Here is a 57,671-nt window from a genome sequence, read left to right as displayed (position 1 = left end):
CCTGCAGGCCTTCGCCCACGCCGACGTGCCCTTCGAGCGCCTCGTCGAGGTGCTCAACCCGGCCCGTTCGCAGGCGCGGCACCCGCTGTTCCAGGTGATGCTCGCCTTCCAGAACACCAAGCAGGCCTCGCTGCAGCTGCCCGGCCTCTCGGTCAGCGGGATCGACTACGACCCGCAGCTGGCCAAGTTCGACCTGCAGCTGACCCTGACCGAGGTCCAGGAGTCCGACGGCGAGCCCGGCGGCATGGCGGCCGAGTTCTCCTACGCCCTCGACCTGTTCGAGGAAGCCACGGTCGCGGCGTTCGCCCGCAGGCTCGACGCGGTGCTTGCCGCCGTGGTCGCCGATCCGGACGTCGCGGTCGGTGACATCGACCTGCTCGCGCCCGAAGAGCACGCCCAGGTGCTGGTCGACTGGAACGACACCACGCACGCGCTCGGTGTCCCCGACTCCACCACCCTGGTGTCGCTGTTCGACGCGCAGGTGCTCGCCACGCCCGCGGCGGTCGCCCTGGTCTACGAGGCCGAGGAACTGACCTATCGCGAGCTGCAGCAGCGGGCCGCGCGGCTCGCGCGCGCGCTCATCGCCGACGGCGTCGGCCCGGGCGACCATGTGGCCCTGGCGATCCGGCGCTCCACCGAACTGGTGGTCGCGATGTACGCGGTGCTCTACGCGGGCGCCGCCTACGTGCCGCTCGATCCGGACCAGCCGGCCGACCGCATCGGCCACATCCTCGACACGGCCGAGCCGAAGCTCGTGCTCACCACCCGACGCGACGCGCCGGTGGGCACCGTGCCCGTCGTCACGGTCGAGGAGATCGAGAACCGTCCGGGGTACGGCGATTCGGCCGACGGGCCGATCGCCGACGGCGAGCGGCTGCGTCCGCTGCGGGCGGACAACACCGCCTACGTGATCTTCACCTCGGGTTCCACCGGCCGCCCCAAGGGTGTCGCGGTGGCGCACGACGCCATCGTCAACCGGCTGCTGTGGATGCAGCACGAGTACCCGATCGGCAACGCCGACGCGGTGCTGCAGAAGACCCCGGCGACCTTCGACGTGTCGGTGTGGGAGTTCTTCTGGCCCTTGCAGACCGGCGCGCGCCTGGTCGTCGCGAAGCCCGACGGGCACCGCGACCCGGTCTACCTGGCCCAGATCATCGCCGAGCAGGGCATCACCACCGCGCACTTCGTGCCCTCGATGCTGTCGGTGTTCGTGGCGACCCTCGGCGGCGGGAACGGCAACGGCGGCCCCGCGATGCGGCTGCGGCAGGTCTTCGCCTCCGGTGAGGCGCTGCCCGCGCCGACCGCGCAGCGCCTGCGCGAGCTGACCGGCGCCCGCCTGCACAACCTGTACGGCCCCACCGAGGCCGCGGTCGACGTGACCTATCACGAGGTGGTCGACGCCGACGTCGAGTCGGTGCCGATCGGCCGCCCGGTGTGGAACACCAAGGTGTTCGTGCTGGATTCGCGTCTGCACCCCGTCGCCCCCGGTGTCGCGGGTGAGCTGTATCTGGCGGGCGACCAGCTCGCGGTCGGCTACCTCAACCGCCCCGACCTGACCGCCGACCGTTTCGTGGCCAACCCCTACGGCCCCGCCGGTTCGCGCATGTACCGCACCGGTGACCTCGTCACCTGGGTCGCGGTCCCCGAGACCATCGAGACCGACAGCCCCGCCTGGTCGCGCAACAGCCGCGTGACCGTCGGTGAGCTGGAGTACCTGGGACGCACCGACTTCCAGGTCAAGCTGCGCGGCCTGCGCATCGAGCTCGGCGAGATCGAGGCGACCCTGCTCGCCCAGCCGGGCGTCGCGCAGTCGGTCGTCGTGGTGCGCGGGGACGCGCACGCGGGCGACCAGCTGGTCGGCTACGTGGTCGGCGAGCCGGGCACGGCCCTCGACGCCACCGCGCTCAAGAACGCGGTGGCGGGGGAGCTGCCCGCCTACATGGTGCCCGCGGCCCTCGTCGTGCTCGAGGAGTTCCCGCTCAACGCCTCGGGCAAGCTCGACCGCAAGGCGCTGCCCGCGCCGGTGTTCGAGGCCAAGCGGTTCCGCGCCGCCTCGACCCCGATCGAGGAGATCGTCGCCGAGATCTTCTCCGACCTGCTCGGGGTCGAGCGGGTCGGCGTGGACGACGACTTCTTCGAGCTCGGCGGCAACTCGCTGGTCGCGACCCAGGTCGCGGCCCGCCTCAGTGCCGCGCTGAACGCCGAGGTCGGTGTGCGCGCCCTGTTCGAGGCGCCCACCGTGGCCGGGCTGGCCGCGCGGGTGGAGTCGCACGCGGGTTCCGGCCAGCGTGCCGCGCTGACCGCCCGGCAGCGGCCGGAACACCCGCCGCTGTCGCTGGCACAGCAGCGCATGTGGTTCCTCAACCGGTTCGACGCCTGGGGCGCCGACACCTCCGCCGGTGCCGCCACCGACGCGGGGACCTACAACATCCCGGTCGCGGTGCGCCTGCAGGGCCTGCTCGACCTGGCGGCCCTGCGCGGCGCGGTCGCCGACGTGATCGGCCGTCACGAGACGCTGCGCACGGTCTACCCGGTGTACATGGGCACCGCCGAGGGGCAGACGGGGTCGCGCGCCGCGACCGGCGGCCACGACGGCACCGCCTACCAGCGGGTCCTGCCCGCCGCCAAGGCGATTCCCGAACTGGAGCTGGTCGAGGCCGACGAGACCGACATGGCGGCCTCGCTCTACGAGTTCGCCCGCCGCGGGTTCGACGTCACCGCCGAGGTGCCGGTCCGGCTGCGCGTCTACGAGCTCGGCGAGCGCGAGCACGTGCTGGTCCTCGTCGTGCACCACATCAGCGCCGACGGCTTCTCGCTGCGCCCGCTGGTACGGGATCTGATGACCGCCTATGTCGCCCGCACCTCGAACACCGAACCGGGCTGGCCGCCGCTCGACGTGCAGTACGTCGACTACGCGCTGTGGCAGCGCGAGGTGCTCGGCTCCGAGGACGATCCGACGTCGCTGATCTCCGAGCAGCTCGACTACTGGCGCACCACGCTGGCCGACCTGCCCGACGAGCTGCGTCTCGCGCACACCCCGCGTCCGGCCCAGCCCACCTACCAGGCGGGCACGCACCGCTTCGAGGTGCCCGGCGAGCTCGTCGAGGCGCTGAACCGGGTCGCCCACGAGCACGGCACCACCCTGTTCATGGTGGTGCACAGCGCCTTCGCCGCGCTGCTGTCTCGCCTGTCGGGCGCCGTCGACATCGCGGTCGGCATCCCGGTCGCCGGTCGTGGCGAGCAGGCGCTGGACGACCTGGTCGGCATGTTCGTCAACACGCTGGTGCTGCGCACCGCGGTCGAGCCGTCGGCCTCGTTCACCGAGCTGCTCGCGCATGTCCGCGAGCGCGACCTGGCCGCCTTCGCCCACGCCGACGTGCCGTTCGAGCGGCTGGTCGAGGTGCTCAACCCGGCGCGTTCGCAGTCGCGGCACCCGCTGTTCCAGGTCATGCTGTCGTTCCAGAACCTGGGCCGCGGCACGCTGGAACTGCCCGGGCTGACGGTCTCCGAGCTCGGGATCGACGCGCACACCGCCAAGTTCGACCTGCAGCTGGCCCTGAGCGAGGTGCCCGGCGAGGACGACGCCCGCATGGACGCCGAACTCGTCTACGCCACCGACCTGTTCGACGCGGGGTACGCGGCCGCCTTCGGCGCGCGCCTGCTGCGGGTGCTCGCCGCGGTCGTGGCCGACCCGTCGGCCGCCGTCGGCGACCTCGACCTGCTCGACGCCGCCGAGCGCACCCTGGTCCTGGACCGCTGGAACGACACCGAATTCGCCGTCGACGCCGCCCTGTCGGCCGCCGCGGAGAACGACGACCCCGCCACCCTGGTCGCCCTGTTCGAGGCGCAGGTGGCGCGCACGCCCGAGGCGACCGCGCTCACCTTCGAGGGGACATCTCTGTCCTACGCCGAGTTCGCCGGCCGGGTACACCGCCTGGCGCGCTGGCTCGTCGACGCCGGGGTCGGTCCGGAGAGCTATGTGGCGCTCGGCATGCGCCGCTCCATCGACCTGCTGGTCGGCATGTACGCGGTCACCGCGGCGGGCGGCGCCTACGTGCCGCTCGACCCCGATCACCCGGCCGAGCGCATCGAGCACATCCTCGCCACCGCGGGACCGGTCTGCGTGCTGACCTCGGGCGAGGACTTCGCCCAGGTCGCCGCGGGGCGACCGGCGGGAGCCGGCGGCCAGGTGCGCATCGACCGCCTCGACCTGTCGGGCTACTCGGACGCGCCGCTGACCGACGCGGACCGGCATCGCCCGCTGCGCTCGGACAACACCGCCTACGTCATCTTCACCTCCGGCTCGACCGGCCGGCCCAAGGGCGTGGCGGTCAGCCACGCCGCGATCGTCAACCGCCTGGTGTGGATGCACGCCGCCTACGGCCTGGCCGCCGACGACGTGGTGCTGCAGAAGACCCCGGCGACCTTCGACGTGTCGGTGTGGGAGTTCTTCTGGCCGTTGCAGGTCGGCGCGCGCCTGGTCGTCGCCAAGCCCGACGGCCACCGCGACCCGGCCTACCTGGCGCGCCTGATCGCGTCCGAGCAGGTCACCACCGCGCACTTCGTGCCGTCGATGATGGCGGTGTTCGTCACCGAACCCCTCGCCGCCGAGTGTGTCTCGCTGCGCAACGTGTTCGCCTCCGGCGAGGCGCTTCCCGCGCCGACCGCGCAGCGCCTGCGCGAGCTGACCGGCGCCGCGCTGCACAACCTGTACGGCCCGACCGAGGCCGCGGTCGACGTGACCTTCCACGAGGTCACCGACGCCGACACCGCCACCGTGCCGATCGGCGCGCCGGTGTTCAACACCCGTCTCTACGTGCTGGATTCGCGGCTGCGGCCCGTCCCGGTCGGTGTCGCGGGTGAGCTCTATCTCGCGGGCGTCCAGCTCGCGCACGGCTACGTGGGCCGCCCCGACCTCACCATGGACCGGTTCGTGGCCGACCCGTTCGCCGAGGGCGAGCGCATGTACCGCACCGGCGACCTGGTCACCTGGACCGCGGTGTTCGATGGCGATACTCCCGAGGGCCCTGCGGGGTCACGCTCTGCTACCGCCTCCGGGCCCGCCGGTCGCATCGCGCACGGCGAGCTGGAGTACCTGGGCCGCACCGACTTCCAGGTCAAGCTGCGCGGCCTGCGCATCGAGCTCGGCGAGATCGAGGCCGCCCTGGTCGCGCAGCCGTCGATCGCGCAGTCGGTGGTGGTGGTCCGCGCCGACGAGCACACCGGCGACCAGCTGGTCGCCTACGTCGTTCCCGCGCCGGGCGCGACCGTCGACATCGATCAGCTCGGCCTCGCCCTGGGCGCCGAACTGCCGTCCTACATGGTCCCCGCCGCGTATGTGGTGCTGGCCGAGTTCCCGCTCAACGCCTCCGGCAAGCTGGATCGCAAGGCCCTGCCCGAGCCGGTGTTCGCCGCGCGCGCCTTCCAGGCGCCGGTCACCCCGGTCCAGCAGATCGTGGCCGCCACCTTCGGCGACGTCCTCGGCGTGGAGCGGGTCGGCCTCGACGACGACTTCTTCGCCCTCGGCGGCAACTCGCTCATCGCCACCCGCGTGGTGGCGCGGCTGAGCGAGGCCCTCGACACCCAGGTGCCGCTGCGCCTGCTCTTCGAGTCCGCCACCGTCGCCGCGCTGTCGGCGCGGGTGGAGTCGGCCACCGGCCGCGGCGGCCGGGTGCCGCTCACCGTGCGCCCGCGGCCCGATCTCGTGCCGCTGTCGCAGGCGCAGCAGCGCATGTGGTTCCTCAACCGCTTCGACAACCGCACCGCGGTCAACAACATCCCGGTCGCGCTGCGCCTGACCGGCGACCTCGACCCGGCCGCGCTCGAGGCCGCGATCACCGACGTGATCGCCCGGCACGAGGCGCTGCGCACGGTCTACCCGGAGATCGAGGGCGCGGGCTTCCAGCACGTGCTGGCCATCGACGAGGTCGGCTTCCGGCTGCCCGTGCAGCAGGTCCGCGCCGACCAGGTGCTCGACCGCGTGGTCGCGCTGGCGGGCGTGCACTTCGACGTCACCCGCGAGATCCCGTTCCAGGCCACCCTGCTGCGCGTCGACGACGGCGCTCGCGAGGCGGGCGCGCGGTCGCGCGGCGCCACCGCGGCCGAGTCCGCGGGGCACGGCGCGAACCACGTCCTGGTGCTGGTCATGCACCACATCAGCGGCGACGGCTTCTCGCTGCGCCCGATGCTGCGCGACGTGGTGGTCGCCTACACCGAGCGCACCCGCGGCGAGATCCCCGGCTGGGCGCCGCTCGAGGTCCAGTACGCCGACTACACGCTGTGGCAGCGTGAGGTCCTCGGCGACGAGGACGACCCGGAGTCGGTGGCCGCCGAACAGATCGGCTACTGGACCCGGCAACTGCGCGACCTGCCCGACCAGATCGAGCTGCCCGCCGACCGTCCCCGCCCCGAGATCGCCACCAACGCCGGTGACGTGTACCGCTTCTCGATCGACGCCGACCTGCGGCGCGGTCTCGAGGACGTGGCCCGCGCCCGCGGCGTCACCCTGTTCATGGTCGTGCACGCGGCCCTGGCGACCTGGTCGGCGCGCCTGTCCAACAGCACCGACATCGCCATCGGCACCCCGATCGCCGGGCGCGGCGAGCGCGCGCTCGACGAGCTGGTCGGCATGTTCGTCAACACCCTGGTGCTGCGCACCGAGGTGAACCTGGGCGCCACCTTCGGCGAGCTGCTCGAGCAGGTGCGGCGCACCGACCTGTCCGCCTTCGCGCACGCCGACGTGCCGTTCGAGCGCCTGGTCGACGTGCTCAGCCCCACCCGCTCACAGGCGCACCACCCGCTGTTCCAGGTCGCCCTCACCTTCGAGGCGACCGGCGCGGCCGACGCGGGCCGCGTCGAGCTGCCCGGGCTCGACCTCGAGGTCGTCGAGTTCGACCCCGGCACCGCGAAATTCGACGTCCAGCTGACCGTGGGCGACAGCGCCGACGGCGCGCTGGCGCTGTCGTGGAACTACGCCACCGACCTGTTCGACGGCGAGACCGTCGCCGCGTTCGGCGACCGGCTGGTGCGCATCCTGCGCAGCGTCGCCGACAACCCCGATGTCGTCGTCGGCGACATCGACCTGCTCGGCGAGGCCGAGCACCAGGACGTCGCGCGCCGCTGGGTGTCCTCGGGCGCCGACGGCGGCCACGGGCTCTTCGCCGAGCCCGCGACCACGCTGGTCGACCTGTTCGACGCGGCCGCGGCCGCCCATCCCGACCGCATCGCCGCCAAGTTCGGTGTCGAGTCGCTGACCTACGCCGAACTGGACCGGCGCGCGAATGTGCTGGCGCGCAGGCTCATCGCCGACGGCGCCGGGCCGGAGAAGCTGGTCGCGGTGATCCTGCCGCGCTCGCTCGACCTGGTCGTCGCGCTGCTCGCGGTCGTCAAGACCGGCGCGGGCTACGTGCCCGTCGATCCGACCTACCCGGCCGAGCGCATCGCCTACGTGCTGGCCGACTCCCGGCCGACCAGCGTCGTGCTCGACTCGACCGTGCAGGTCACCGTGCCCGCGGAGCTGCCGTCGGTCGTCCTCGACGGTTTCGCCGTCGAGACGGGCAACGTCGAGGACGCCGACGACCACCCGGTCACCGACGCCGACCGCCGCGCGCCGCTCTCGCCCGACCACGTCGCCTACGTCATCTACACCTCCGGTTCCACCGGCCGCCCCAAGGGCGTCGCCGTGGCCCACCGCAACGTGGTGCGGCTGTTCGCCAACACCGACCGCGACTTCGGTTTCGGCCCCGGCGACACCTGGACCCTGTTCCACTCCTACGCCTTCGACTTCTCGGTGTGGGAGCTGTGGGGCCCGCTGCTCTACGGCGGCACGCTGATCGTCGTCGACTACTACACCTCGCGCTCGCCCGAGCAGTTCCTCGAACTGCTGCGCGTCGAGCGGGTGACCGTGCTCAACCAGACCCCCTCGGCCTTCTACCAGCTGGCCGAGGCCGACCGGAACAGCGCCGACCGCACGCCGCTCGCCCTGCGCTACGTCGTCTTCGGCGGCGAGGCGCTGGAACTGCGGCGCCTCGCCGACTGGGTGGCCCGGCACGGCGACGGGCACGCCGCGTCGCCGGACGCCGTCGCGACCGGCCCCGTGCTGGTCAACATGTACGGCATCACCGAGACGACGGTGCACGTGTCCTTCCGGGCCCTCGACGCGGAAACCATCGCCGCGGCATCGGGTTCCCTCGTCGGCCGCGCCATCGCGGGCCTGAGCGTGTACGTGCTCGACGCGCGCCTGCGCCCGGTCCCGGTCGGCGTCGCGGGCGAGATGTACGTCGCCGGACCGCAGCTCGCGCGCGGCTACCTCGGCCGCCCCGACCTGTCGGCGACCCGCTTCGTCGCCAACCCGCTCGCGGACCGCGAGGACGCGGGCAGCCGCCTCTACCGCTCCGGCGACCTCGCGCGCTGGAACCGGTTCGGCGAGCTGGAATACCTCGGCCGCGCCGACGACCAGGTCAAGGTGCGCGGCTTCCGCATCGAACTCGGCGAGATCGAATCCGCGGTCCTCGCCCAGGACGGCGTCGCCCAGGCCGCGGTCGTCGTCCGCGAGGACCAGCCGGGCGATCAGCGCATCGTCGCCTACGTGGTGGCCGAAGCCGGCGCCGAACCGGATCTGGACGCCGTCCGCGACGGCGCCGCGGAACAGCTGCCCGCCTACATGGTGCCCTCGGCCGTCGTCCGCCTCGAGTGGATCCCGCTGACGGTCAACGGCAAGCTCGACCGCCGCGCGCTGCCCGCGCCCGCGGTGCAGGCCCGCGCCTTCCGGGCACCGGTCACCCCGGTCCAGGAGACCGTCGCCGGCGTGTTCGCCGACGTGCTCGGCCTCGACCGGGTCGGCGTCGACGACGACTTCTTCGACCTCGGCGGCAACTCGCTCATCGCGACCCGCGTCGTCGCCCGCATCGGCGCGGCGCTCGGCGTGAACGTCCCGGTGCGCGCCCTGTTCGAGGCGTCCACCGTCGACGCGCTGGCCACCCGGGTCGAGTCGCACACCGGCAGCGCGGCCCGCGCCGCGCTGGTGCCCCGCGACCGCGCCGCCGGGGAACTGGTGCCGCTGTCCTTCGCGCAGCAGCGCATGTGGTTCCTCAACAAGTACGACACGAGCTCGGCGGCCTACAACCTGCCGGTCGCCATCCGGCTCACCGGCGCCCTCGACACCGAGGCGCTGCGCCTCGCCCTGGCCGACCTGGTCCGCCGCCACGAGTCGCTGCGCACCCGCTACCCGGTGCTCACCGGCGACCTCCCCGAGGGCCCTGCGTGGTCACGCTCCGCTACCGCCTCCGTGCCCGCCGGTACAGTCGCCAAGCACGGCGGCACCCCGGTGCAGGAGATCGTCGCGGCCGAGGACATCGCCCTCGACCTGCGCCCGGTCGCCGTCACCGCCGAGGACCTGGTCGCGTCCGTGACCGCCTTCGCGTCCACGGGATTCGATGTGGCCGACGAGGTTCCGCTGCGCGCCCGGCTCTACCGGGTCGAGCACGACGAGCACGTGCTCGTCGTCGTCGTGCACCACATCGCCGCCGACGGTTTCTCCATCGGCCCGCTGACCCGCGACGTCATGCTCGCCTACACCGCCCGCGCCGAGGGCGCGGTGCCCGGCTGGGCGCCGCTGCCCGTGCAGTACGCCGACTTCGCCGTCTGGCAGCGCGAGGTGCTCGGCACCGAGGACGACCCGGACTCGCTGCTGTCGCGCCAGGTCGCCTACTGGCAGCGTCAGCTGGCGGGCTCCCCCGACGAGCTGACCCTGCCGTTCGACCGGCCGCGTCCGGCCGTCGCCTCGCACCGCGGCGCCTCGGTGCACCGCGAGCTGCCCGCCGAGCTGGTCGCCGCGCTCGACGAGATCGCCCGCCGCCAGGGCGCCTCGCTGTTCATGGTCATGCACACCGCGCTCGCGGTGCTGCTGTCGCGCCTGTCGGGCTCCGACGACATCGCCGTCGGCACCCCGATCGCGGGCCGCGGCGAGCAGGCCCTCGACGACCTCGTCGGCATGTTCGTCAACACCCTCGTGCTGCGCACCGGCGTGCGTCCGGGCGAGTCGTTCGCCGACCTGCTCGAGCGCAACCGTCGCACCGACCTCGACGCCTTCGGCAACGCCGACGTGCCCTTCGAACGGCTCGTCGAGCTGCTCGCGCCGGAACGCTCGCAGTCGCGCAACCCGCTGTTCCAGGTCATGCTCGCCTTCCAGAACCTGGATCGCACGCGCCTCGAGCTGCCGGGCCTGACCGTGGCCGCGCTCGACCTCGAGGAGAGCGTCGCCCGTTTCGACCTGCAGTTCACGCTGTCGGAGTCCGGCGACGGCGCCATGGCGCTCGCCCTGAACTATGCCACCGAACTGTTCGACGAGGACACCGTCGCGGCCGTGGCCCTGCGCTGGCAGCGCGTCCTGGAGGCCGTCGCCGCCGACCCGTCGGTGGCCGTCGGCGCCATCGACGTGCTCGACGCCGCCGAGCGGGCCGACCTCGTCGCCCGTGACGGCGAACCGGCCGTCGCCCCGCGCACCCTGCGTGAGCTGCTGAAAGCCGCCGTCGCGCAGAACCCGGACGGTCCCGCCGTCGTGTTCCAGGGGACAGCTCTGTCCTATGCCCAGCTGGACGAGCGCTCGAACCGCCTGGCGCGCCTGCTGATCGCCGAGGGCATCGGCGCCGAGGACCTCGTCGCCGTCGGCGTGCCGCGCTCGGCGGACTCGGTCTTCGCCGCGTGGGCCGTCGCCAAGACCGGCGCCGCCTTCGTCCCCGTCGACCCGAGCTACCCGGCCGACCGCATCGCCCACATGGTCACCGATTCCGGCTCGCCCCTGGGCCTCACGGTCGCGGCCGTGCGGGACGGGCTGCCGGAGTCGGCCCGCTGGCTGGTCCTCGACGACCTCGACCTGGACGCCTTCGACGGCGGCCCGATCGCCGACGACGAACTGGTCCGGCCGACCACCCCGGCCCAGCCCGCCTACGTCATCTACACCTCCGGTTCCACCGGTGTGCCCAAGGGCGTCGTGGTCACCCACGCCGGCCTGGCGAACTTCGGCGAGGAGCAGGCGAAGCGCTACGACCTCGATTCGTCGACGCGGGCACTGCATTTCGCGTCGCCCTCGTTCGACGCCTCCATCCTGGAGCTGCTGCTCGCGCTGGCGCGCGGCGGCGCGCTGGTCGTCGTGCCGCCGGGCGTCTACGGCGGCGAGGAACTGTCGGAGCTGATCCGCGCCGAGCGGGTCACCCACGCCTTCATCACCCCGGCCGCGCTGGCCACCTTCGACCCCAGCGGACTCGACTCGCTGCGCGTGCTCGTCGCCGGCGGCGAGGCGGTCCCGGCCGACCTCGTCACCAAGTGGGCGGTTCCCCTCGGCGCCGACGGCACGATCCGCCGCTTCCACAACGGTTACGGTCCGACCGAGACCACCATCATGACCAACATCAGCGCCGCGCTGACCCCGGGCGAGCCGGTCACCATCGGTGGCCCGACCCGCGGCATGCGCTCGCTGATCCTCGACGCCCGGCTCCAGCCCGTCCCGGTGGGTGTCGCGGGTGAGCTCTACCTGTCGGGCATCCAGCTGGCGCGCGGCTACCACGCCCGCCCCGGCCTGACCGCCGAACGGTTCGTCGCCGACCCGTACGTGCCCGGCGCGCGGATGTACCGCACCGGTGACGTCGTGCGCTGGACGCGGGAGGGGACGGTCGAATACGTCGGCCGCTCCGACTTCCAGGTCAAGATCCGCGGTTTCCGCATCGAGCTCGGCGAGATCGACTCGGCCCTCGCCTCCCACGACACCGTCGACTTCGCCGTCACACTCGGCCACAAGAGCACCGCGGGCGCGGTCTCGCTCGTCGCGTACGTGGTCGCCGCGCCGGGCACCTCGATCGACGTGGCCGCGCTGACCGCGCACGTGTCCGATCGCCTGCCCGCCTACATGGTGCCGTCGTCGATCATGGTGATCGACCACGTGCCGCTGACCCCGGTCGGCAAGCTCGACCGGAAGGCCCTGCCCGAGCCGGTCTTCGCCACCGAGGTCACCTTCCGCGCCGCCCGCACGTCGCTGGAGGCCACCATCGCCGAGGTCTTCGCCGAGGTGCTCGGCGTCGATCGCGTCGGCGTCGACGACTCGTTCTTCGCCCTCGGCGGCGACTCGATCGTCTCCATCCAGCTGGTCTCGCGGGCGAAGGCGCGCGGCGTGGTGTTCAGCCCGCGCCAGGTCTTCGAACAGCGCACGGTCGCCGGGCTCGCCTCGGTCGCCGAGACCACCGACGTCGCCGAGGCGACCGTCTCGCGCCTGGCCGAACTGCCCGGCGGCGGCGTCGGCACCATGCCGCTCACCCCGGTCGTCCGGTTCATGGCCGAACGGCCCGGACGCTTCGGCCGGTTCAACCAGACCATGGCCCTCGAACTCCCGATCGGGATCGACCGGGCCGGGATCGCCGCCACCGTCGGCGCGGTCGTCGACCGCCACGACATGCTCCGCGCCCGCCTGTACCAGGTCGACGGCGAGTGGATCGTGCAGACCGCCGCGCCCGGCACCGTCGACATCGACGCCCTGATCGACCGCACCGAGTTCGCGCCGTCGGCCACCGAGGACGAGCTCGTCGAGATCGCCTCCGCCGCACTGGACGCGAGCCTGGACCGGCTCGACCCCGCCACCGGCGTCGTCGTGCGGTTCGTCTGGCTCGAGCCGAAGGCCCTGCCCACCGTGTCGACCCCGGCCGGGGTGGATCGCCCTGCGGCCGAACATGATCCGGTCGAGCGCCGGGCGGGTCGCCTGATCGTCGTCGCCCACCACCTCGTGGTCGACGGCGTCTCCTGGCGCATCCTTGTGCCCGACTTCGTCGCCGCCTGGGGCAGGTTGTCGGCCGGGCAGGCGCCCGAGCTCGTCGCTCCCGAGACCTCCATGCGTGCCTGGGCGACCGCCCTGGCGGAGCAGTCCCGCAGCCCCGAGCGCGTCGCGGAACTGGACTTCTGGCGCGAGGTCGTCGACACCCCCGACCCGCTGCTCACCGCGCGCCCGATGGACCCGGCGGTCGACGTCTCCGGCGTCATCGCCAAGCTGCCGGTCGAGGTGTCCGCCGAGGTCACCCGCGCCCTGCTCACCACCGTGCCCGCCCTGTTCCACGGCGGCGTGAACGACGGCCTGCTCACCGCGCTGGCCCTGGCCACCGCCAAGTGGCGCGCCGCCCGCGCGGGTGCGACCGGCGACCAGCTGCTGGTCCGCCTCGAGGGTCACGGCCGCGAGGAAGAGGTCGTGCCCGGCGCCGACCTGTCGCGCACGGTCGGCTGGTTCACCGCGATCTTCCCGGTCCGCCTCGACCTGGCCGGTATCGACCTCGACGCCGCCCTCGCCGGTGGCGCCGCGACCGGACAGGCCGTCAAGGCGGTCAAGGAACAGCTGCTCGCCGTGCCCGACAAGGGCATCGGCTACGGCATGCTGCGCTACCTCAACCCCGAGACCGCCGGGCAGCTGCCCGCGGAACTGCCCGGCCAGATCAGCTTCAACTACCTGGGCCGGGTCGCCGACAGCGACGTCCCCGACGCCCTGCGCGGTTTCGGCTGGATCCCCGCGCCCGAGCTGGCCGCCCTCGGCGGCGCGTACGACGCCGACATGCCCGCCATGGCCCCGCTCGACGTCAACGCGATCGTCGTCGGCGACAAGCTCAGCGCCAACATCGGCTACCCGAGCACGCTGCTCGACGAGGCCGAGGTCCGCGAGTTCGCCGACCTGTGGATCGCCGCGCTGGAGGCCGTCGCCCGGCACGCCGAGTCGGCCGAGGCAGGCGGCCACACGCCGTCGGACTTCCCGCTCGTGCGCACCACCCAGCGCGAGATCGAGCAGTGGGAGGCGACCTTCGACGGCCTGGCCCAGGTGTGGCCGCTGGCCTCGCTGCAGGCGGGCCTGTACTTCCACGCCCGCCTCGCCGCCACCTCGGTCGACGTCTACACCGCGCAGGCGGTCCTGACGCTGACCGGTCGCGTCGACGCCACCCGTCTGCGCAACGCGGCCCAGGCGCTGCTCGACCGCTACGACAGCCTGCGCACCGCCTTCGTCACCGGCCACGACGGCACCGCCGTCCAGCTGGTCATCGACGACCTCCGCGTCGACTGGACCGAGCACGACCGCACGGTGCCCGCGGGCGGTGCGGCCGAAGGCTCCGGGCCCGCCGATCGCACCGCGGCCATCGGCGAATTCGCCGACATCGTCGAGGCCGACCGGATGGCGCGCTTCGACCTGACCGCGCCGCCGCTCATCCGCTTCACCCTGGTGCGGGTCGCCGCCGACGAGTGGCGTTTCATCGTGACCAACCACCACATCCTGCTGGACGGCTGGTCGACCCCGCTGCTGATGCGTGACCTGCTCGCGCTCTACGCCCTGCACGGCGACGCCACCGCGCTGCCCGCGGTGCGCTCCTACCGGTACTTCCTGGAATGGGTGTCCCAGCAGGACCATTCGGCCTCGGTCGCCGCATGGACCACCGCCCTGGCGGGGGTCACCGAGCCGACGCTGCTGGCCCGCGCCGACGCGAGCCGCGAGATCACCGACCTGTCCGGCGAGTACCACTTCGAGCTGGACGAGGCCGTCACCGGCCGCCTGGTCGCCCTCGCCGCCGAGCTCGGCGTCACCCCGAACACGGTGCTGCAGGTGGGTTGGGCCCTGGTGCTCGGCCGCATGACCGGACGCGACGACGTGCTCTTCGGCACCACCGTCTCCGGCCGCCCCGCCCAGCTGCACGGCGTGGAGTCGATGGTCGGCCTGTTCATCAACACCGTGCCCGTGCGGGTGCGCTACGACGCCGCCGAATCGGTGCGCTCGCTGCTGACCCGCACCCAGGGCGAGCAGGCCGACCTGCTCGACCACCACTACGTCGGCCTGGCCGAGATCCAGTCCGCCGCGGGCATCGGCGGCCTGTTCGACTCGCTGGTCGTCTTCGAGTCCTACCCGGTCGACGCCGAGGGCATCAAGGCGCAGGCCGCCGACATCGACGGCATGGCCGTCACCGGCCTCGACGCCGCCGACGCCACCCACTACCCGCTGACCCTGATCGCCCAGCTGGACTCGCGCCTGCGGATCCGCGCGGGCTACCTGCGCGACCTGTTCGACGAGGCGACCGTGCGCCGCGTCGCGGACCGCCTTGTCCGCGTGCTCACCGCGATCACCGCCGCCCCGGCGGGCCCGGTCGGCGACATCGAATTCCTCGACGCCGCCGAACGCGATCTGGTGGTGCGCGACTGGAACGCCACCGAGCACCCGGTCGACGCGAACGCCACCCTGGTCTCGCTGTTCGAGGCGCAGGTCGCGCGCACCCCGAACGCGCCCGCGGTCAGCTACGAGGGCACCACGCTGACCTACGCCGAGTTCGCGGCGAGGGTCTACCGCCTGGCCCGCTGGCTCACCGACCGCGGCGTCGGCCCGGAGAGCTATGTGGCGCTCGGCATGCGCCGCTCCATCGACCTGGTGGTCGGCATGTACGCGGTGAGCGTGGCCGGCGGCGCCTACGTGCCGCTCGACCCCGATCACCCGGCCGAGCGCACCGAGTACATCCTGGCCACGGCCGACCCGGTCTGCGTGCTGACCTCCGGTGACGATCTCGAGATCGACACCGCCCAGGTCCGCATCGACCTGCTCGACCTGCACGGCTACGCCGAGACCCGCATCGGCTCGGCCGAGCGGCGCACCCCGCTGCGCCCGGGCAACACCGCCTACGTCATCTTCACCTCCGGTTCGACCGGCCGCCCGAAGGGCGTGGCGGTCAGCCACGGCGCGATCGTCAACCGCCTGGTCTGGATGCAGGACGCCTACGGCCTCACCCCGGCCGACGTGGTCCTGCAGAAGACGCCCGCCACCTTCGACGTGTCGGTGTGGGAGTTCTTCTGGCCCTTGCAGGTCGGCGCGCGGCTGGTCGTCGCCAAGCCCGACGGCCATCGCGACCCCGCCTACCTGGCCGAGGTCATCCGCGGCGAGGGGGTCACGGTCACCCACTTCGTGCCGTCCATGCTCGCGGTGTTCGTCGCGGACGCCGCGGCCGCGCACTGCGATTCGCTGCGCCTGGTCTTCGCCTCGGGCGAGGCGCTGCCGCCCAAGCCGGCGCAGCGCCTGCGCGAGCTGACCGGCGCCGCGCTGCACAACCTGTACGGCCCGACCGAGGCCGCGGTCGACGTGACCTTCCACGAGGTCACCGACGCCGACACCGACACCGTGCCGATCGGCGCGCCGGTCCACAACACCCAGGTCTTCGTCCTCGACGCGCGGCTGCGGCCGGTGCCGGTCGGCGTCGCGGGTGAGCTGTACCTGGCGGGCGCCCAGCTGGCGCGCGGCTACGTCGCGCGGCCGGACCTGTCCGCCGACCGTTTCGTCGCCGACCCGTTCGCCGGCGACGGCGCGCGCATGTACCGCACCGGCGACCTGGTGACCTGGACCGAACACGGCGAGCTGGAGTACCTGGGCCGCACCGACTTCCAGGTCAAGCTGCGCGGCCTGCGCATCGAGCTCGGCGAGATCGAGGCCGCGCTCACCGGGCTCGACGAGATCGCCCAGTCGGTGGTCGTCGTCCGCTCCGACGCGCACACCGGCGACCAGCTCGTCGCGTACGTGATCGCCGCGCCGGGCCGCACCGTCGACATCGAGGACACCCGCGAGCAGCTGGCGAACAACCTGCCCGCCTACATGGTGCCCGCGGTGTTCGTCGAACTGGACGCCTTCCCGCTCAACGCCTCCGGCAAGCTCGACCGCAAGGCGCTGCCCGCGCCGGTGTTCGAGGCCGCGGAGTTCCGCGCCCCGACCACCCCGGTCGAGGAGATCGTCGCGGCCACCTTCGCCGACGTGCTCGGCCTGGAGCGGGCCGGCCTCGACGACGACTTCTTCGCCCTCGGCGGCAACTCGCTGAGCGCGACCCAGGTCGCCGCCCGCCTGTCCGCCGCCCTCGAGGTCGACCTGGGCGTGCGCGAACTGTTCGAGGCGTCCACGGTGGCCGCGCTGGCCGCCCGCGCCGAATCGCAGACGGGCGCGGGCACCCGCGCCGCGCTGGTGCCCCAGCAGCGTCCGGCGCTGGTGCCGCTGTCGCTGGCGCAGCAGCGCATGTGGTTCCTCAATCGCTTCGATCCGGACTCGGCGGTGGACAACATCCCGGCCGCGGTCCGCCTGTCCGGTCTGCTCGATCGCCAGGCCCTGCAGGTCGCGGTCGCCGACGTGCTGGCCCGGCACGAATCGCTGCGCACCTACTACCCGGAGGCCGACGGCGGCGCCGCGCACCAGGTGATCGTCCCGACCGGCCAGGTCATCCCCGACCTCGCGCCGATCGACACCACCGAGGCCGAACTGCCGCAGCGGGTCGCCGACCTCGTGCTGACCGCCTTCGACGTCACCGCCGAGGTGCCGTTCCGGGCGCGCCTGTTCGAGATCAGCCCCACCGAGCACGTGCTCGCCTTCGTGGTGCACCACATCTCGGCCGACGGCTTCTCCATGGGCCCGCTGACCCGGGACGTGATGATCGCCTACGGCGCCCGCGTCGACGGCGCGGAACCGGCGTGGCGTCCGCTGGACGTCCAGTACGCCGACTTCGCCCTGTGGCAGCGTGCCGTGCTCGGCGACGAGGACGACGCCACCTCGGTCATCGCCCGCCAGATCGACTACTGGTCCCGGCACCTGGCCGGGCTGCCCGAGCAGCTCGACCTGCCCGCCGACCGGCCGCGCCCGGCCGTCGCCTCGGGCCGCGGCGCCACGCACACCTTCGAGATCGGCGCCGACGTCCACGCCGCGCTGGCCGAGCTGGCCCGCGGCAGGGGCGCGACGCTGTTCATGGTCGCGCACGCCGCCCTGGCCACCCTGCTCTCGCGCCTGTCCGGCGAGGGCGACATCGCCATCGGCACCCCGATCGCGGGCCGCGGCGAGCGCGCCCTCGACGACCTCATCGGCATGTTCGTCAACACCCTGGTGCTGCGCACCGAGGTCGACGGCGCCGAGAGCTTCACCGACCTGCTCGCGCGGGTCCGCGCCACCGACATCGCCTCCTTCGGCCACGCCGACCTGCCGTTCGAGCGCCTGGTGGAGATCCTCAACCCGGCCCGTTCGCAGGCGCGGCACCCGCTGTTCCAGGTCATGCTTGCCTTCCAGAACCATGCCCAGAACAGCCTGGAACTGCCCGGCCTGACCGTCTCGGGCGTCGACCTGCCGATCGATGTGGCCAAGTTCGATCTCCAGGTCGTGCTGACCGAGAAGCCCGCGGATGCGCCGTCGGGCATCGTGGCCGAGCTGATCTACGCCACCGACCTCTTCGACGCGGACACCATGGCCGCCTTCGGCGAGCGCTTCGTGCGCCTGCTGGAAGCCGTTGTGGCCCAGCCGGAACGGGCGGTCGGCGACATCGACCTGCTCGACGATCGAGAACGCGCCCTCGTCCTGGCGGGCTGGGGTGCCGACCGGCCCGTCGCCCTCGGCTCGGGCCGGATCGGCGCCGCCGCCGACGCCACGCTGCTGGACCGTTTCGCCCTCGCGGTCGAGGCCGATCCGTACGCGCCCGCGCTCACCTACGAGGGGACGACTCTGTCCTACGGTGAGTTCTCCGCCCGGGTCAACCAGCTCGCGCGCAAGCTCGTGGACCTCGGTGTCGGCCCGGAAACCCTGGTCGCCCTGGGCATCCGCCGCTCGGCCGACCTGGTCGTCGCCATGTACGCGGTGCTCGCCGCCGGCGGCGCCTACGTGCCGCTCGACCTCGACCAGCCCGCCGACCGCATCGCCTACGTCCTCGAGACCGCGCGTCCCGTCGCCGTGCTCACCACCTCCGCCGACGATTTCGCGCCCGAGGGCGCGCGCACCGTGGCGGTCGACCAGGTCGACCTGACCGGGTACGGCGAGAACGAGCTCACCGACGCCGATCGCCGTGCGCCGCTGCGCGGTTCGAACACCGCCTACGTCATCTTCACCTCGGGTTCGACCGGCCGCCCGAAGGGCGTGGCGGTCTCGCACGCCGCCGCCGCGAACCAGATCCGGTGGATCACCGGCGAATACGACCTGAACGCCGAGGACGTGGTGCTGTTCAAGACGCCGCAGACCTTCGACGTGTCGGTCTGGGAGCTGTTCGGCACCCTGGCCGTCGGCGCCCGCATGGTGATCGCCACCCCGGACGGTCACCGCGACCCGGCCTACCTGGCCGAGGTCGTCGCGGCCGAGGGCGTCACCATCACCTCGTTCGTGCCGTCCATGCTGTCGGTGTTCGCCGGTTCGGTGGAGCCCGCCCAGCTCGCGTCGCTGCGCGCGCTGCTCATCGCCGGCGAGGCCTTCACCTCCGACGTGGTCGCCGCGTTCCGCCGGGTCAGCCCGGCCGCGCTGCACAACCTGTACGGCCCGACCGAGTTCACCGTGCACGCCACCTACGCGCCGGTCGCCGAGGACGTGCAGGGCGCGGTGCCGATCGGCCGCCCCGTGCTGAACGCGCAGGCGTACGTGCTGGATTCGCGTCTGCACCCGGTCGCGCCGGGCGTCGCGGGTGAGCTGTACCTGGCGGGCATCCAGCTCGCGCGCGGGTACGTCGGCCGCGCCGACCTCACCGCCGACCGCTTCGTGGCCGACCCGTTCGTGCCCGGCGCCCGCATGTACCGCACCGGCGACCTGGTTCGCTGGGGTGCCGACGGCGCCCTCACCTACCTGGGCCGCACCGACTTCCAGGTCAAGCTGCGCGGTCTGCGCATCGAGCTCGGCGAGATCGAGGCCGCGCTGACCGCCCACCCGTCGGTCGCCCAGGCGGTCGTGGTGCTGCGCTCGGACGAGCGCACCGGCGACCAGCTCGTCGGGTACGTGGTGCCCGCGGCGGGCGCCGCCGGGACCGCCGACGTCGAGGTGCTCCGCGCGGCGCTGTCCGCGCAGCTGCCCTCGTACATGGTGCCCGCGGCGTTCGTGGTGCTCGACGCCATGCCGCTGAGCGCCAACGGCAAGCTCGACCGCCGGGCCCTGCCCGAGCCGGTGTTCGAGGCGCGCGAGTTCCGCGCGCCGACCACCCCGGTCGAGGAGATCGTCGCCCGCACCTTCGCCGAGGTCCTCGGCCTGGACGGCGACCGCCCGGTCGGCCTCGACGACGACTTCTTCGACCTCGGCGGCAACTCGCTCATCGCCACCCAGGTGGTCGCCCGCCTCGGCGCGGCGCTGAACACCCGGGTGCCGGTGCGGACGCTGTTCGAGGCGCCGAGCGTGGCCGCGCTCGCGGTCAAGGTGGAGAGCCAGGCCGGCAGCGGCAGCCGTCGCGCGCTGGTCGCGGGACCCCGCCCCGAGCAGATCCCGCTCTCGCTCGCGCAGCAGCGCATGTGGTTCCTCAACCGCTTCGACAGCGACACCGCGGTCAACAACATCCCGCTGGCCGTCCGCCTCACCGGCGACCTGGACGTCGACGCGCTGCGCCGCGCGGTCGCCGACGTCGTCGAGCGGCACGAGGTGCTGCGCACGGTGTACCCGGAGACCGCCGACGGCCAGGGCGTGCAGGTCATCCTGCCCGCCGGTGGCGTCGGCATCGCCCTCGAGCCGATCACCGTCACCGAGGCCGAACTGCCGCAGCGGATCAGCGACCTGGTGCTCACCGGGTTCGACGTCACCGCCGAGGTCCCGGTGCGGGCCGAGCTGTTCCACGTCTCCGGGTCGGGTACCGCGCCGGACACCCACGTGCTGGTCTTCGTGGTGCACCACATCTCCGGCGACGGCTGGTCGGTGCGCCCGCTGGCCCGCGACGTGATGATCGCCTACGCGGCGCGCTCGCGCGGCGAGGCGCCCGGCTGGGCGCCGCTGCCGGTGCAGTACGCCGACTTCGCGCTCTGGCAGCGCGAGACCCTCGGCTCGGAGGACGACGCGTCCTCGACCATCGCCCAGCAGGTCGCCTACTGGTCGCGCAACCTGGCCGGGCTGCCCGACCAGCTCGACCTGCCCAGCGATCGGCCGCGCCCGGCGGTCGCCTCCAACCGCGGTGGCGTGCACGAGTTCTCGCTCGACGCCGACCTCACCCGCGGCCTGGAAGCCCTGGCCCGCACGCACGGCGCCAGCCTGTTCATGGTCGTGCACGCGGCCTTCGCCGCCCTGCTGGCCCGGCTGTCCAACGGCGACGACATCGCCATCGGCACCGCCGTCGCCGGCCGCGGCGAGGCGGTGCTCGACGACGCCATCGGCATGTTCGTCAACACCCTTGTGCTGCGCAGCGTCGTCGATCCGGCCCAGCCGTTCGCCGGCCTGCTCGCCGCGACCAAGGACAACGACCTGGCCGCCTTCGGCCACGCCGACCTGCCGTTCGAGCGCCTGGTGGAGATCCTCAACCCGGCCCGTTCGCAGGCGCGGCACCCGCTGTTCCAGGTGATGCTCTCGTTCCAGAACACCGGCGAGGCCTCCTTCGAACTCCCCGGCCTCGAGGTCGCCGGCGTGCCCCTCGACGTGGTGACCGCCAAGTTCGACCTGCACCTCAACGTGTCCGACAAGGTCGGCGCGGACGGCGCGGCCGACGGCATGACGGCCGAATTCGCCTACGCCACCGATATGTTCGACGCGGACACGATCGCTGCCCTGGCCCGCCGCCTGGTGCGGATGCTGACCGCCGTCGTGGCCGACCCGCAGCTGCCGGTCGGCGAGATCGAACTGCTGGACGAGGACGAGCGCCGCCAGGTCGTCACCGGCTGGAACGACACGGCGTTCCCGGTCGACCCCGCCGCGACGCTGGTCTCGCTCTACCAGGAGCAGGCCGCCCGCACCCCGGACGCGATCGCGCTGACGTTCGAGGGGACGTCCCTGTCCTACGCCGAGTTCGACGCACGGGTGAATCGCCTGGCCCGGCACCTGATCTCGCTCGGCGTCGGCCCCGACACCATGGTCGCCCTCGGCATGCGCCGCTCGCTGGAGCTGGTGATCGGCATGTACGCGGTGACCGTCGCGGGCGCGGCCTACGTGCCGCTGGACCCCGATCACCCGGCCGAGCGCACGCACTACGTGCTCGACACCGCGGCACCGGTCTGCGTGCTGACCACCGCCGCCGACGGATTCGACGCGGGCTCGGTGGACACCATCGACATCGCCGCGGCCGACCTGTCGGTGTACGACGCGGGCCCGGTCTCCCAGGACGAGCGGGTCGCCCCGCTGCACCCGGCGAACACCGCCTACGTCATCTTCACCTCCGGCTCGACCGGCCGCCCGAAGGGCGTCGCCGTGCCGCACGGCGCGATCGTCAACCGGCTGGTGTGGATGCAGGACGCCTACGGCCTGACCGCCGACGACGTCGTGTTGCAGAAGACCCCGGCGACCTTCGACGTGTCGGTGTGGGAGTTCTTCTGGCCGTTGCAGGTCGGCGCGCGCCTGGTCGTCGCCAAGCCCGACGGCCACCGCGACCCGGCCTACCTGGCGCGGCTCATCGTCGAGGAGGGCGTGACCACCACCCACTTCGTGCCGTCGATGATGTCGGTCTTCGTCGCCGAGGAGGCGGCGGCCGAGTGCACCGGCCTGCGTACGGTGTTCGCCTCCGGCGAGGCGCTGCCCGCGCCGACCGCGCAGCGCCTGCGCGAGCTGACCGGTGCCCGCCTGCACAACCTGTACGGTCCCACCGAGGCCGCGGTCGACGTGACCTTCCACGAGGTCACCGACGCCGACACCACCTCGGTGCCGATCGGCGCACCGGTCTACAACACGCAGGTCTACGTGCTGGACTCGCGCCTGCACCCGGTCCCGCCCGGGGTGCCCGGCGAGCTGTACCTGGCCGGCGTCCAGCTGGCCCGCGGGTACGTCGCCCGGCCCGACCTGACCGCCGACCGGTTCGTCGCGGATCCGTTCTCCGGCAAGGGCGCCCGCATGTACCGCACCGGCGACCTGGTCACCTGGACCGCGGTGGCCGATGCGGATACTCCGGAGGGCCCTGCGGGGTCACGCTCTGCCACCGCCTCCGGGCCCGCCGGCCGCATCACGCACGGCGAGCTGGAGTACCTGGGCCGCACCGACTTCCAGGTCAAGCTGCGCGGCCTGCGCATCGAGCTCGGCGAGATCGAGGCCGCGCTCACGGCGGTCCCGTCCATCGCGCAGGCGGTGGTCGTCGTCCGTTCCGACGAGCGTCTCGGCGATCAGCTGGTCGCCTACGTCATCCCGGCTCAGCGGGTGCGACCGGCGGGCCAGGAGTCGGGAGCGCAGCGTGACCTCGCGGAGCCCTCGGGAGTTCCCGCGGCGGGCACGGTCGTGAGCATCGACCTCGACGCCGTGCGCGCCGAACTCGGCGGGGCGCTGCCCGGCTACATGGTGCCCACCGCGTTCGTGGTGCTCGACGCCTTCCCGCTCAACGCCTCGGGCAAGCTCGACCGCAAGGCGCTGCCCGCGCCGGTGTTCGAGGCCAAGCAGTTCCGCGCGCCCGCCACCCCGATCGAGGAGATCGTCGCGGGCACCTTCGGCGACGTGCTCGGCCTGGCCCGGGTCGGCGCCGACGACGACTTCTTCGAGCTCGGCGGCAACTCGCTGCTGGCCACCCAGGTCACCGCCCGCCTCGGCGCGGCCCTGGACACCCACCTGGCCGTGCGCGACCTGTTCGAGGCCTCCACGGTCTCGGCGCTGGCCGCCCGCGCCGAGCGCAACGCCGGATCGGGCCGGGTCCGCCCGCGCCTGACCGCGGGGGAGCGGCCCGAGATCCTGCCGCTCTCGCCCGCCCAGCAGCGCTACTGGTTCCTCAACCAGTTCGACACCGCCACCTCGGCCGTCGACAACATCCCGCTGGCCGTGCGCCTCACCGGCGACCTGGACGTCGCCGCGCTGGAACAGGCCATCGGCGACGTGTTCGCCCGGCACGAGATGCTGCGCACGATCTACCCGCGCTCGGCCGACGGCCCGCACCAGGTGATCCTGCCCGTGTCGCAGAGCCGCGCCCGGATCCAGCACATCGAGGTCAGCGAGGCCGAGCTCATCGGCAAGGTCGTCGAATTCGCCATGACCACCTTCGACGTCACCACCGAGGTGCCGCTGGCGGTGGCGCTGTTCCGGCTGAGTGCGTCGGAGCACGTGCTGGCCTTCACCGTGCACCACGTCTCCGCCGACGGCTCGTCGATGGGCCCGCTGGCCCGCGACGTCATGGTCGCCTACGCCTCGCGTGTGCGGGGCGAGGCGCCGCAGTGGACGCCGCTGCCGGTGCAGTACGCGGACTACGCGCTGTGGCAGCGTGCCGTGCTCGGCGACGAGTCCGATCCGGAATCGCTGTCGGCCAAGCAGGTCGCCTACTGGTCGGCCGCGCTGGCCGGCCTGCCCGACCAGCTCGAACTGCCCGCCGACCGGCCGCGCCCGCCCGCGCAGTCGTTCCAGGGCAAGGCGATCAGCTTCGAGATCGACCCGGTCCGCCACGCGGGCCTGCACGAACTCGCGCGGGCCAACAACGCCTCGCTGTTCATGGTCGTGCACGCCGCCCTCGCCGTGCTGCTCGCGCGCCTGTCGGGCACCGAGGACATCGCCGTCGGCACCCCGATCGCGGGCCGCGGCGAGCGCGAACTCGACGACCTCATCGGCATGTTCGTCAACACCCTGGTCTTCCGCACCGCGGTCGACCAGGGCGCGACCTTCGCCGAGCTGCTCGCCGACGTGCGCGAGCGCGACCTCGAGGCCTTCGCCAACGCCGACGTGCCGTTCGAGCGCCTGGTCGAGGTCATCAACCCGGTCCGCTCCACCGCGCGCAACCCGCTGTTCCAGGTCGGCCTGTCGTTCCAGAACCTGGGCGAGACCACCTTCGAACTGCCCGGGCTGACCGTCAGCGGCGTGGAATACGACTCGCAGCTGGCCAAGACCGACCTGCACGTGACCCTCTACGACCGCTACACGGAGGACGGCGACCCGGCCGAGCTGGTCACCGAATTCGGTTACGCCATCGACCTGTTCGACGAGGCCACCGTCCAGGGCTTCGCCGACCGGTTCGTGCGGGTGCTCGACGCCGTCACCGCCGACATCACGGTGCGCGTCGGCGACATCGACCTGCTCGACGCGGACGAGAACGCGCGCATCCTCACCGCGTGGAACGACACCGCGCACGAGGTCGACACCGAGGCCACGCTGGTCTCGCTGCTCGATCGCGCGGTCGCGGCGACGCCGGACGCGGTCGCGCTGGTCGCCGACACCGCCGACGGGCGCGTCGAGCTCACCTACGCCGCGCTCGACGCCCGGGTGAACCGGCTCGCCCGGCACCTGATCGCCGCGGGCATCGGTGTCGAGGACCGGGTGGCGCTGGCCATCGGCCGCTCCGCCGAGCTGGTGATCGCCATGTACGCGGTCGCCCGCACGGGCGCGGCCTACGTGCCGGTCGACCCGGCGCAGCCGGCCGACCGCATCGGCTACATCCTGGAGACCGCGGCCCCGGCCCGCGTCCTCACCACCGCCGCCGACGGCTTCGCCACCGAGGCCGCGCCGGTGCTCGTCCTCGACGAGCTCGCGCTGGAGGCCGTGTCCGACGCGGCGATCACCGCCGCCGAGCGCCGTGGCACGCTCACGCCCGCCAACACGGCCTACGTGATCTTCACCTCCGGCTCGACCGGCCGCCCCAAGGGCGTGGCGGTGCCGCACGGTGCGATCGTCAACCAGTTGCTCTGGGAGACCGCCGCATTCGGCCTCGGCGCCGAGGACGCGATCCTGCTCAAGACCGCCGCGACCTTCGACCTGTCGGTCTGGGAGTTCTGGACCGCCGCGGTGTGCGGCGGCCGGGTGGTCGTGGCCACCGCCGACGGGCACCGGGATCCCGGCTACCTCAACGACCTCATGCGGGACACCGGCGTCACCACCCTGCACGTCGTGCCCTCCATGCTCGACGCGCTGCTCACCGAATCCGCGGGCACCCTTCCGGATTCGCTGCGCCGCGTACTCGCCATCGGCGAGGCGCTGCCCGCGGCGACCGCGCAGCGGTTCCGCGCGGGCAACGCCGCGACCCTGTTCAACCTGTACGGCCCGACCGAGGCGGCGGTGTCGATCACCAGCCACGAGGTCACCGAGGCCGACCGGGTATCGGTGTCGATCGGCGCGCCGGAATGGAACAGCCGGGTCTACGTGCTGGATTCGCGCCTGCGCCCGGTCCCGGCCGGCGTGTCCGGCGAGCTGTACCTGGCGGGCGCGCAGTTGGCGCGTGGCTACTTCGGCCGCGCGGATCTGACGGCGGACCGGTTCGTGGCGAACCCGTTCTCCCCGGGCGAGCGGATGTACCGCACCGGTGACCTGGTGGCGTGGAACGCCGAGGGTGAGCTGGACTATCGGGGCCGCACCGACTTCCAGGTGAAGATCCGTGGTTTCCGGATCGAGCTCGGCGAGATCGAGGCCGCGCTGCTCCGCCTGCCCGAGGTCTCCGCGGCGGCCGTGCTCGCCCACACCGATCCGGTGATCGGCGACCGCCTCGTCGCCTACGTGGTCACCGCGGGCGAGCCGGACAAGCAGGCCCTTGCCGCGGCGCTGTCGGCGGAACTGCCGTCCTACATGGTGCCGTCGGTGTTCGTCGGCCTGGACGCCCTGCCGCTCAACGCCAACGGCAAGCTCGACCGCAAGGCGCTGCCCGAGCCCACCTTCGAGAAGGCGGTCTTCCGCGCGCCGGTCACCCCGGCCGAACAGATCGTGGCGGCGACCTTCGCCGACGTGCTGCGCCTCGGCGCCGACGCCGACAAGCGCATCGGCCTCGACGACGACTTCTTCGCCTGGGGCGGTAACTCCCTGCTGGCGACGCAGGTCGCGGCCCGCCTCGGCGAGGCCCTCGACACCCGGGTGCCCGTGCGCCTGCTGTTCGAGGCGTCCACCGTCGCCGCGCTGGCCCACCGGGTCGAGCAGCTCACCGGCGCGGGCGGCCGCAAGCAGCTGACCGCGGGACCGCGCCCCGAGCACATCCCGCTGTCGCTCGCGCAGCAGCGCATGTGGTTCCTCAACCGCTTCGACACCCAGTCGGCGGCCTACAACGTGCCCGTCGCCGTGCGCCTGAGCGGCGAGCTCGACGTGGCCGCCCTGCGCGCCGCCGTGGCCGACCTGGTCGCGCGCCACGAGATCCTGCGCACGGTCTACCCGCAGACCGAAGCGGGCGCGGCCCAGGTCATCCTGCCGCCGTCGCAGGCGCAGCCCCGTTTCGACGAGCGCACCGTCGCCGCCGATCAGGTGGAAGCCGCTGTCACGGAACTGATCTCGACCATCTTCGACGTCACCGTCGAGGTGCCGTTGCGGGTCGCCCTGTTCCGGATCGAGGACGCCGCGCCCGACGGCGCGACCCGGCCGGCCGGGTCCGTCGCGGGCGAGTACGTGCTGGCGATGGTCATCCACCACATCTCCGGCGACGGCTCCTCGGTCGCCCCGCTGACCCGCGACCTCATGACCGCCTACGCCGCCCGCGCCGCGGGCGCCGAGCCGGGCTGGGCGCCGCTGTCGGTGCAGTACGCCGACTACAGCATCTGGCAGCGCGAGCTGCTCGGCTCCGAGGACGACCCGGAGTCGATGGCCAGCAAGCAGGTGTCCTTCTGGAAGCAGGCCCTCGCGGACCTGCCCGACCAGCTCGACCTGCCCAGCGACCGGCCGCGCCCGGCGACCCAGACCTTCGCCGGATCGAAGGTCGACGTGCGCATCGACGCCGAGACCCACCGGGCGCTGGCCGAACTGGCCCGCGCCGAGGGCGCCACGGTGTTCATGCTCGTGCACACCGCGCTGGCCGTGCTGCTGGCCCGCCTGTCGGGCACCGACGACATCGCCATCGGCACCCCCATGGCGGGCCGTGGCGAGGCCGCGCTCGACGACATGATCGGCATGTTCGTCAACACCCTGGTCTTCCGGACCCGGGTGGACGCGGGCGAGCCGTTCGCCGACCTGCTGGCCCGCCAGCGCGCCGACGACGTGGCCGCCTTCGCCAACGCCGACGTGCCGTTCGAGCGCCTCGTCGAGGTGCTCAACCCGGTCCGCTCCACCGCGCGGCACCCGCTGTTCCAGGTCGGCCTGTCCTTCCAGAACATCTCGCGCGCCGCGCTGGAGCTGCCCGGCCTGACGGTGACCGGCCTCGACGTCGACAGCAACCTGTCGCAGTTCGACCTGCACCTGATCATCGGCGACACCTACGACGAGACCGGCGCCCCGCAGGGCATGGGCGGCGTGCTGACCTACGCCACCGACCTGTTCGACCACGCCACGGTCGAGGGCTTCCTCGCCCGGTTCCATCAGCTGCTCGCCGAGATCGTGGCCGCGCCGCGCACCCCGGTCGGCGACCTCGACCTGCTGACGGCCGCCGAGCGCGCCCAGCTGCTCGACGCCCGCAACGCCACCGACACCGCCGTCGACACCGAGGCCACCCTGGTCTCGCTGCTCGACGCCACCGTCGCCGCCGATCCGAAGGCGGTCGCGCTGGTGACCGACGACGGCGGACAGCTCACCTACGCCGAGCTGGACGACCGGGTGAACCGCCTCGCGCGGCACCTGATCTCCCTCGGTGTCGGCCCGGAGTCGCGGGTCGCGCTGGCCCTGCGCCGGTCGGTGGACCTGGTCGTCGCCATGTACGCCGTCGCCAAGTCCGGTGGCGCGTACGTGCCGGTCGACCCCGACCAGGCGGCCGAGCGCACGAACTACATCCTCGAGACGGCGGCACCGGTCTGCGTGCTGACCAACGCCGAGGCGGAGTTCCACGCGGCGCCCGCGAGCGCATCGCCGGTCGTGTCGCTCGACGAGCTGGACCTGGCGGGCTACCCGGCGAAGCCGGTCACCGACGCCGAGCGGGTCGCCCCGCTGCGCCCGGGCAACACCGCCTACGTCATCTTCACCTCCGGTTCGACCGGGCGCCCGAAGGGCGTCGCGGTGCCGCACGGCGCCATCGCGAACCAGCTGCAGTGGAAGCTGGTCGAATTCGGCATGGACGCCGCCGACGCGGTGCTGCTCAAGACCGCGGCCACCTTCGACCTCTCGGTCTGGGAGTTCTGGTCGGCGGCGGTGTGCGGCGGCCGCCTGGTCATCGCCGCGCCCGACGGCCACCGCGACCCGGCGTACCTGAACGAGCTGATGGCCCGCGAGTGGGTCACCACGCTGCACGTGGTGCCGTCCATGCTCGACGCGCTGCTCGCCGCCGACCTGCCGGACTCGCTGTGGCGGGTGCTGGCCATCGGCGAGGCCCTGCCGGGCGCGCTGGCGCAGCGCTTCCGCGCCGAGCGGCCGCGCATCGAGCTGTTCAACCTCTACGGCCCGACCGAGGCCGCGGTCTCGATCACCTCGCACCGGGTCGGCGCGGGCGACGTGACCTCGGTGTCCATCGGCGCGCCCGAATGGAACAGCCGGGTCTACGTGCTCGACGGCAGGCTCCGGCCGGTGCCCGACGGGGTGTCGGGCGAGCTGTACCTGGCCGGCGCGCAGCTGGCGCGCGGCTACTTCGGCCGCGCGGATCTGACGGCGGACCGGTTCGTGGCGAACCCGTTCTCCCCGGGCGAGCGGATGTACCGCACCGGTGACCTGGTGGCATGGAACGCGGGCGGGGAGCTGGATTACCGCGGCCGCACCGACTTCCAGGTCAAGATCCGTGGTTTCCGCATCGAGCTGGGCGAGATCGAGGCCGCGCTGCTGGCGCTGCCGGAGGTCGCGCAGGCCGCGGTGCTGGCCAAGTCGGATCCGCGTACCGGTGACCGTCTGGTCGCCTACCTGGTCGGCGCGGATGTCGATGTGGCGCGGGTGAAGTCGGCGCTGTCGGGCGGGTTGCCGTCCTACATGGTGCCGGCCGCGTTCGTGGTGCTCGACGCCCTTCCGCTGAATGTCAACGGCAAGCTGGACCGCAAGGCCCTGCCGGAGCCGGAGTTCGAGACCACGGCCTTCCGGGCGCCGTCGACCCCGATCGAGGAGATCGTGGCGCGGGTGTTCGGCGAGGTGCTCTCGGCCGACCGGGTCGGCGCCGACGACGACTTCTTCGCCCTCGGCGGCAACTCGCTGCTGGCCACCCAGGTCGCCGCCCGCCTCGGCGCGGCGCTGGACAGCCGGGTGCCCGTCCGCCTGCTCTTCGAGGCGTCCACGGTCGCCGGGCTCGCGGTGAAGGTCGAGCAGGGCGCGGTGGCAGGCCGCCGCGCGCTGACCGCAGGCCCGCGACCCGACCAGGTGCCGCTGTCGCTCGCGCAGCAGCGCATGTGGTTCCTCAACCAGTTCGACACCGGCTCGGCGGTCAACAACATCCCGGTCGCGGTCCGCCTCTCCGGCGACCTCGACGTGACCGCGCTGCAGCTGGCCGTCGCCGACGTGCTGGCCCGCCACGAGACCCTGCGCACGGTCTACCCGGTGTTCGACGGCACCCCGCACCAGGTGATCCTGCCGGTCGAGGGCAACGTGCCCGACCTGACGCCGGTCGACGTCGCGCCCGACGCGGTGCAGGCGGCCATCGCCGCCGTCATCGCCCACGGGTTCGACGTGGTGGCCGAGGTCCCGTTGCGCGCCAAGCTGTTCCGGGTCACCGCGACCAGCGGGGGCGCGTCCGACGGGTCCGCGTCGTCACGCACCGAAACCGCCGCCGGACACGACGCGGACGGCGAGTACGTCCTCGTCTTCGTCGCCCACCACATCAGCGCCGACGGCTGGTCCATGGGCCCGCTGACCCGTGACGTCATGATCGCCTACGCCGCGCGCGCGGCCGGGACGGAGCCCGGCTGGGCGCCGATGCCGGTGCAGTACGCGGACTACAGCATCTGGCAGCGCGAGGTGCTCGGCTCGGAGACCGACGAACAGAGCCTGCTCTCCCAGCAGGCCGCGTTCTGGAAGCGCGCCCTGGCCGGCGTGCCCGACGAGCTGAACCTGCCCACCGACCGGCCGCGTCCCACGACGCAGTCCTTCGCGGGCGGCCGGGTGATCTTCCCGATCGCCGCCGACGTCCACGCCGGGCTCTCGGGGATCGCCCGGGAGCGGAACGCGACGCTGTTCATGGTCGTGCACACCGCCCTCGCGGTGTTCCTGGCGCGCATGTCGGGCACCGACGACATCGTGGTCGGCACCCCGATCGCGGGCCGCGGCGAGGCCGAACTCGACGGCGTCATCGGCATGTTCGTCAACACGCTGGCCCTGCGCACCCACGTGCGGTCCGAGCTCACCTTCGACGAACTGCTCGGCCACGCCCGCGACGCCGACCTGGCCGCCTTCGCGCACGCCGACATCCCGTTCGAGCGCCTCGTGGAACTGCTCAACCCCGAGCGCTCCACCGCGCGGCACCCGCTGTTCCAGGTGGCGCTGTCGTTCGAGAACCTGCCCGACGCCACCTTCGAACTGCCGGGCCTGCGGGTCTCGGCGGTCGACTTCGACGTCGACACCGCCAAGTTCGACCTGTTGCTCACCGTCCGCGAGGCCGCGGCGGGCGAGGAATCGGGCGCGGGCGCCTACGCCGAGTTCTCCTTCGCCCGCGACCTGTTCGACCAGGACACGGTCGAGGAGTTCGCGCGGCGGTTCCAGCGCCTGCTGGCGGGCATCGTCAGCGACACCACCGTCCCGGTCGGCGACCTCGAACTCCTCGAGGCGGGCGAGCGCGACGCGCTGCTGTCGCGGACCGGCGGCCCGGCCGTGCCCGCGAGCACGCTGCCCGAGCTGCTGGCGAAGGCCGTGGCGGCCAACCCGGACGGCCAGGCCCTCGTCGCGCCGGACAGCACCGGCGGTCGTTCGCTGACCTACGCCGAACTGGACGAGGCGTCCTCGCGCCTGGCCCGGGTCCTGATCGCGCGCGGCGCGGCGCCGGAGACGATCGTCGCCATCGCGATGCAGCGCTCGCTCGACACCACCCTGGCCATCTGGGCGGTCACCAAGGCGGGCGCGGCGTTCCTGCCCGTCGACCCGAAGTACCCGGCCGAGCGCATCGCGCACATGATGAGCGATTCCGGTGCGGCGCTGGGCATCACGATCACCGCCGAGGCCGACCACCTGCCGGCGCCCGCCCTGGGCGACTGGCTGGTGCTCGACGACGCGGCCGTCGAGGCCGAGATCGCCGCCGAATCCGGCGCGCCGATCACCGACGCGGACCGCCGTGGCGCGGTGCGCCCGGCCAACACCGCCTACGTCATCTACACCTCCGGCTCGACGGGTCTGCCCAAGGGCGTCGTGGTCGCGCACGCGGGCGTGCCGAACTTCGCCGCCGCCGAGGTCGCGCAGTTCGGCCTCGGCCCGGACGCGCGCACCCTCGCGTTCGCCTCGCCGTCCTTCGACGCCTCCGTCCTCGAATTCCTGCTCGCCGTCGGCTCGGCGGGCACGCTGGTGATCACCCCGCAGGGCGTCGTCGGCGGCGAGGAACTGGCCGACCTGATCCGCGCCGAGCGGCTCACCCACGTGTTCCTCACCCCGCTGGTCGCGGCGTCGATGGAGCCCGCGGCGCTGGCCGGACTGCAGGCGCTGATCGTCGGCGGCGACAAGGCACCGGTCGACCTGGTGGCCAACTGGCACTCCGCGGCCGCGGACCCGGCGCACCACCGGTTCTACAACGCCTACGGCCCCACCGAGGCGACCATCGCCACCAACCTGTCCGACCCGCTGCTGCCCGGCGACACCATGAACATCGGCGGGCCCATCGCGGGCGCGAAAGCGCTGGTGCTCGACGCGCGCCTGCGGCCGGTGCCCGAGGGCGTGGCGGGCGAGCTGTACCTGGGCGGCGTGTCGCTGGCGCGCGGCTATCACGCCCGCGCCGGTCTCACCGCCGAGCGGTTCGTCGCCGACCCGTACGGCACCGTCGGCGAGCGGCTCTACCGCACCGGCGACGTCGTCGCCTGGCGCACGGTCAACGGCAAGCCGGTCGTGGAGTACGTGGGCCGCAACGACTTCCAGGTCAAGATCCGCGGTTTCCGCATCGAGCTGGGCGAGATCGACGCGGTGCTCACCGCGCACGACGACGTCGACTTCGCGGTGACCATCGGCCGCGCCACCGACGCGGGCGCCACCATCCTGGTGTCCTACGTCCGTGCCGCCGACGGCCGCGCCGCCGACCCGGCCGCGCTGGTCGAGTTCGCCGCCCAGCAGCTGCCCGCGCACATGGTGCCCGCGGCGGTCGTCGTCCTGGACGAGATCCCGATGACCCCGCAGGGCAAGCTGGACCGCAGGGCGCTGCCCGAGCCGGTGCTCGCCCCCCGCGAATTCCGTGCTCCCGCGGGCGAACTGGAGGCGGTCATCGCCGAGGTCTTCGCCGAGGTGCTCGGCGTGGACGCGGTCGGCCTCGACGACTCGTTCTTCGCCCTCGGCGGCGACTCGATCCTGTCGATCCAGCTGGTCTCCCGTGCCAAGGACCGCGGCGTGCTGTTCAAGCCGCGCGACGTGTTCGAGAAGCGCACCGTCGCCGGCCTGGCCGAGATCGCGGTGCTCGCGGGCGAGGCCGAGGACATCGTCCTGGAGGAGCTGCCGGGCGGCGGTGTCGGCGAGATCCCGATGCTGCCGATCATGCGCCAGATCCTGGGCAGCGGCTCCTCCTACGACCGGTTCTCCCAGTCGATGGTGTTGCGCCTGCCCGAGGGCATCGACGCCGACACCCTGCACGCGACCATCGGGGCGGTCTTCGACCACCACGACGTGCTGCGCTCGCGGGTCACCGGCAGCGAGGCGAGCGGCTGGAAGTTCGAGGCGCTCGCGCCGGGCGCGGTCGACGTCGCCCGGCTGGTGCGCCGGGTCGAGGTGCCCGCCGACATCGCCGACGAACAGCTGAGCAAGCTGGCCAGCGGCGAGTTCGACGAGGCCATGGGACGGCTCGATCCCGCGAACGCGGCGATGGTGCAGTTCCTGTGGTTCGCCTTCGAGCCGACCGCATCCGGCGTGCGCCGTCGGGACGTGCTGCTGATCGTCGGCCACCACTTCGTGGTCGACGGCGTCTCCTGGCGCATCCTGATCCCGGACCTCGGCCTGGCCTGGTCGCAGATCGTGTCCGGTCAGCCGGTCGCGCTGCCCGCCAACGGGACCACCATGCGGCGCTGGGCGCACAGCCTGGTCGAGCAGGCCGGTTCGCCCGAGCGCAAGGCGGAACTGCCGTTCTGGCGCGAGGTCTCGGCCACCGCCGACCCGCTGCTCGGCGCGCGGGCCTTCGACCCGGCCGTCGACACCTTCGCCACCGTCGACCGGGTGCAGATCACCCTGTCGCCGGAGGTCACCGACGCGGTGCTCACCGCCGTGCCCGGCCTCTACCACGGCGGGGTCAACGACGGTCTGCTCACCGCGCTCGCCCTGGCCGTGTCACGCTGGCGCGGGGACGCGACCGGCACGCCCTCGACCGCGCCGTCCGACGCGGTGTTGATCAAGCTGGAAGGCCACGGCCGCCAGGAGGAGATCGTCCCCGGCGCCGACCTGTCGCGCACCGTCGGCTGGTTCACCACGGCGTTCCCGGTCCGGCTCGATCTGGCGGGCACCGATCTCGACGACGCCTTCGCGGGCGGCGCCGCGCTCGGCTCGGCGATCAAGGCCGTCAAGGAGCAGATGCTGGCCGTGCCGGACAAGGGCATCGGCTACGGCATGCTGAAGTACCTCGCAGGCGAAGCGGGTCTGCCCTCCGTCGGCCAGATCTCCTTCAACTACCTGGGCCGTATGTCGGCGGGCGAGATCCCCGCCGAACTCGCGGAACTGGGCTGGGTGCCGGTGGCCGACCTCGGCCGTCTCGACGCCGAGATGGACCTGGACATGCCCGCCAACGCGACGCTGGACATCAACGCCATCGTCGAGGACGGTGCCGACGGGCCGCGCCTCGGCGCCAACATCGCGTTCCCCACCGGTCTGCTGACCCGCGACCGGGCCCAGGAGTTCGCCGACCTGTTCGTCGAGGCGCTCACCGCGCTGGCCACCCACGCCCGGCGGCCCGGCTCCGGCGGTCACACGCCGTCGGACATGCCGCTGGTCCGGGTCGGCCAAAGCGACCTCGAGCAGTGGGAACGCGACTACCCCGCCCTGTCGGAGGTGTGGCCGCTCTCGCCGCTGCAGTCGGGCCTGCTGTTCCACGCCATGCTCAGCTCCTCGACCGTCGACGTCTACACCGTGCAGGCCGTGCTCGACCTGACCGGCACCCTCGACGTCGACCGGTTGCGCGGTGCCGCCCAGGCCGTGCTCGACCGGTACCCGAACCTGCGCACCGCCTTCGTCACCGACTCGGCGGGCCAACCGGTCCAGGTCGTCCTCGGCGAGCTCGACGTGCCGTGGAACGAGACCGATCTGCGCGACCTGCCCGCCGACGAGCGCATGCCGCGCCTGCGGGAACTGCTCGCCGCCAACCAGGCACGGCAGTTCGACATGGGCACCGCGCCGCTCATCCGGTTCAGCCTGTACCGGACCGAGGACGAGAAGGCGCACCTGGCCATCACCGTCCACCACATCCTGGTCGACGGCTGGTCGATGCCGCTGCTGCTGCGCGACCTGCTGGTGCTCTACGCGGTCCGCGGTGACCTCACCGCGCTGCCGCGCGTGGCCTCCTACCGCAGCTTCCTGTCCTGGCTGTCGGGCTGGGACCGCGAGGTCTCGCTGCAGGCCTGGGCCGACGCCCTGGCCGGGGTCGAGGGTCCGACGCAGCTCGCGTCCGGCCCGCGCACCGAGGAGCGCTACGAACTCGACAAGATCGTCGTGGAGATCGACGCCGAGAAGACCCGCGCGCTCGGCAAGCACGCGGGCGAGCTCGGTGTCACCGTCAACACGCTGCTGCAGACCGCCTGGGGCATCGTGGTCGGCCGTCTCACCGGCCGCGACGACGTGGTGTTCGGCGCGACCGTGTCCGGGCGTCCGGCCGAGCTGCCGGGCGTGGAATCCATGGTCGGCCTGTTCATCAACACCCTGCCGGTCCGGATCCGCATCGACGACCGGGCCACCGCCGAGGACCTGACCAAGACGGTGCAGGGTGAACAGGCCGAGCTGCTCAGCCACCACTACGTCGGCCTGACCGACATCCAGCGGGTGGCGGGCATCGGCGCGCAGTTCGACACGCTGCTGGTGTTCGAGTCCTACCCGATGGACAAGGACGCGGTCACCGCGGCCAGCTCCATCGACGGCATGCAGGTCACCGGTGTCGGCCTCGACGACGCCACGCACTACCCGCTCACGCTGGTGGTGATGGCCGAGTCGACCATCGAGATCACGATGAAGTACCTGACGAGCACCTACACCGCCGAGGAGGTGCGCACGCTGTCGCGGCGACTGCTGCGCGTCCTCGACGAACTGCTGCTCAACCCGAGCGGCCTGGTCGGCGACATCGACATCCTCGACGCGAGTGAGCGGGCCGAGCTGCTCGCCGAATCCGGTGCGGCCGCGACGGTCTCGGCCGCCGAGCCGGCCGCCCGCCTCGGCGCGCAGACCGTGGCCAAGGTGCTCGGCGAGGTCGTCGAGGCCGACCCGCAGGCGCCTGCCCTGCTGCGCGGCGACAGCGAGATCGCCTACAGCGCGCTGGACCGCAAGTCCTCGCAGCTGGCCCGTGTCCTCATCGGCCGCGGGGTCGGGCCCGGCGACGTGGTCGCGCTGTCGCTGCCGCGCGGCGTGGACTCGGTGCTGGCGACCTGGGCGGTCCAGAAGGCAGGCGCGGCGGTGCTGTTCGCCGGCGGGTTGTCCGGCGTCGAGCTCGCCGCCGCGGGCGCGGCCTACGGCCTGTCGGCCGAGCCCGTCGCGGGCGTGGCGGGCCAGTGGCTGGTGATGGCGGACCTGGAAGCCGAGATCGCCGCCGCGGCGGCGCATCCCGTGTCCTACGCCGACCGGGTGCGCCCGCTCGGCGAGGACGACCCGGCGTTCGTCCTGCTCTCCGGCGACGACACCGAGGTCGTGACGCAGTCCGCCGCCCTGGCGCTGGCCCAGCGCCTGCGCGAGGAACACGGCATCGACTACGAGTGCACGACCTTCACCACCCGCTCCTCCGGCCGCGCCGCGGTCTGGGAGTTCCTCGCCGCCGCCACCGCGGGCGCGCTGTCGGTCCTGCCGGACGGCGAGGTCGCCGACGACCTGGCCGACGGCGAGGTGACCCACTGGTTCGTGGCGGCCGGAGACCCGATCGACGCCGCCGACGGCGAGGTCACGGTGATCGAGGTCGACTGACGTGAGGACGTCGGCGCGTGCCCGGTTGCGGTAGACTGGGCACGCGTCTGCGTGTCGCGCACGCACCCGGTTCATCGAGGTGAGAGGTGGTTTCCGTGGTCATGCCGGTACCGCGCTCCGCGGAGTGGACCGCGGCTGATCTGGACCACATGCCCGATGACGGATTGCGTTATGAGGTGTTGAATGGCCAGCTCGTCGTGAACGCAGCCCCCAAGCCGAAACATCAGTGGGTGATCCGGAGGTTGGGCAGGCTGCTGGATTCCGTGGTCGCCGCCGACCAGTCGGTCCTCGAGGGGGTCGGTCTGCTGATCGGCGACGACGAGCCGATCCCCGATCTCATCGTGGTCGAAGGCGCGATCGACTGGGAAGGTCGGGGGATTCCCGCCGGGCAGGCCGTTCTCGTGGTCGAGGTGGTTTCGCGGTCGACGACCTTGCAGGACCGGTTGGTGAAGCCGGTCGTGTATGCGCAGGCCGGGGTTCCCGCGTACTGGCGGATCGAGACGAATCCCTTCAAAGGGCAACTCCCGGGGGAGACTCTGCCGGTACTGTTCGCGTCCGTGCTCGGTCCGGACGGCACCTATCAGCAAACCCATCGTGTCGCCGCAGGTGCGGCGGCGACCATCCGGACGGCTGTCGAGATCACCATCGATCCGGCGGATCTGCTACCCGGCAGCGGGGCCTGAGTCGCCTCGGACCCGGCTGCCGCCGAATCCGCTCACTCGATGAACAAGGCGTCGATGTCGACGGCCGCCGCCATGGCCGCGGCGCCCGCGTCGTTGAGGTGCATTCCGTCGCCCGAGTCGAAATCCGGGCGGATGTAATCGGGCCGGGCGGGGTCTTCCACCGCGCGGGCGACGTCGAACACCGAGTCGAAGAGGTCGGTGGTGCGGAGCCATTCGTTGACGGAGCGGCGGGTGGGCAGCGTTTCGGCGATGGGCATGCCGGGGAACACGCAGCCGGCGTAGGGGCCGATGGTGGCGGCGTGGACGCGCAGGCCGGCGGCGTGGGCGCGGGCGGCCAGGGCGGTGAAGGCGGTGACGAGGTCGTCGCTGGTGGCGGGGGCCTGGCCCGCCATGGCGCCGAGGATGAGGTCGTTGATGCCGAAGTTGATCAGGACGTCGGTCGCGCCGGGGACGGACAGCGCGTCGTCGTGCAGGCGGTCGACGCCCGCCTCGCCGATCTCCGTGCGGGTCAACCGGTTTCCGGCGATGCCCTGATTGACCACGTGCCCGCGCGACAGGCGCGCGTTGAGCGCGTCGACCGACCGGCGGTTGGCGCTCATGGTGGTGCCGACACCCTCGAACCACGAATCGCCGAGCGCCACCGCGACCGGCGTGCCCGCCTCGTCGAGGACGTCGACGCCGGTGACGTAGAACCGGAACGGAACCTCCTGTGCGCCGGGCAGTTCCGGCGCGTCGACCGCGTCGCCCTCGGTGACGTAGGAGATCTCGCCGGGCTGGTGGGAAAACGTCGCCAGGCCGGTCGGGCCGGGCAGGTAGAGGCTCAGTAGCAGATCGTCGCCCGTGGCCACGGGCAGGTCGATCGGGTCGGTGACGACGGATTCGCCCGCGGCGATCAGGAATTCGGCCGCACCGCCGACCAGGACGGGCCGCGCGGTGTCGCTCGCCTGCGCCGAGCCGGTCTTGCGCAGCGCGATCCCGGCCGCGCCGACGGACAGCGGCGCGGTGCCGTATCGGTTGGTCAGGGCCAGGCGAATCCGGCCGCCGCCGCCCGCGAGGCGCAGGATCTGGCGCACGGTCTGGTCGGTGAAGCTCAGGGATTCGGCGAGCTTGATCTCCTCGTAGGGGCTGATGACGGCGGAACGGAAGCCGGCGATCCACTGCGACATGATGACTCCATTTAGTTGACGTGAGGAATATTGCTTGGGCATGTTTCTACGCCGAGATATTCCTCATGTCAACTATCCGCGTGGCAAGTAGATCCCGTAGGGTGGCCGGTATGGATCCGCAGGCTCTGTTCGACGACGACCGGCTCACCATCTCGGGGCTGCTGTTCGAGGCCCACTCGGGGGTGCTCGGCAAGCTCGACCCGGTCTGGCGGGCGCACGGGCTGTCGGGCCTGGATCTCAATGCCCTGATGCGCCTCGCGCGGTCGCCGGGACAGCGGCTGCGGATGTCCGACCTGGCCGCCCAGACCGCGCTCTCCACCAGCGGCGTCACCCGGCTGGTCGACCGGCTGCACCGCGCCGGTCTGGTCGAACGGCGCCTCGACCCGGCCGACCGCCGCAGCGCCTACGCGGCGCTCACCCCGGCCGGTGCGCAACGGCTGGCCGAGGTGCTGCCCGACTATCTGGCCGCCCTCCAGCAGTGGTTCACGGGGCTGCTGACCCCGGCGCAGCTCGACGGCCTGGTGACCGGGTTGCGGATCCTCCGCGACGCGACGAATCCGGAGGCGACGAAGATGGCGCGACGCGATCAGGACTGAGCGGTCGCGACCTCAGTCCTCGGTGAGTTCGCCCGCCTGCTTCCAGGATTCGCGTTCGGCGCTGAAGGCGAGGGACTGGGTGTGCCGGAACGCGGCGATGGAGTCGGCGTTGTCGGCGAGGAAGGCGCGGTAGTCGGCGAGGGCGAACTCGCCGGGCTCGGTGCGGATGTCGACGTTGCCCGCCGCGAAGTCGGCGCGCAGATCCAGGAGCTCGTCGGGCTCGACCGGGTACCAGCGGATGCGGTCGAAATAGCGCAGCAGCCACGGGGTTTCGGACTCGGTGGGGAAGCGGTCGGCGCCGGGGCGGACGGTGCCCCCCGGGCGGGCGCTGTGGTTCCAGACCTGGGTCGTGCGGCCGACGAACTGGTAGCCGCCGGGGCCCTCCATCCCGTAGATGCACAGGTAGGCGCCGCCGATGCCGACCGCGTTCTCCGGGGTCCAGGTGCGGGCGGGGTTGTATTTGGTGGTGACCAGGCGGTGGCGCGGGTCCGTCGGCGTGGCGACGGGGGCCCCGAGGTAGACGTCGCCGAGGCCGAGGACGAGGTACTCGGCGTCGAAGACGGTGTCGTAGACGTCCTGCACCGAGCCGAGCCCGTTCATGCGGCGGATGAACTCGATGTTCCACGGGCACCACGGCGCGTCGGCGCGGACGCCGTGCATGTAGCGGATGATGGCCTCGCGGGTGGACGGATCGTCCCAGGACAGCGGCAGGTGCACCGTCCGGCTCGGCACGACCAGGCTCGCGGAATCGGGGATGACCGTCTCGGCCTCGGCCAGCAGGTCGAGCAGCCGGGGGATCGGCAGCACGGCGGGATCGACGCGGATCTGCAGCGAGCGAATGCCCGGGGTGAGCTCGACGACGCCGGCCGTCGCCGCGCCGAGCAGGTGCTGGTGCAGGGCGTGCACGCGGGCGCGCAGCCCGAGATCCAGGGTGAGCGTGCCGTATTCGACGAGCACACCGTCGTCGCCCTGGCGGCGGTAGGTCACGGCGGTCTCGTCGTCGACGTCACCGCGGCGCAGGACGCCGTCGTCGCCGTCGCCGCCGGAGGACAGGACCACCGGCAGGCTCGCCCGCCTGCCGATGCCCAGGGTCCGGGGGGAGGCCGCGCGGTCGGCGCGGACGGCGACGAAGCGGACCTCGTCGCCCGCCGCGAGCTGACCGAGCTTCCAGCGGTCGGCGGCGACCACGGTCACCGGGCAGACGAAACCGCCGAGGCTCGGGCCGTCGGGGCCGAGCAGGATGGGGGTGTCGCCGGTGAAGTCGAGGGCGCCGACGGAGTAGGCGTTGTCGTGGATGTTGGACGGGTGCAGGCCCGCCTCGCCGCCGTCGGCGCGCGCCCACTCGGGCTTCGGGCCGACGAGACGGACGCCGGTGCGGTCGGAGTTGAAGTGCACCTCGTAGGGGGTGCCGAGGATGGTGTCGAAGTCCTTGCGGGTGAAGAACTCCGGCGCCCCGTGCGGCCCCTCCGTGACGGCCAGCTCCCACCGCCTGCCGAAGACCGGCTGCACGTCCATCGGCACGGCCGCCGCGACCCGGGGCCGGGGCGCCCCGAGCGGGAGTTCCTCACCCGCGGTCAGCGCGCCGCCGGTGCTGCCGCCGAACCTGCCGAGGGTGAACGTCGCCCGGCTGCCGAGGAATTCGGGGACGTCGATGCCGCCGGCCACCAGGATGTAGGTGCGCATGCCCGGCCCGCGGATCGCCCCGACGTCGAGGACGCCGCCCGCGGGTACCTCGACGGTGCGCCAGTGGTCGACCGGCACGCCGTCGACCGTGACGTCGGCGGGCGCGCCGGTCACGCACACCCAGGTGGCGGCGGCGAAACGCAGCGCGGGGCCGCCGAGGGTGCATTCCAGGCCCGCCGCGCCCTCGTCGTTGCCGAGGACGCGGTTGCCGAGGCGGAAGGACAGATCGTCCATCGGGCCCGAGGGCGGGACGCCGATGTGCCAATATCCGGTGCGCGCGGGCCAGTCCTGGATGGTGGTGAGCATGCCGGGCCGGACCACGGTCAGCGCGCGCGCCGGGTCCGTGCGGGTCGCGACCTCGGTCCGCTCGCCGGCCACCGGCGCGGCCGCGTGCGGAACCGGGCGCGGGGGCGCGGTGGTGCCGAGGGGGCTCATCGGGTCACCACCATCCGCACGGGCGTCGGGTCGAAGCCGTTGCAGGGGTTGTTGATCTGCGGGCAGTTCGACACGAGGACCAGGGTGTCGGTCTCGGCGCGCAGGGTCACCTTCTTGCCGGGGGCCGACAGGCCGTCGACGATGCCGAGGGTGCCGTCCGCCTCCACCGGGACGTTCATGAACCAGTTGATGTTCGACACGAGGTCCCGCTTGCCGAGGCCCCAGCGCAGGGCGGCGGTCAGGAAGTTCTCCACGCAGGCGTGCTGGTGGCGGGTGTGGTGGCCGTAGCGCAGGGTGTTGGACTCCTGCGAGCAGGCGCCCGCGATCGTGTCGTGATTGCCCACCTCGTCGGCGACGACGGTCATCAGCGCCGTGCCGCGATCGGTCCGCAGGACGCTGCCGGTGGTGAGGAAGATGTTGCGCTGGGCGGTCACGGTGGCCTGCGCGCTGTAACGGTCGGTGTGGTCGGCGGCGTTGTAGAGCAGGCAGTCCACCGCCTGGTTGCCGTGCAGGTCGATGATCTCGAGCACGTCACCCGCCGCCACGACCGCCGACCAGGGCGCGCACGCGGGGACGATCTCGTCGAGGACGGTGGTGCGGATCGCGGTGGTCATACCAGGGCCTCCATGGTCTGGGCGGCCCACGCCGCCTCGGTGTTCTCGACGGCCCGCAGGTACTCGGGATCGGCGTCGGCAGGGGTGGTGAGGTCGCCCGGCGAGCGCCAGGCCACCACGTCGAGCGCGGTGACCGGGCGGTCGTCGAGGGGATGGGGCGCCACGGCCAGCAGCAGGGTGACCGGCAGGTGGACGAGCAGCTCCACCGCCGACCCGGCCGGCGCGCTGCCGGTCCGCGTCAGGCCGCCGTCGGCCCCGACGCGGACGCCACGGAAGAAGGAGACCGAGGGCCCGACGTCGCGCGGCTCGAGGCCCTGCTTGGCGCCCGCCAGGTGCAGCAGGTCACGGGCCTCGGCGGACGGGCCGCACAGGGTGTCGTGGTGGCCGGAGTCGTCGGTGAGCACGGTCGCCAGCAGCCTGCCCTGGTCCGAGAGCAGCGGGTGTCCCGCGCCGAGGTAGGCCTGCCAGGGCACCTTCACCGTGTCGGCGACATTCAGCCGCTCCCACGGCGCCTCGGCGCGGAGGAGGAACAGATGCGCGTTCGCGGCCCCGAGTGGATCTGCCAGCCGCAGCCGGGTGCCGCGGGCCAGCACGACGGAGAGGTAGCCCCCGGCGGGGACGCGCTCGGCCAGGGTGACGTGTTCCCGGTCGACGCCGGCGGGCAGATCCGGTCGCTCGATGACGGCGCCTGCGGCCTGGGCGCGGGCGTGATCCCGGGCGCCGGTGGTGGAATCGGTGGTCATCGGGGGCTCCTGTGTTGTTGGAGCGCTGGCGCGCTCGGGTCGCGGCCCCTGGTGTCCCGCCGAACAGCGGGGCGATACTCGCGGCTGCGCCGCTGTGTCTCGCCCCGCTGTTCGGCGGGACGGCCGCGACGCGCGCTTCGCTCGCTGGGCCTCCTCGAGGTCGGCCCGGTCGTGGCTGGGTTCAGGGGATTTCAGTGGTGCGGGGGCGGGGTGTTCAGGTGGTGGTTGCCCGGTGGGCTCGTCACCTCGCGTGCCGGTTGCTTGGTGTCCTTGTTCGCCTCAGGCGGGCTGGATCGCCGACTCGTCGGTGAGTTCGGCTGTGCCTGTTCCGGTGACGGCGAGCCGGTAGACGGCCACGCCCGCCGCGAGGGTCAGTGCCACGAAAAGCGGTGCGGCCCAGAGCTGCCACCAGTGACCGTCGCCCTCGGGGGTGTAGACCTCCGGGCGGGGCCAGGCGAGGTTGACCACCATCGCGATGCCCCAGACCACGGCGACGGCGTTGATCGGGATCCCGAGGCGGCCGAGGGAGAACAGCGACGGATCGGCGGCGGAGGCGTCGGCGGCGGTGCCGGGCCAGCCCTTGATCCGGCGGATCAGCAGCGGCACGGTGACCAGCAGGTAGGCCAGGTACAGGGTGACGATGCAGACGCTGGCCAGGGTGGCGAAGATCGCGGGGTTGCCGAGGTTGACGACCAGCAGGCCGATGCCGAGGACGCCGATCACCACGGCGGGCCAGACCGGGGTGCCGAACCGCGGGTGCACGGTCGAGAGCGCCTGGGCGAAGGGCAGTTTGCCGTCGCGGGCCATCGAGAACATCAGGCGCGAGCCCGCGGTCTGGATGGCCAGCGTGCACACGGTCACGGCCACGGCGACGCAGCCGAGCAGCACGGTGCCCGCGGGACTGTTCAGCTTCGCGGTGATGACGTAGGCCAGGCCGCCCTCGGCGAGCTGCCCGTCGGTGAGGCTGGGCGCGGCCATGAGCGCGCCGAGCAGCATCAGGCCGCCGCCGAGCGCCGAGGCGGTCAGCGCGGTCAGGATGGTGCGGGGCGCGACCTTGCGCGGGTTGCGGGTCTCCTCGGAGAGCTCGCCCGCGGAATCGAAGCCGACCATCACGTAGGCGGCCATCAGGCCGGAGACCAGGAACGCCGCCCAGTACGGGCCCGGCGCGGCGCCGCTGGTGTCGGTGACGACGTCGGCGCCCCGCTCGGTGTGGGTGAAGAACAGGGCGATGATGGCCAGCACGCCGACGATCTCGATCGTCACGCCGATGGAGTTGATCTTCGACATCAGGTCGATGCCGATGACGTTGATGGTGGTGGTGACCACGAGCAGGATGCTGCCCAGCAGCACCGCGTTCATCGCGCCGTCGCGGGAGGTGAGGTCGGTGTCGGTGCCGATGATCTGGAAACCGCCCCAGATCGAGGGCAGCACCACCTGCAGCGCGATGGCGGCCGCGGCGGCGGTGACGATCTGGGCGATCACCATCATCCAGCCGGCGAACCACCCGACCAGCGGCCCGGCCAGGCGCCGCGACCACTGATAGATACAGCCCGACAGGGGGTAGCGGGCGGCCAGCTCGGCGAAGTTCAGTGCGACGAGGAACTGGCCGGCGAACACCGCGACCCAGGTCCAGAAGAAGGCGGCGCCGCCGAACGAGTAGCCGAAGCCGAAGAACTGGAAGATGGTGGTGAGAATGGAGACGAACGAGAAGCCCGCGGCGAAGGACGCGTAGCGACCCAGCTTGCGATGCAGCACGGGTTCGTAGCCGAATTGTTCGAGATCGGCGCTGTCACGGGCTGTTCCGACGGTGTCGGCGGTGGAGACGGCCATGGGCTGGTCCTTCGGCGATGTGGCCAATTTCTGTCACTCGATAGTTTTGCGGCCGCGATCGCGATTCTGGTGACCTGCGTGTATCGACTGGACTACCGCCCGTAACGTCTGTGTTGCCGGGATTTCTATCGGGTGACAGAAAACGCACAGCGCCGTGTACCCGGCCGGGCGCGGTGCGGTGCGCCGCCGCGTACAGCCCCGGTGACACAATGGCGTTCGTGGCTAACCCCGGTCCGGGCCGACCCCGGCTGACCCAGCGCAGCAGACGAGCGCAGACGCCGCGCGCGGAGATCCTCGACGCGGCGGCCGAACTGTTCACCACGCAGGGTTACGCCAGCACCTCCACGCGCGCGGTCGCCGACGCGGTCGGCATCCGGCAGGCCTCGCTCTACCACCACTTCGGTTCCAAGGACGACATCCTCGACGCGCTGCTGGCCGGAACCATCGCCGCGCCACTGGCGTTGGCGCAGCGGCTCGCCGGCGAGCCGGAGGAGGCCGCGGTGAAGCTGTACGCGCTGGCCGGGGCGGACGTGGCGCAGCTGCGGGCCGCGCGCTGGAACCTGGGCGCGCTGTATCTGCTGCCCGAACTGCGCACCGAACGGTTCGCCGGGTTCCGCGCGCACCGCGACGAACTGCGCGGGTACTACGAGGATCTCGCGGCGGCGGCCCTGAACGCGGCCGGGGAACCCGACGGCCAGCGCATCCTGCCGTTCCGGCTGGTGGAGACGGTCATCGACATCCGCTCCGACGACGGCAGCGTGCCCGCCGACATCGGGCGCACGATCGGGGAGGCCATCCTGCGGATCGTGGGCGCGGGCGAACGGGCGGGGGAGATCCGGCGGAGCGCGGACGCCCTGCTCGCGCGGCTGCTCCCCGGCGACGGGTGAGTCAGCGGCTGGTCGGCGGCGCGATGCGCCAGTGCTCGTGCAGGGCCTCGGCGATCCCGGGCAGCACGGTGACCGGAATGCGCTTGGTGCGCAACAGCTCCCGGATCTGGAGGACCTGCTCGCGCTTGCGCATGTCGTAGGCGCCGGTCACGGGTCCGTGCACCGGCGGGATGGACAGCAGCACCAGTTCGTCGCCGTGGTCGCCCGCGCCGGTCAGATCCAGCGCGAGCGACCAGCGGTCGTGCTCGTCGAGGGCGAAGCGGCCGCCGACCACCCGCTCCCAGGCGATGGTGGCCGCCCGGAACGGCGTGCGGATGTGGATGGCGTGCTCGCCCAGCTCCACCACGTCGCGCGCGAACAGCGCGGCCCCGGCGGCGACGCCGGCGATCACGCCGACCAGCAGGCCGGTGACCACCCGGTCGACCCCGAACAGCGCGAGGAACATGCCGACGACGGCGGTCGTCACGCCGAGCCCGATCAGGACGTACCCCAGGCTGCGGCGTGCAGGTACCACTCCCGCGCGAACCGTCGACATGCTCGAACCTCCCTCGTCGCCGCCCACGGTACCGGCGGTCAGGGGCGCAGCGCGACCGCGGCCTCGGCGGTGTAGGCCAGGAAGGTCAGGCTCTCCTGGAAGTAGAGCTGGACCGACTCGGCGTCGTGCGACAGGTAGCCGATCGACAGGTCCTGCCCGATCTGCAGGTCGAAGTCGCCGCCGCGGGTGGTCAGCACGAACGCGCCGTCGATGGCGGGCGCCCAGATGATCTCCCCGTCGGGCAGCAGGCGCTCGATGTGGGTGCGGATCGGGTGGCCGTGGTCGGAGGTCTCGCTGACCGCGGTGTACAGGTCGGCGCTGAGCAGCACCGAGTACGGGCCGTCGACACCGGCCAGGCGCAGCTCGGTCAGCGCCTGGGTGACCGCCTCGGGGACGCTGAGCACGTCGGCGGGCACCTGGATGGGCGCGTTGGACGCGGCGGCGCGGATGCCGGTGATGCCCGCGGCCGGGTACCCCTCGAAGATCGCGCGGTCCTCGGCGAAGGCGATCTTCTTGGCGGCGTCCTTGAGCGGGTCGAGGTCGGCGTCCTGGGCGCCCCGCTCGATGTCGTCGAGCTCGGTCCGCGACAGCGTGAACGGCACCCGCAGCTCGACCAGCGGCGCCACCCGGCGCTGCCGGGCCTGCACGCCGTCGGCGGGGGCGTCGATGCCGACGGTGCGGCCGAGGCCGACGGCGGAGAAGTCGGTGCCGTGCGGGCCCGAGACGTCGACCACGCGGCGGCCCGCGATGTTGCGCTTGAAGGTGCGGGTCGCCTCCTCCTCGATGGCCGCCCAGGCCACGCTGGTGACCGGCGCGAGTTCGCGATGCAGGTTGTTCATTCACTTACTCCTTTTCATCGTGCCGATACCGAGCGATCCGTCCGTACCGGGGCCGGCGGGCGCGGCCTGCTCCACCGGAAGGAATTCGGCGACCTGGGGGGTGACGTCCGCGGCGGCAGGCGCGTCGGGGGCGGGCGGGAGGTCGTCGAGGAAGTCGATGGTCGGGGTGAAGAAGCTGGTTCCCGTGACCGCGACCGAGAAGTCGAGGATCCGGTCGTAGGCGGCCTCGTCGGTGCCGAGGAACATGCGCTCGAGCATGCGTTCGGTGACGCTGGGGGTCGCGGCGTAGGCGATGTAGTAGGTGCCGAACTGGCCCTCGGCGACCGAGCCGAACGGCATGTTGGCGCGCAGGATCTGGCGTTCGGTGCCGTCGGGGTCGACCAGCGTGTTCATCGCGACGTGGGAATCGGGCGGCTTGATCTCGTCGGGCAGCTCGTAGTCGCCGAGCTTGGTCCGCCCGATGATGCGTTCCTGCTCCTCGATGGACAGCGCGTTCCACGCGTCCAGCGGGTGGGTGTACTTCTGCACGATGACGTAGCTGCCGCCGGCGAACTCCGGGTCTTCGTCGCCGACGAGCGTGGCCGCCTCGGCCGCGGCGCCCTCCGGGTTCTCCGTGCCGTCGACGAAGCCGAGCAGGTCGCGCTGCTCGAAGTAGCGGAAGCCGATCGTCTCGTCGACGATGGTGGCCGCGCCGCGCAGGCGGGTGCCGATCGCCGCGGCCAATTCGAAGCAGGCGCCCTGGGTCTCGGCCTTGATGTGGAACAGCAGGTCGCCCGGGGTGGCAGGGGCGGTGTGCACCGCGCCGGCGAAGCCCGGGAACTCGTGCAGTTCAGCGGGTTTCGGACCGGCGAAGAGACGGTCCCAGGCGGCGGAGCCGATCGAGGTGATGCAGGTCAGGCCCTCGCCGGGGATACGGAAGCCCACCGAACGGCGCAAACCGGAGATATCCGACAGCAGGTCGCGGATCGCGGATTCGCCGCCCTCGTCGATCGTGGCGACGAGAAAGATCGTGGCGGGCGCGAGCGGTTGGAGAATCAGCTGTGGCTCACCCATGGGCACCAGCCTACGGGTAGCCGCCGACAAACCTCCCCAGCCCCGGGCGGCCCGCGGCGCGGTGTGTCGGACACCTCAGGGCCGCGGCGACCCGCTCACTTGGCGACGGTCAGCAGAAAGGCCACGTCATCGATGGCCTTGACGCTGTGCCGGGCGCGCGGCACCACGATCAGGTCACCCGCCGAGCCCTTCCACTCGTCGGTGCCCGCGATCAGCATGAGCGTGCCGTTGATCACCTGGATCGTCGCGTCGCCCGCGTTGTCGTGCTCGGCCAGGCTCTGGCCCGCCGTCAGCGCGACCACCGTCTGCCGCAGGGAGTGCGCGTGCCCCCCGATGACGGTCTGCGAACTCCGCCCGCTGGTGTTGGTCGCGGCCAGCTTGAGCTGCTGGCGGGCCAGCGCGGTCAGCGACTTCTTGTCCATGCGATCGCCTTTCACTCCCACGTACCGGGTAGGTAGTCCAGCAGTATGCCCGCCCGGCCGGACCCGGTCCGGCGTTTCGGGACAACCGCAAGCGGGTCGAGATACCGCGCCCGGTCAGGCGCGCAGATAGCGGCGGAAGCGATACCGCAGGCCGCTCGCCGAGGTCTGCCAGTCGGCCGCCGCCGCGTGCCATTCGGGGCCGATCTCCGGGGCGAAGGCGTCGCCGTCGACCGTCAGGTCGATCTCGGTCACCCGCAGTTCGGTGGCGAAGGGCATTGCCGCGCGATAGATCTCGCCGCCGCCCGCCACCCAGGTGTCCTCCGGGGCGGCCAGGGCGATGGCGTCGGCCAGCGACGGGGCCGCCTCGGCGCCCTCGGCCGACCAGTCGCGCTGCCGGGTGATCACGATGTTGCGGCGGCCCGCGAGCGGGCGGTACGCGGGCGGCAGCGAATCCCAGGTCCGGCGGCCCATCACGACGGGATGTCCCCAGGTGGTGTCGCGGAAGTGGGCCATGTCCTCGCGCAACCGCCACGGGATGGTGTTGTCCGCCCCGATGACGCCGCCGTGCGCCTGGGCCCAGATCAGCCCGATCCGGCGTTCGGTCACACCGCCACCGGGGCCTTGATGGTCGGGTGGTGACGGTAGTCGGCGATCTCGATGTCGTCGTAGGTGTAGTCGAACAGGCTGGTCGCCGGGCGCAGGTGCAGCCGAGGGAACGGGTGGGGCTCGCGGGTGAGCTGCTCGCGGACCTGGTCGACGTGGTTGTCGTAGATGTGCACGTCGCCGCCGGTCCAGATGAAGTCGCCGGGTTCGAGCTCGGTCTGCTGGGCGACCATGTGGGTCAGCAGGGCGTAGCTGGCGATGTTGAACGGGACGCCGAGGAACAGGTCGGCGCTGCGCTGGTAGAGCTGGCACGACAGCCTGCCGTCGGCGACGTAGAACTGGAAGAACGCGTGGCACGGCGCCAGCGCCATCTTGTCCAGCTCGGCCACGTTCCAGGACGAGACGATCATGCGGCGCGAATCCGGATCGGTGCGCAGGGTGTGCAGCACCTCCGAGATCTGATCGACGTGGGTGCCGTCCGGGGTGGGCCACGAGCGCCACTGCACCCCGTAGACCGGGCCGAGCTCGCCGTCGGCGTCGGCCCACTCGTCCCAGATGCTGACGCCGTGCTCGTGCAGCCACGCGACGTTGGAGTCGCCGCGCAGGAACCACAGCAGCTCGTAGGCGATGGACTTCATGTGCACGCGCTTGGTGGTGATCAGCGGGAAGCCCGCCGACAGGTCGTAGCGCAGCTGGTGGCCGAAGATGCTGCGGGTGCCGGTGCCGGTCCGGTCGGCCTTGGGCGTTCCGCTGTCCAGGACGAGCCGGAGCAGGTCCTCGTACTGAGTATCGGGGGTGGCCACGGGTGCGCAGTCTACTCCCGCCGCCGCGGCGGCCCGCGGGGCTGGCAAGCTCGACACCCATGCGCGAGCTCTATGTGATCGGTGTCGGCGCCGGTGACCCCGACCAGGTGACCATGCAGGCGATCAAGGCCATGCGGCGGGCCGAGGCGTTCTTCGTCATCGGGAAGGGCGAGGCCAAACAGGACCTCGTCGGCGTGCGCACGGCGATCCTCGACGAGTACGTGCCGGGGCCGCATCGCATCGTGGAGATCCCCGATCCGCCGCGTGACCGCGCGCCCGCCGACTACACGGGCGTGGTCGAGGACTGGCACGAGCGGCGGTCGGTGCGCCTGGAGGAGGCGTTCGCGGGCATCGACGGCGTCGGCGCGATCCTGGTCTGGGGCGACCCGGCGCTCTACGACAGCACGCTGCGGATGGTCGAGCGGGTGCTGGCGCGCGGGCGGATCTCCTTCGCCTACTCCGTGATCCCCGGGGTGACCAGCGTGAGCGCGCTGGCCGCCCGGCACCGGACGGTGTTGCACCGCATCGGCGAGCCGGTGCACGTGACGACCGGGCGCCGACTGCGGGAGGAGGGCCTCGGCCCCGGCTCGACCGTGGTGATGCTGGACGGGGAGTGCTCGTTCACGGCGGTCGACGCCGCAGGCGTGCACATCTGGTGGGGCGCCTACCTCGGCATGCCCGCCGAGACGCTGATCGAGGGCCCGCTGGCCGAGGTGGGCCCGCGGATCGTCGCGCGGCGGGCGGAGCTGCGCGCCGAGCACGGCTGGATCATGGACGTCTACCTGCTGCGACGCTGACCGCGACCGGGCGCCGCCCGGCGCGGGAGCCCGGCGCCTGTCGGGGCGGGCGCCTAGACTCGTCGGCATGCCCGAACTGCCGGAAGTGGAGGCGCTGGCACAGTTCCTGCGCGACCATGCGGTCGGCGCGGTGGTCGGCCGGGTCGACGTGGCGGCGCTGAGCGCGGTCAAGACCTTCGACCCGCCGGTGACCGCGCTGTCCGGGCGCGATGTCACCGGGGCGGGCCGCTTCGGCAAGTTCCTCGGGATGGACTGCGACGGGCTCTGGCTGATCACGCACCTGTCGCGCGGTGGCTGGTTGCGCTGGATCGACGAGCCGAGCCCCACCCCGCCCAAGCCGGGCGGCAAGAGCCCGCTGGCGCTGCGCGTGCACTTCTTCACCCCCGAGGGCTCGACCCCCGCGTTCGACCTCACCGAGGCCGGGACCAAGAAGCGGCTCGCGGTCTACGTGGTACGCGACCCGCAGGAGGTGCCCGGCATCGCGCGGCTCGGCCCCGACGCGCTCGCGGTGACCGAGGCGGAGTTCGCGGAGATCCTGCACGGCACCTCCCAGCGGCTCAAGACCGCCCTCGTCGACCAGACGCTGCTCGCGGGCATCGGCAACGCCTACTCCGACGAGATCCTGCACACCGCGCGGCTGTCCCCGTTCGCCAACACCAAGACCCTGCCCGCCGACAAGGTCGCCGCCCTCTACGCCGCGATGCGGGAGGAACTGCTCGACGCGGTGAGCCGCTCGGTCGGCCAGGACGCGGCCCGGCTCAAGGGCGAGAAGCGCTCCGGCATGCGGGTGCACGCGCGTACCGGCGAGGCGTGCCCGGTCTGCGGCGACACCGTGCGCGAGGTGTCCTACGCCGAGCGGTCCTTCCAGTACTGCCCGACCTGCCAGACCGGCGGCAAGGTGCTCGCCGACCGGCGGATGTCGCGGCTGCTCAAGTAGCCCGGCGCGCCTCGAGCAGCCGCAGCCAGAACTCGCTCACCGACGGGAACGACGGCACGGCGTGCCACAGCGTGCTCAGCGGCACCCCGCCCACCACCGCGACGGTGGCGGCGTGCAGGTGCTCGCCCGCCTGCGGGGCGACCACGGTGGCGCCGAGCAGGGTGTCGGCGTCGGCGTCGATCACGAGTTTGGCGCGGCCGCGGTAGTCGTCGCGGTAGAGGAACGCGCCCGCCACCTCGATGTCGACCTCGGCGGTCTCGACCCGGTGACCCGCCTCGCGCGCCTGGTCCTCGGTGAGCCCGACCCAGGCGAGTTCCGGTGCGGTGTAGACGATCTGGGGCACCTGGGCGTGGTCGGCGGTCGCGGCGAAACGCGGGCCGTCCAGCGGCCTGCCCTCCGCGCGGGCGGCGATCACGTCGCCGCAGACGCGGGCCTGGTACTTGCCCATGTGGGTCAGCGGCGCGCGGCCGTTGACATCGCCGACCGCGTAGAGCCAATCGCCGGGGACCCCGCGCACGGCCAGCCGGTCGTCGACCGGCACCGCGCCGCCGGGGGACAGGCCGACGGTGTCGAGGCCGATCTCGGTGGTGGCGGGCGCCCGGCCCGCGGCGACCAGGATCTCGTCGGCCACCACCGTCGGCCCCGTGGTCGTCACGATCACCTCGCCGCCGTGGATGTGCCCCTCGCCGGTGGCGTGCGCGTCGGGCCGCGCGACCCGCACGGGCGAGGTACCGAACAGGATGCGCACCACGCCGGTGGCGCGCAGGCCCTCGGCGACCCGCTCGGCGGCGAAGGGCTCCGCGCGCGGCAGCAGCCGGTCGCCGCGCACGAGCAACGTGACCTCCTCGGCGCCCAGCTCGGCCAGCCAGGTGGCGGCCTCGCAGGCGACGACGCCGCCGCCGATGATCACCACCCGCCGCGGCACCACGGTCAGGTTGGTGGCATCGCGGGAGGTCCACGGCAGGGCTTCGGCCAGGCCGGGCACCTTCGGCAGGGTGGCGGTGCTGCCCGTGGCGAGGACGACCGCGTGCCGCGCCCGCAGGAGCCGGTCGCCGACCGCGACCAGTCGTTCGCCCGCCAGCCTCGCGGGGTCGCGCAGCACGTCGATCCCGGCGCCGCGCGCCCAGCTCACCTGGGAGCTGTCGTCGTGGTGGTGGATGAACTCGTCGCGGCGGGCGAGAACGTCGGGGAGCGCCGGGCCGGTGGTGGAGACGCCGGGCAGGCCGGCGGCGTCGTGGCGGAGGGCGCCCGGGCGCAGCAGGGCCTTGCTGGGGATGCAGGCCCAGTAGCTGCATTCGCCGCCGTAGAGCTCGCGCTCGATCAGCAGGGCGCTGCGGTCGCTGCCCGCGATGGCGTAGGCGGCGGCGTTCTCCCCGGCGGGGCCCGCGCCGAGCACGATGACGTCGTAATCGGTGCGGTCCCCGGGCGCGTCGGTCACTGCAGGTAGCCCTCGACCTGGCCGGGGGTGGCCGTCTCGGCCTCGTCGGGCGAGGCGCCCGCGTCCTGGCGGGCGCGCCGGCGGCGCAGCAGGTCCCAGCACTGGTCGAGGGTGACCTCGAGCTGGGCGAGCTGGGCGCGCTCGGCGACCGGGTCGATCTCCCCGGACGTGGCCTTGGCTCGCAGCGCGTGTTCGTCGTCGACCAGCTGCTTGATCCGGTCGAGCAGGTCCTGTTCGGTCATTTCATCACCGCTTCGGGGTCGGGGACGCGACGCCCCTCATGCTACGACTGCCGACAGGCAATCCGCCGCGACCGCCGCGGCGTCGGCCAGATCGGGCACCGGCAGCGCGGTATAGCCGAGGGCGACGCCGAACCGGTGCGGCGCGCCGAGGTGGTGCCTGGCCAGCCCGTCGAGGAGCACGCCCCGCGCGCGGGCCGCGGCCACGGCCGCCCGCTCGGCCGCGGCCGTCGGGAGTTCCACCACGACGTGCGACCCGGCGTCGTCCCCGAGGACCGGCACGCCGCGCTCGCGCAGCGCGCCGACCACGAGGGCGCGCCGCGGCGGGACCGTGCGGCGCAACCTGCGCAGGTGCCGGGCGAGGTCGCCGTGCGCGGCGAGTTCGGCGAGCACCAGCTGTCCCGCGGGCGCGGGCGCCGTGCCGGTCCGGATGCGGTGGGCGACGACGGCTTCGGCGATGTCGGGGCGCGCCACCAGCCAGCCGACGCCCAGCGTGGTGGACAGGATCTTGCTCGTGGTGCCCAGGTGGACGACGACATCCGGCGCCATGGCGGCCAGCAGCGGCAGGGGCGCTGTGTCGTAGCGCAGTTCGCCGTCGTAGTCGTCCTCGATGACGAAGGTTCCGGTGCGGCGGGCGAATTCGACGAGCTCGACGCGGCGGGCCGCGGGCATGCGGGCGCCGAGCGGGAACTGGTGTGCCGGTGTGCAGTACACCGCCCGGACGCCGGGCGGGACGCGCTCGACCACGAGCCCCTCGGCGTCCACCGGGACGGGGACCGGCTCGACGCCGGCCGCCCGCAACGCGCCCGCGGCGCGGAGGTAGCCGGGGTCCTCGATCGCGACGGCGTCGCCGGGTGCGAGCATGGCGCCGGCCAGTTCGCCTGCCGCGGAACTGGTTCCGGCGGTCGCGAGCACGACCGAGTCCGGCCCCGCGGCGAGCCCGCGGTGCCGCAGCAGGTGCTCGGCGACGGCGTCGCAGTAGGCGGTGAGGCCCGCGCGTTCCTTGAACAGGCCGGGCGCGGTGTCGGCCCCGGCCCGCCAGGCCCGCCGCCACGCGGCGCGATCGATGGCGTCGACACAGGGTGAGCCGGGGGAGAGGTCGAGCAGGTCGCCGCCCGCGTCGATGTCCGCGGCGGCCGGGCCGCGGGTGGGCGCCGAGCGGGGCGCGGCGGTGAGGTAGGTGCCCGACCCGCGCCGCCCGCCGATCCAGCCCTCGGCGTGCAGTTGGTCGTAGGCGGCGGCCACCACCGCGCGGCTCACGCCGAGCCGCGCCGCGAGCGCGCGGGTGGACGGCAGCCGATCGGCGACCCGCAGCAACCCGCCCGTGGCCGCCGCGCGCAGGGCGTCGGCGACCTGCACCGACAACGGTTCGGCGGCGGCGCGGTCGAGCGTGACGGGCAGGTCGTCGAGCACGGCACCTCCGGAAGTGGACTGGCGAAACAGCGGTGAAGTGGACCTGTGACAGGTCCACTCGGCGCGCGAAGCTCATCCTATGACCACGAACGACGCCTGCGCCGCGCCGCTGTCGCCGACGCCGCGCACCACCCTGACCCGGGCGAGGGAACGCGGCCGGACCGAGCGCGCCGACCTGTACCCGATCCTCGACACCGGCCTCGTCTGCCACCTCGGCGTCCTGCTCGGCGGCACGCCGCTGGTGGTGCCCACGGTGTACGGGCGGGCGGGCAACACGCTGTACCTGCACGGGTCGACGGGCGCCGGGAACCTGCGCGCGGCCGTCGGCGCGGAGGTCTCGCTGACGGTCACCCACGTCGACGGGCTGGTCTACGCCCGCTCGGCGATGCACTTCTCCATGAACTACCGCTCGGCCGTGGTGCTCGGCCGCGCCGATCTCGTCACCGACCCGGCCGAACGCCTGGAGGCGCTGCGGGTCATCGTCGAGCACGCGGCGCCCGGCGCCTGGGACCGGGTGCGCCCGCCGAGCCGCAAGGAGATGGCGGCGACGATGGTGCTGTCCCTCGATCTGACCGAGGCGTCGGTGAAGGTCCGCACCGGCGGCCCGCGCGACGACGCCGAGGACATCGCCGCGGGCGGGACCTGGGCCGGCGTGCTGCCGCTGCGTCAGGAGTGGGGCGCCCCGGTGCCCTCGGACGACCTCGGGGCCGGGGTCGCGGTGCCCGAGGACGTCGCGGTCCGCTCGGCGGGCGGGGTCGTCCCCGCCTGATCCGGGGCACCCGCCGGTCCGCCGGGGCGGACGGCGAGCAGGACCGCGAAGGCGACGAGCCAGAGGCTCCAGGCGAGGTAGCCGGCGAAGTCGACCGGCCCGGCCGCCTCGACGCCGAGGGGGACGAGGACGCCCGCGGCGATCGCGGCGGCGCAGGCGTAGCCGAGGGCGCCGAACCAGCGGGGCATGCGCTCGCGCAGCGCCGTGGCGACCAGGGCGGTCCACGCGGCGGTGAGGGCGTAGCCCAGGGTCTCGCCGAAGACCGTGCCGAGCACGGTGCCGAGCAGGTCGAAGGTGTGTACCGCCGGGGAGTCCGGCCCCTCCGCGGCGGCGCGGTCGGCCAGCCCCGGCACCAGGACGGGCCAGCGCAGCAGGCCGATGACCTGGACGAGCGCGGCGGCCACGCCGACGCCGACGGCGGCCCGCATGCCCGGCGTGCGGGCGAGGCGGCCGACCAGGACGGCCAGCGGGGCGAGGCTGCCCGCGGCCAGCGCGAGCACGCCGAACCAGATCGGCACGGCGAGCCCGGCGGCATCGAATCGGGCGAGGGCCTCGGCGGGCGGGAGGTCGAGGACGTCCGGGTAGCCGAACGACGCGCCGAGCCCGGCGAAGGCGATGTTCATGGCGACGGGGGCGGTGACGAGCAGGGCGACGGTGGGCCACGGGGCGCGGTGCATGGCGTATCCATTCTGGCTGTACGGGGTACAGGAAACTGTACGGGGTACAGTCAAACGCATGGCGCAGGCGAAGTCAACGGGGAAGTCCACGCGGCCGGAGCGGCGCGCGTTCACGGCGGAGCAGGTGGTCGACATCGCGCTCGACCTGCTCGACACCGGCGGACCCGGCGCGCTGTCCATCCGGGCGGTCGCGGCCCGGCTCGGGGTGAACCCGAACGCCGTCTACACCTATGTCGCCAGTCGCGCCGATCTCGAGCGGGCCGTCATCGAACGCGTCCTCGCGACGGTGTCGCTGGCGCCGCTCACCGACCCCGGCGTCGACTGGACCTCGGCGGTGATCCAGTTCGCGCTCGGCCTGCGCGAGGAGGTGCTGCGGCACCCCGGCGTCACCGAGCTGCTCATGACCGGCCCGATGGACGGGCCCGCCGCCCGCGACGTCGGCGAGGCGCTGCTGGACTGCTTCGCGCGCGGCGGGCTGACCCCCACCGCGCGGGCGCGCGGGGTCTACGCGGTGATCGTGCAGGTCATCGGGTCGGTGGCGCTCGAGGTCGCCGAAACCGACGGAAAACCGCCGCTGCCACCGGAATCCGAGCGCGTCACCCGGCGGCGCGGCCTGCTCGACCACATCGACGCCACCCGCTGGCCGCGCACGGCCGCGTCCGCCGACCTCATGGCCGACTGGATCTCGGTCGACCAGTTCGTCTGGGGGCTGCGGGCGGTGCTGGTCGGGCTGTCGGTGAGCTGATCACCAGGGGCGCGCGGGCAGCCCCGCCGCCGCGAACGCGCGCTCGGCGGCCGTGTGCAGGGTGACCCGATCGGCGGCGAGGCCGGCCAGCGCCAGGGTGTAGTGGTCGCCGATCCGCGACAGATACCCCGACAGCCGGGTGCGCGGGAACCGCTCGAGGCCGGGATGGATCGCCCTGGCCGCCACCGACGTACAGCGGTGCGGCCCGACCCGGTCCAGGCTCGCGGGCAGCTCGCCGATGTTCGAGCACAGGATGTCGCGCTCGCCCGCGCCCCGGCTGAGGGCGTACGCCCAGCGGTCCGGGATCACCTGCAGGATCTCCTCGGGCAGCCCGTCCGGGCCGGACATCTTGCGCCGGTAAGCCTCCCGGGCCGCCCGCCGGATGGTCGCGGGCGTGTCCGCGCGGGTCACCGCGATCTCGGTCATGGCCATGTCGTTGTCGACGCGGGGCTCGTCGCGGGTGTCCACCGGCAGGCTCGCCCGGATCTCGCCGAGGGGGAATCCCGTCTCCCACAGCATGTTCGCGACGAGATGGATGAACAGCGAGTTCGCCGTGCCGCCCGTCGCCGTCGCCGTGGCGTCCCAGGCGTCGGCCGCGATCGCGAAGACCGCCGCGGAGGTCGTGCGTCCGCCGGGCACCTCGGGGGCCGGAACGCGGTGCGGCCGTGGCACGCCCGCGCGGAGGGCGCGCGCGGTGCCGGTGAGCACCGTCGCCCACTGGCCCGCCGCGTCCGCCCAGTCGGACCCGCCGCCGAGGCCGCCCGCCGCGTCCCCGCCCGCCGGCCCGTCGCGCAGCGCGAGGTCGACGGCGTGGATGAGGCCGCGGGCGTCGGCGAGCGCGT

24 protein-coding genes (1 of these 24 running past the window's edge) are annotated in these 57,671 nt (G+C 73.0%); 8 read left to right on the top strand and 16 right to left on the bottom strand.

The window, feature by feature from the left end; genetic code table 11:
• Both ON36_RS23535 and ON36_RS23530 read left to right on the top strand, forming a co-directional pair.
• Positions 1–36,922, top strand: part of the annotated coding region (locus tag ON36_RS23535) for a non-ribosomal peptide synthase/polyketide synthase (RefSeq protein WP_043657719.1) (this coding region is incomplete at its 5' end). The annotated region extends 2,633 nt beyond the left edge of the window; 36,922 of its 39,555 annotated nt are in view.
• 86 nt (positions 36,923–37,008) lie between these two features.
• On the top strand, positions 37,009–37,605 hold the full coding sequence (locus tag ON36_RS23530; RefSeq protein ID WP_245558176.1) for a Uma2 family endonuclease: 597 nt from the start codon (positions 37,009–37,011) through the stop codon (positions 37,603–37,605).
• A gap of 32 nt (positions 37,606–37,637) precedes the next feature.
• On the opposite strand, the gene ON36_RS23525 is transcribed toward ON36_RS23530, so the two are convergent.
• The gene (locus tag ON36_RS23525; RefSeq protein WP_043657716.1) at positions 37,638–38,771 is read right to left on the bottom strand and encodes a GDSL-type esterase/lipase family protein; all 1,134 of its coding nucleotides are present in this window, start codon (positions 38,769–38,771) and stop codon (positions 37,638–37,640) included.
• Positions 38,772–38,881: 110 nt separating this feature from the next.
• On the opposite strand from ON36_RS23525, the gene ON36_RS23520 reads away from it, so the two are divergent.
• A complete protein-coding gene (locus tag ON36_RS23520; protein WP_043657714.1) occupies positions 38,882–39,367 on the top strand; it encodes a MarR family winged helix-turn-helix transcriptional regulator in 486 nt (161 codons plus the stop codon).
• A 12-nt stretch (positions 39,368–39,379) separates the two neighbouring features.
• Here the strand turns inward: ON36_RS23520 and ON36_RS23515 are convergent, their stop codons facing one another.
• The 4 genes from ON36_RS23515 to ON36_RS23500 form a co-directional block, all read right to left on the bottom strand.
• On the bottom strand, positions 39,380–41,485 hold the full coding sequence (locus ON36_RS23515; RefSeq protein ID WP_083885338.1) for a 5-oxoprolinase/urea amidolyase family protein: 2,106 nt from the start codon (positions 41,483–41,485) through the stop codon (positions 39,380–39,382).
• Positions 41,482–42,099, bottom strand: coding sequence for an urea amidolyase associated protein UAAP2 (locus ON36_RS23510; protein WP_043657710.1), 618 nt, complete (start codon positions 42,097–42,099; stop codon positions 41,482–41,484). Before ON36_RS23510 ends, ON36_RS23515 begins: the two co-directional genes overlap by 4 nt.
• Entirely contained in the window at positions 42,096–42,842 is a 747-nt protein-coding gene (locus ON36_RS23505; RefSeq protein ID WP_043657707.1) for a DUF1989 domain-containing protein, read from the bottom strand. The genes ON36_RS23510 and ON36_RS23505 overlap by 4 nt, the downstream gene beginning before the upstream one ends.
• Positions 42,843–43,121: 279 nt before the next feature.
• Positions 43,122–44,672 carry an amino acid permease gene (locus ON36_RS23500; protein ID WP_043657705.1) on the bottom strand — a complete coding sequence of 517 codons (1,551 nt, stop codon included), beginning with the start codon at positions 44,670–44,672 and terminating at the stop codon, positions 43,122–43,124.
• A gap of 209 nt (positions 44,673–44,881) precedes the next feature.
• Here ON36_RS23500 and ON36_RS23495 point away from each other — a divergent pair, with 209 nt between their 5' ends.
• A complete protein-coding gene (locus ON36_RS23495; protein ID WP_043657702.1) occupies positions 44,882–45,559 on the top strand; it encodes a TetR/AcrR family transcriptional regulator in 678 nt (225 codons plus the stop codon).
• A 1-nt stretch (position 45,560) separates the two neighbouring features.
• Here the strand turns inward: ON36_RS23495 and ON36_RS23490 are convergent, their stop codons facing one another.
• The 6 genes from ON36_RS23490 to ON36_RS23465 all read right to left on the bottom strand — a co-directional run bounded on the left by ON36_RS23490 (position 45,561) and on the right by ON36_RS23465 (position 49,814).
• Positions 45,561–46,094 carry a hypothetical protein gene (locus ON36_RS23490; protein WP_043657701.1) on the bottom strand — a complete coding sequence of 178 codons (534 nt, stop codon included), beginning with the start codon at positions 46,092–46,094 and terminating at the stop codon, positions 45,561–45,563.
• 38 nt (positions 46,095–46,132) lie between these two features.
• Positions 46,133–46,933, bottom strand: a complete 801-nt coding sequence (locus tag ON36_RS23485) for a family 1 encapsulin nanocompartment shell protein (protein WP_043657699.1) — start codon at positions 46,931–46,933, stop codon at positions 46,133–46,135.
• Positions 46,934–47,986, bottom strand: coding sequence for a Dyp-type peroxidase (locus ON36_RS23480; protein WP_043657696.1), 1,053 nt, complete (start codon positions 47,984–47,986; stop codon positions 46,934–46,936).
• Positions 47,987–48,081: 95 nt separating this feature from the next.
• Positions 48,082–48,408: a cupin domain-containing protein gene (locus tag ON36_RS23475; RefSeq protein WP_043657692.1), complete on the bottom strand. Its 327-nt coding sequence runs from the start codon at positions 48,406–48,408 to the stop codon at positions 48,082–48,084.
• Between the two features lie 114 nt (positions 48,409–48,522).
• On the bottom strand, positions 48,523–49,014 hold the full coding sequence (locus ON36_RS23470; protein ID WP_043657690.1) for a dihydrofolate reductase: 492 nt from the start codon (positions 49,012–49,014) through the stop codon (positions 48,523–48,525).
• On the bottom strand, positions 49,011–49,814 hold the full coding sequence (locus ON36_RS23465) for a thymidylate synthase (protein WP_043657687.1): 804 nt from the start codon (positions 49,812–49,814) through the stop codon (positions 49,011–49,013). Before ON36_RS23465 ends, ON36_RS23470 begins: the two co-directional genes overlap by 4 nt.
• Before the next feature lie 59 nt (positions 49,815–49,873).
• On the opposite strand from ON36_RS23465, the gene cobF reads away from it, so the two are divergent.
• A complete protein-coding gene (gene cobF / locus ON36_RS23460; protein WP_043657685.1) occupies positions 49,874–50,611 on the top strand; it encodes a precorrin-6A synthase (deacetylating) in 738 nt (245 codons plus the stop codon).
• Between the two features lie 67 nt (positions 50,612–50,678).
• Complete coding sequence (locus ON36_RS23455; protein ID WP_043657682.1) at positions 50,679–51,548, top strand: Fpg/Nei family DNA glycosylase; 870 nt, start codon at positions 50,679–50,681, stop codon at positions 51,546–51,548.
• On the opposite strand, the gene ON36_RS23450 is transcribed toward ON36_RS23455, so the two are convergent.
• The 3 genes from ON36_RS23450 to ON36_RS23440 are packed head-to-tail and all read right to left on the bottom strand — an operon-like array spanning position 51,541 to position 54,638.
• Complete coding sequence (locus tag ON36_RS23450) at positions 51,541–52,986, bottom strand: dihydrolipoyl dehydrogenase family protein (RefSeq protein ID WP_043657679.1); 1,446 nt, start codon at positions 52,984–52,986, stop codon at positions 51,541–51,543. The two genes, ON36_RS23455 and ON36_RS23450, sit on opposite strands and share 8 nt — an antisense overlap.
• Positions 52,983–53,228: a DUF2630 family protein gene (locus ON36_RS23445; protein ID WP_043657676.1), complete on the bottom strand. Its 246-nt coding sequence runs from the start codon at positions 53,226–53,228 to the stop codon at positions 52,983–52,985. Before ON36_RS23445 ends, ON36_RS23450 begins: the two co-directional genes overlap by 4 nt.
• Before the next feature lie 36 nt (positions 53,229–53,264).
• On the bottom strand, positions 53,265–54,638 hold the full coding sequence (locus ON36_RS23440; protein ID WP_043657673.1) for an aminotransferase-like domain-containing protein: 1,374 nt from the start codon (positions 54,636–54,638) through the stop codon (positions 53,265–53,267).
• Between the two features lie 79 nt (positions 54,639–54,717).
• On the opposite strand from ON36_RS23440, the gene ON36_RS33775 reads away from it, so the two are divergent.
• Entirely contained in the window at positions 54,718–55,407 is a 690-nt protein-coding gene (locus ON36_RS33775) for a pyridoxamine 5'-phosphate oxidase family protein (RefSeq protein ID WP_083885337.1), read from the top strand.
• On the opposite strand, the gene ON36_RS23425 is transcribed toward ON36_RS33775, so the two are convergent.
• Positions 55,305–56,084 carry a DUF4386 family protein gene (locus tag ON36_RS23425; RefSeq protein WP_083885336.1) on the bottom strand — a complete coding sequence of 260 codons (780 nt, stop codon included), beginning with the start codon at positions 56,082–56,084 and terminating at the stop codon, positions 55,305–55,307. The genes ON36_RS33775 and ON36_RS23425 overlap by 103 nt on opposite strands.
• Positions 56,085–56,142: 58 nt before the next feature.
• On the opposite strand from ON36_RS23425, the gene ON36_RS23420 reads away from it, so the two are divergent.
• Positions 56,143–56,829 (top strand): TetR/AcrR family transcriptional regulator, encoded by a 687-nt coding sequence (locus ON36_RS23420; RefSeq protein WP_052314280.1) that lies wholly within the window; start codon positions 56,143–56,145, stop codon positions 56,827–56,829.
• Here ON36_RS23420 and ON36_RS23415 read toward each other — a convergent pair.
• A partial coding sequence (locus ON36_RS23415) for a hypothetical protein (RefSeq protein ID WP_043657665.1) occupies positions 56,830–57,671 on the bottom strand: 842 nt, incomplete at its 5' end.

The organism is Nocardia thailandica NBRC 100428 (genome assembly GCF_000308795.1).
Classification (GTDB): domain Bacteria; phylum Actinomycetota; class Actinomycetes; order Mycobacteriales; family Mycobacteriaceae; genus Nocardia; species Nocardia thailandica.
The sequence above is the reverse complement of the archived record's forward strand: the minus strand, read 5'-3'. Positions and strand labels throughout refer to the sequence as shown.

Excerpts from the sequence above, each read along its gene's own strand:
- ON36_RS23525 (WP_043657716.1), bottom strand. The coding sequence starts at position 38,771 with ATGTCGCAGTGGATCGCCGGCTTCCGTTCCGCCGTCATCAGCCCCTAC.
- ON36_RS23520 (WP_043657714.1), top strand. The coding sequence starts at position 38,882 with ATGGATCCGCAGGCTCTGTTCGACGACGACCGGCTCACCATCTCGGGG.
- ON36_RS23515 (WP_083885338.1), bottom strand. The coding sequence starts at position 41,485 with ATGAGCCCCCTCGGCACCACCGCGCCCCCGCGCCCGGTTCCGCACGCG.
- ON36_RS23510 (WP_043657710.1), bottom strand. The coding sequence starts at position 42,099 with ATGACCACCGCGATCCGCACCACCGTCCTCGACGAGATCGTCCCCGCG.
- ON36_RS23505 (WP_043657707.1), bottom strand. The coding sequence starts at position 42,842 with ATGACCACCGATTCCACCACCGGCGCCCGGGATCACGCCCGCGCCCAG.
- ON36_RS23500 (WP_043657705.1), bottom strand. The coding sequence starts at position 44,672 with ATGGCCGTCTCCACCGCCGACACCGTCGGAACAGCCCGTGACAGCGCC.
- ON36_RS23495 (WP_043657702.1), top strand. The coding sequence starts at position 44,882 with ATGGCGTTCGTGGCTAACCCCGGTCCGGGCCGACCCCGGCTGACCCAG.
- ON36_RS23490 (WP_043657701.1), bottom strand. The coding sequence starts at position 46,094 with ATGTCGACGGTTCGCGCGGGAGTGGTACCTGCACGCCGCAGCCTGGGG.
- ON36_RS23485 (WP_043657699.1), bottom strand. The coding sequence starts at position 46,933 with ATGAACAACCTGCATCGCGAACTCGCGCCGGTCACCAGCGTGGCCTGG.
- ON36_RS23480 (WP_043657696.1), bottom strand. The coding sequence starts at position 47,986 with ATGGGTGAGCCACAGCTGATTCTCCAACCGCTCGCGCCCGCCACGATC.
- ON36_RS23475 (WP_043657692.1), bottom strand. The coding sequence starts at position 48,408 with ATGGACAAGAAGTCGCTGACCGCGCTGGCCCGCCAGCAGCTCAAGCTG.
- cobF (WP_043657685.1), top strand. The coding sequence starts at position 49,874 with ATGCGCGAGCTCTATGTGATCGGTGTCGGCGCCGGTGACCCCGACCAG.
- ON36_RS23455 (WP_043657682.1), top strand. The coding sequence starts at position 50,679 with ATGCCCGAACTGCCGGAAGTGGAGGCGCTGGCACAGTTCCTGCGCGAC.
- ON36_RS23445 (WP_043657676.1), bottom strand. The coding sequence starts at position 53,228 with ATGACCGAACAGGACCTGCTCGACCGGATCAAGCAGCTGGTCGACGAC.
- ON36_RS33775 (WP_083885337.1), top strand. The coding sequence starts at position 54,718 with ATGACCACGAACGACGCCTGCGCCGCGCCGCTGTCGCCGACGCCGCGC.
- ON36_RS23425 (WP_083885336.1), bottom strand. The coding sequence starts at position 56,084 with ATGCACCGCGCCCCGTGGCCCACCGTCGCCCTGCTCGTCACCGCCCCC.
- ON36_RS23420 (WP_052314280.1), top strand. The coding sequence starts at position 56,143 with ATGGCGCAGGCGAAGTCAACGGGGAAGTCCACGCGGCCGGAGCGGCGC.